The sequence below is a fragment of the Sediminibacterium goheungense genome (assembly GCF_004361915.1).
GTDB classification, from domain to species: domain Bacteria; phylum Bacteroidota; class Bacteroidia; order Chitinophagales; family Chitinophagaceae; genus Sediminibacterium; species Sediminibacterium goheungense.
Window position 1 is genome coordinate 230686 of the sequence record NZ_SNWP01000012.1, and the last position, 57671, is coordinate 288356.

Sequence of the window (57671 nt, forward strand, 5' to 3'; positions counted from 1 at the left end):
TTGTCCATAGACACGAAATAAGTATTGTCGCCATCTGCATTTTCAAATTCAATTACATCCTGCAGTTGAAATTCAGGGTAAGTGTATTTGGTTGTGATGGTCTGCAAAGCAGATTTTGGTAACTTATCAAAAGCGAAAGTCTTGGCAGAGCCGATCAATTCGCCCTGGTGGGTATAGAATACTTCTTTTTTAATACCATTTTCCAGAAAGCTTACCTTCTCAAAGTTCGCATCTGAACTCCAGTTCACTTCTTGAGCAGTAGTAAAGGTTGATTTGAAATGGCTTGCACCATTGTAACTTGTTTTTTTGTTGGTGTCAGCAAAAGCGCTGGTTCCAAGAGCAATTACGGCTAATGTGAGGATCAATAACTTTTTCATTTTCTTCGTATTAATGTGTTTATAATTAGTTTGTCGTGTTTTCTTTTGGTTGAATTGACAAGTCAAAAGTAGAACCGAGTAATTAATAGACGAAGGGAATTGTGATTAGTTACAAGCGAGGGATGAGTGATATTATGAGTGGTGTTAATGCCAATGTTAAGCATTGTTAATATAGGCCTGTAACGCTTTACTGTAAAGGGTTACAACGGAATTCTTAAAGAAATATTAAAGAAGACCTGACTGTGATGAATAACAGAAATGAAATGTACGGTTTAGGATGAACGGTAAGAGAATCGGTAAAAAAATGTGAGCTAGAGCTGCGAGCTGCCAGCTGGCAGCTCAGCATCGGGCATAAGAATGGTATCCGGCCTTAATAAATCTTTGATTTCGTTATAAACTGATGCCCCTAATGAAAACCAGTGGTTAGTAGCTGGTAGCTCGTAGCTCACAGCTCACAGCTCATGGCTCATGGCCTTTTGCCAGGAGCTCTCTTCTTAAGTTCCTCAACCGATAAATTAATCTGTCTGCCTACCTGTTTGCCGTTTTTATAGCATACGAATTTAACGTTGGCTACATCTTTGGGCAGGGTATAAGGTGCCTGATATTGGCGGTAAGTATGATCGGGATTGCTTTCGTCAATTGAAAAATGTATGGTCATATCAGGTATTTCCTTATCAACCAGCAATACCAGATTGCCGTTGGTATCGTATCTGGCACTGATAATAGGGTCGTACATGGCCTTACTGTACCGTATATTGGCCGCATTAAGTCTGTCAAAATGTTGTTCTACCCTGTTAATAAAATCGGGCCATACCTTCCGGTCTTTGGGCGACCATACCGACTCGGCAATGGCCATCGCCCTTGGCCATAACATATATTGTACCGCCCTGAAATTCTGCAATTGCTCCGTCCATAGATTACCCTGTCCGCCAAGTATAAATAAAGGGTCAACATTATCCGGCAGGGGGTCAAACTGATAAGCTTTCTGTAAACGCAGACCTGCATACACAGGTGGTTCTGCGGTTTTTTCACCCTGGTAGTAGTCCAGATAAGCAAAATCTGTGGGCGACATCACTACTTTATGGTTTGCTTTTGCGGCGGCAATACCTCCTTTCATACCTCTCCAACTCATTACAGAAGCGCCTTCAGCCAATCCTCCTTCCAGTATTTCGTCCCAACCCATCATTTTCTTTCCTTTGGAACGGATAATTTTTTCTACACGCTTTACAAAATAGCTTTGTACTGCATCCATATCTTTCAGGTTTTCCTTTAGCATCAGCGCCTTGATTTCCTCGCTCTTCTCCCAGAAATTTTTAGCCGTTTCATCGCCGCCCATATGAATGTATTCAAAAGGGAAAAGCTGTGCTATTTCAGTAAATACTTTATCCAGTACTTCATACACTTTCTCATTGGCAGGAGAGAGGTTATTATCTTTCAGGGCATAAAAATGCGCCCCCGCCGGCCATTCCATAAATTTTTCACCCGCATTTACCCAATACGTAGTGCCTGGTGTGGCCGATAAACCAGGAATCGATGCCAGCATCGCCATACTGTGCCCTGGTATATCTACTTCAGGCAGGATATTTACAAAACGTTCCTTTGCATATTGAACAAGTTCGCGGATATCGTCATGGGTATAAAAGCCACCATATGTTTTAGGCTCATCTGGCAAAGGATCTGAAGCATTGGCCCATTTGCCTTCACGTAAAGGGCGCCATGCACCTATATCTGTTAATTGTGGTAATGATTTGATCTGTATGCGCCAGCCCTGGTCATCGGTCAGGTGCAGATGAAGCAGGTTGAATTTATAGCGCACCATATCATCAATAAACTGTTTTACCTCCTGTTTGGTAAAAAAATGTCTGCTCACATCAAACATCAATCCACGCCAGCCGAAACGGGGTTTGTCAACAACCGTCACAACAGGAATGTGCCAGTTTCTTTTCGCTGAAACATCCGTATTACCTTCTGAATGTTTAGGTAATAGCTGGAAAATAGTCTGCATGCCATAAAACAAACCTGCAGGCTGGTTGGCCAGCAAACTGATTCCGGAAGATTGCACTGTTAAGCGATATCCTTCTTCACCTAAACTGGTATCTTTTTTATCCAGTAACCTGAATTCAATATCTCCTTTGTTTTTTTCTCTTTGTAATCGGGTGCCGGTAACACGTAGAAAACGATCAGTAAACTGTGAGGCGATATTTTCCGTTTCTTTTCCTGTAACAGAAAAACGGATGACAGGTTTAGCGTTGAAAACACCTGTACCTTTTTGTATAGAAACAGGTTGGGGTATTATATGAACAGGATTTTCTTTCTGCGCAGAAATCCTGAAAGCAGAGAATGTTAATAAAAAGACAGCAAGCAGTTTTTTCATAGTAAGCATATTTAAAACGGAAAAATAAGACAAAACACCAAGTGTTCATCAAAGGAGTCCGTCCTTCTTTCGTCAGGGTGTCCGGAACTCAGTGGGTCCGAAAGACAAGCAAAAGTTGGCTGCAATGCAATCATCTTTCTGACTTCCGGACTTCCCGTCTTTCCCCAAAAAAAAAGCCCGGTACATATGTACCGGGCCTGCATAAAAATCACACAAATATTAATAACGATAGTGTTCTGCTTTGAAAGGACCATTCTTGGCAATGCCGAGGTAATCAGCCTGCTCATCAGTCAGTTCATCCAGTTCAGCACCTACTTTGGCAAGGTGTAAACGGGCTACTTTCTCATCCAGGTGTTTGGGTAACACATATACTTTGTTCTCATAATTTTTGTGGTTGTTCCACAGTTCAATCTGAGCCAGTGTCTGGTTAGAGAATGAGTTACTCATTACAAATGAAGGGTGTCCGGTAGCGCAACCCAGGTTCACCAGACGGCCTTCTGCCAGGATGATCACATCCTTACCATCAATATTATACAGGTCAACCTGTGGTTTGATGGTGTCTTTGGTATGACCATAATGATTGTTCAACCATGCTATATCAATTTCAATATCAAAGTGACCGATATTACAAACGATCGCTTTGTCTTTCATCAGACGGAAATGTTTTTCAGTCAACAGGTCACGGCAACCTGAAGCGGTTACAACGATATCGGCTTCTTTAACCGCATCAATCATTTTCTTTACTTCAAAACCGTCCATTGCAGCCTGTAAAGCACAGATGGGATCGATTTCTGTAACAATTACACGGCAACCGGCACCACGTAAAGAAAGAGCAGAACCTTTACCCACATCACCATAACCACCTACCACAGCTACTTTGCCAGCCATCATTACATCGGTAGCACGACGGATCGCATCAACCAGTGATTCCTGACAGCCGTATTTGTTATCGAATTTAGATTTGGTAACAGAGTCATTCACATTGATCGCAGGAATGGGTAAAGTACCTTTTGCCATACGCTCATATAAACGGTGAACACCTGTAGTGGTTTCTTCCGATAAACCTTTGATATGCTGAACCAGCTCAGGATATTTATCAAAAACCATATTAGTAAGGTCACCGCCATCATCTAGAATCATGTTCAATGGACGATCGGCACCACCAAAGAATAAAGTCTGCTCAATACACCAGTCAGCTTCTTCCAGTGTTTGTCCTTTCCATGCAAATACACCAACACCTGCAGCAGCAATGGCAGCAGCAGCCTGATCCTGTGTAGAGAAGATATTACAAGAGCTCCATTTTACTTCAGCACCCAGGGCAACCAGGGTTTCAATTAATACTGCTGTCTGGATGGTCATGTGTAAACAACCTGCGATGCGTGCGCCTTTCAAGGGCTGAGAAGCACCATATTCTGCGCGGAGCGACATCAGGCCGGGCATTTCTGCTTCGGCAAGACGAATTTCTTTACGGCCCCAGTCTGCCAGACTGATATCGGCCACCTTATACTTCAAACTGAAATCGATGGAAGAGGTTAAATTTGACATTTTAGTGTTTTTATGAAGTGCAAATCTAAAATGATAGACGAATATTCTTTATTATTAAATTATTTTGGAATAAAATAGCATAAATTATGTATTTTACAGAATATATAAGCTAAAACAAATGGCAAAAACACGTTCTACAGCCGATTCCACTACCACAGGCCTCCACTTAGATGAAAAAGACCTGGCCATTCTCCGGGTTTTACAGCAGAATGCACGGGCCACTGTGAAAGAAATAGCTGATAAAGTGCTGTTAAGTACCACACCTGTACATGAGCGTATCAAAAGGATGGAAGAAGACGGTATTATCCGGCAGTACGCCACTTTGCTTGATCACGCCAAAGTGAAGAAAGGATTGATGGTCATCTGTTATGTGTCACTAAAACAACACAACCGGAATGCGGGTGAGCGGTTCATCAAAAGTATTCTTGAAATGAATGAAGTCATTGAATGCTACAATATCTCAGGTGAATTTGATTTCATGCTGAAAGTTGTAGCTGAAAATATGGATGATTACTACAATTTTCACGTCAATAAACTCAGTCAGGCCGAAAACCTCGGTCATGTCCAGAGTGTATTTGTAATGGGGGTCATTAAGCAGACCCATGTGTTGGTACATTAATAAACAACGATATAAGCTAATTGTATCAGGCGTCAGATGATATCTGAGGTCTTTTACGGAAACCGTCTATCCTGGGGCTGATACTTTATGCTATAAAGTCATTTAATTCCACAACGTTCCATCCAGTCCCACTACCATTCCCAGCCACAATGCAATAAGATGGCCGATGATGCCAAGCAGGGTAATTAGTATTTTGTTCCAGCCTTTTTCATAACGGTATTTATCCAGAAAGTGAAAACAGAGACCAGCTCCGGCAACCGCTAAAGGAACAATCACCAGTGGTCTTATCATCCAGTGTTTAGGCCAGGAAGGATCAGGGTTTTTCACCATCAATAAAAAGAAGCTGATGACTGCAAGACCTAAACCTGCTCCTAGTAGCACGCGATGTAATAAGTGACCGGGATAAGTAGTCGGGTTGATTTTTTCAGAAGTTAACATAAAGATGTTTTTAAAAGTACTTTGAATTACAAAGTAAATGTATAAAATGTAATTTTCAAAAAAAAGAGGAAAGAATTCAGGGGGCAATTGTTTTACATCCTTTTATTTTTCTAATAAAGAATATCCCATTAAAAGCTTTTTGCCAGGGGTAGTAGGCATTTCTATGTTGATTGGCTGGGAGAGAGCCTTTCATATAAAAAGAAAGGTTTTGCTTATGATGATTGTTCCAGTTATGCCAGTCTGTAAAGGCATAATCCCATTTAGCGGGAATATGCGTTTCAAAACTTTTTTTGGTGGGCGATTCTGCAATTGTGAAAAGGTCGGGACGTGTTGTCCATGAAGAAGTAGCTTCATAAGAAGTAAATCCGATTGCGTAGTATTTGTTCGGGTTAACAGTAGTATCGCCTAATAGATGTCCAAGCATGGTATCAGCTGGTTCCTTTTTATCAATCATCCTTTTCGCTATATGAGCATTATGAGCCCATACAATCATTTTTTCATTAGGATATTTGTGTGTTAATAACCATAGCAGATTTTCAAACATTTGCCGGTCACGTATTGTATAGTTTCTTTCTTTTTGCTGAAGCAGAAATGGAAGAATATTGCGATAAGCCGACAGTACATTATCTATAATTACTTTTTCCTCAGGTGATAGACTTTTTACATTAGCATTTGCATCAATTAATTGTTCCAATGCATATTTTCCTTTTTTGCATGAGGAAGTATCTGCCTTCTTACCATCGAAAAATATACTATTCAAATTTTCGACCACTAATGCTGCTAGATATTTTTCTTCTTTTGTAACTGAAATTTTTTCTAATGCTTTTACTAGGGCTGGTTTCAGGTAAGTAAATGAATAGGGTGTTTGTATCTGACAATCCATACCAGCTAATATAATTGGAGATGGAGTTGATTGCGTTTGATAGATATAATCATACAGAAAAGGAGCTGCACCGTCGCACCACGACCACATACCGGCCAGGTTATGGTAAATAAACCTGCGTAGGCTATCTTTCGTTTTTGGTATTTTTTCAAATCCGTTTGTAAGTCCGAAATAGTCTGATTCAAAGACTACCACATTAAATCCTTTTTTTTCATGTAGGTATCTGATTATTCTACCTTTTGCCTCAAAACTGCTACCATCTCCGTGCATTTGTTCTCCCAGCGATACAATTCTTGCATCTCCGATGGCATCGCCTATTGCTTCCAGATCAGTAAAATCAGTATCGTTAATCCGGATACTTGAAATCTGCCTTGCATTTTGTTGTACATATTTCAGAATTTTTTGTGCATGTAAAGGACAGTGGTTGAAAACTGAACAAATCGACACAATGAAGAAAACAATTATTATGTAGTTTTTACGGATAAGCATATAATATTTGATAACACCGGACCCATATATTGAATTTGCAGGATAATGAACCATGGCATTTTTAAGTTAAGGTATAGATTTATGAAATCCATCCCTGCTTGTGGGCCAGGGCAACTAGTTCTGCACTGCTTTGTGCGTCATATTTATTCATGAGGTTTTTCCTATGCGTGTTTACGGTGTGAACACTGAGAAAAAGCTGATCGGCAATTTCAGCAGAGCTTTTGCCCGAAGCAATGAGTTCCAGTATTTCCAGTTCCCTTTTTCCCGGTAAGGCAAGCCTGGTTTTTTGTGGGAGTTTTGTATAGAATCTTTCTATGGCAAGCTTTACGGCAACGGTTAGTTGTGCCGGTATGAAGGGTTTGAGTAGGTAAGCTTCGAAGTCGGTTGTGGCAGCTTCAGAAAGGGTAGCTTCATCTGAATAGGCCGTAAGGTATAAAAAGGGAACAGGTTCAAGAGCTGTTATGGCTTTTGCCGTTTCAATACCATTGAGCTTCCCCTTAATATGGATATCGCAAATAATCAGATTGGGTTTTGTTTCTTTAAATAGCGTGATGGCCGTGGTAGACCTATCGGCAATACCTGCAATATGATAACCCTGCTGTTCCAGTACAGCGGCAATGTTTTCTGCAACTACTAACTCATCTTCTATGATCAATATCTTCATTTCTGTCATACAGGAAGCTATTGGGCAGTATGGAATGATATATTAAATACGGATCCCTTATTAATTGAAATATCCATGGTTGCTCCCAATTGCTGTACAAAAGTACGGATCAGTTTTAAACCAAAAGAGGCGGATGAAACAGCCGACAGGTTAATACCTTTTCCATTATCTCGTACCGTTAAGGAGACGGTTCCATCATTTGTATCCTCCGTAAGTTCAATGGTTAATAAAGGATTTTCTACCTGCACAAAAGCATGTTTGAAAGCATTGGTAATGAGTTCGTTTATAATGAGGGCCAATGGTGTGGCCAGATCTACATCCATATTTTTGGAACGTAATGCAATACGGGTTTGCACAATCGACTTATCGTAACCAAAGCTATTTGCCAGCATGAAGGAAAGTGAAGTAATATATTCTTCTATGTTGATGGCCCGAAGGTTCTCATCCATATACATTTTCTGGTGAAGCAGGCTCATGGCTTCCACTCTTGCTTTACCTTCTTCTATAGCAGACCGCGCATTCGAATCGGTAAGTTTAAGCGATTGTAAATTCAGCACACTGCCAATAACCTGAAGATTATTTTTTACCCGGTGGTGCAGTTCCCTGAGCAAGGTTTCAATTCGTTGGTTTTTCTGTGCCAGTTCAAGTGCCGTTTTCTTTTTCTGGCGATAACTTCTATACATGGCAATGGCTGTAACAGATAACAGACCTATCACAGCAACCGATGTCCATAACCTGAGCTTGGTTTCTTTTAACTGCAAGTCTTTCAACTCTTTCTCCTTGGCTGCCAGTGCAAGAGCATCTTCTCTTTTACTGATTTCAAATTCAGATTGAAGCTTATTGATTTTTAATTCGGTTTCAGCATTACTATTTTCGCCTCCAAATGCCAGGTATTCATTCCTGAAACGGCGGGCATTATCCATTTCACCGGTTTCCTCGTATACTTTACTTAACAGATAGTCGGTGTATCTTTTGGTTCCTTTGTCTACGGTTTTGGATTGTAAAGCATAGCTTTTTAATAAATAATCTTCTGCTTTTGCAAACTGTCTGATATTAAGATGTGCTGATGCAAGTGCGTTGTATGCCCTGGATATTTCAGTTGCCTGTTTTTTTGGATCATAAATTGCTATGGCCCGTTGGTAATAATCAATGGCCAGTAAATGATTTTCTTTGGTGCTGGCAATATCCCCTAGATCAATGTAGCTGGCAGCAATTGCCGACGAGTCTTTAATAGAAGTGGCAATATTCAGTCGTAAGGCACTATAGCTGGATGCAGAATCAAATTCCTTCAACCTGATAAAACACCTGGCAATATTACCCAGTATCGACATTTTCACGACAGGCTGTAATATGTTCTGCTGTAAACCAAAAGCTTTCTTATAATAACTGAGGCTTTCTGAAGTGTTATTCAATGAGCTGTAAGTATTACCTGCCGCCAGGTATAGATTGGGAAGTGTAGATTTGTCCTGTAATCTCTCGGCCATTTTAATCGACCTGAGTATCTGATCCAGGGAGGCAACTTTGTCGCCGGCCATCCTGGATGCGTTAGACATAGCAGCCAGTATTCTTTGTTTACTTATTTCGTCATTTATTTTCTCAGCCAAATCATATGCCATTTCATAGTCGTCTGTAGCCCGGTCAATTTCCTTCATCTGCATAAAAATATTGCCACGGGTGATAAAGATATTCGCCATGATCCTGTTGTCCAGATCCGCTCTTTTGCCGGCATCAAGGGCTTCATTGGCAGACAAGAGGGCTTTCTGCATTTCCATAGATCTTACATAGCCTGGTATTAAATTCAAAGAAGCTTCAGCAATGCCTCTCTGATAATTATTTTTTTTGGCTAGCGTATAGCTGAGCGAATCAAACTGATAAGCAAGACTCAGGTTGTTTTTCCTGCGATACATATTGGCCAGTGCACACATGGCATCTGTTTGGCCATTTTCATTATTGCCTTCACGATAAATGGTTAAAGCTTCCTGCGTAAAAGCCATGGACTGATCTGGCTGTCTTGGAAATTCAATTCTTGCCAACTGGAGCAGGAGTGCAGCCCTTTGCTCTCCTCTGGCTGTTTTTAATTGTTCGTATAAAGCGGTAGCATTATCAGGTCGCTGAACCTGTGCATTGGATTGTGAATTACTTAATAATATGAAAAGCAGCAGTATTTTTCTCATGCAGAACACTTTCATAATTAGATGTAATATAAGACAGTCTGCATATTTACGAAAAGTTGTTTAACGTAGTTTTATAGTTCAGTCTGCATACAGCCGAATAGCTACTTATTTTAACCTGTAAAGATCTGTCTGGTAAGGCTTGCAATCATCTGTTATAGTTCAATTTGGATTCATAGGATGAGTCTCCGGTTATGTAATCAGGTGCTTACACAGATTTCGACATAATATAATCATCCATAATGAAGCCTTTCCCAATATCAAGTCGGTATTCTTTTTCAATACTGAACCCCATTTTATGGTAAAAATCTTTCGCCTTATTTTCCTTATTTACCTGTAAAAATAAACGGGTATGTTGTTGCGATCGTGTATAGTGTACGACTTCTTCCAAAAGAGCCTTTCCTGCCCCCGTTTTCTGCACTGTGGGAAGAATATATAGCTTGTTAAGTTTACAACCTTCTTCTCCTTCATTCGAAACCGAAGCAAATCCAACAGGCTGCTGGTTATATTCTGCAATAAAAAATTGATGCCCTTTTGCAATCTGCTCAAGTAAAGCGGCATCACTGTAGATCATATCCAACATATACCTGATTTGTTCTGCTGAAATGATATTCCCATAAGCTACGGGCCAGGTTTCTTCGGCAATTTCACGTATCAGGGCAATATCATCCGGTACGGCGGTTCTTATTACCAATGCGCTTTGCATGTTTACAGTATTACTTTTTGTGAAAGAGTTTTTTATTCAGCCAATGTGAGGCATAGGCACTGCCAATACCGGTTGCAGCACCCATCAGTACATCTGAAGGGTAATGCTGTCCAAGGTACAATCGTGAATAGGCTACACTGGTGCTCCAGAGATAAGCCGGTAGGGTTATGTACCATTTTTTATATTGAATAGATAAAGAAGCCGCTGTTGCAAAGCTTACAGATACATGCCCCGAAGGGAAAGCGTATCCATTGTCAGGTTTATCCGGATAAATATCTGCATACACATTCGCAGGTCTATCACGCTTCACCAATTGCTTCATGATACTGGTGGTAGCAGCTGATATAAAAATGCTGGCACCTATTTCAATAGCTTTTTGCTTGCTATTCTTATCATGGTTTATCAAAGCGGCTGTCATAATACCGGCAGGTATGAGTACGCTGATGGGTTTGGCCGTAGTGGAAATGCCATCCCATACCGTTCCCGCAGGATGCATAGGGTTGATGTTTCGAAGCAAATTTAACTCCCATGATGCTTGTCCATATAATATTTGTGTACCCGCAAAGCACATGACTATACACAACAAAAGCCATTTTTTGCGTATGGCTTTTGTTGTGTTGGTAATATTCTTCCACTTTTTCATGTAACTGTTCTTATAGGTTGGCCAAACTTTCTTCTATGTTTTTGATCCTGGCTTCCGCATCGGCCATTTTTTTGCGTTCCAGTTCAACTACTTCTGGTTTTGCATTTTGTACAAAACGTTCATTGCTCAATTTCTTCATTACACTGTCGCGGAAATTTTTCTGGTAATCAAGGTCTTTCAGCAGTTCTGCTTTAAGAGCTGAGGTATCCAGTTGTTTTTCTGTTTCAATAAAAAACTTGTCTTTTTCCACGGCCACTACAATCATATTGGTGGTGACAGCTATTTCAAAATCAATACTCTCTGCATTGGCCTGTTTGGAAAGAATACCGATAATATTTCTGTAAGGAACCTGATCAGCGGTTTCAATATGCAGCTTAATCGGGTCCTTGGGTTTGATTTGGTTTTTGTTACGGGCATCACGAAGTGCAGAAATTACTTTTTTGAGTAATTCTCCCGCCTCAAGAATATCACTATTAATGGTGCCAACAGGAGATTGCTGCTTGATGCAAAGGTCTGTTGACTGCGCCTTTAATAACTGATAAATCTCTTCACTGATAAAGGGCATGAAGGGATGGAGCAGCTGCATCATTTCTTCAAAGTACGCAACGGTTTTTTCGTATACTTCGGCATCAACGGGTTGCTCAAAACCAGGTTTGGCCCACTCGAGGTACCAGCTGCAGAAGTCGTCCCATATCAAAGAATATAAGGTCTTCAATGCTTCACTCAGTCGAAACTGCTGCATCAGTGTTTCTACTTCCTGTTTTGCTTGATTAAGGCGCGATGCAAACCATTCCGTAGCAAAAGAAGAAGGCTGTTTATGTTGTGCAGCAGATGCTGTTTTTTCAATACGTGATTCCCAGCTCTTGATCAGTTTGAGGGCATTCCATAGTTTGTTGTTGAAATTGCGGCCCTGTTCCAAAGCCGTATCATCAAATAAAATATCATTACCGGCCGGTGAAGCGATGAGGATACCAAAACGAACGGCATCTGCGCCATACTGATCAATCAGCGCCAATAAATCTGGTGAATTGCCAAGGCTCTTACTCATTTTACGGCCCTGCTTATCCCTTACAATACCTGTGAAATACACATTTTTGAAAGGAATCTGTTTCATGTATTCCTCACCCGCCATAATCATCCTCGCCACCCAGAAGAAAATAATTTCAGGGGCTGTTACCAATGTATTAGTCGGGTAATAATATTTTACTTCTGCATTACCCGGATCCGATAATCCTTTGAATACTTCAAAGGGCCAGAGCCAGCTGGAGAACCAGGTATCGAGGCAATCATCATCCTGACAGAGATCGTCAATGGTGAATGGTGAATGGTCAATGGAGTTGAGTTGTGAAAAAGCTTCTTCTTTTGTGGCAGCTACCGCATAGCGTCCGTCGGGGGCATACCATGCGGGAATGCGATGGCCCCACCAAAGCTGCCGGCTGATGCACCAATCTTTGATATTCTCCATCCAGTGGCGATAGAGGTTTTTAAACTTGGCAGGGTGAAACTGGATTTCTTCATTCATAACAGCATTCAGGGCAGGCACTGCCAGTTCTTTCATACTAACCCACCATTGCAGACTCAGACGCGGTTCTACAACCGCATCCGTTCTTTCACTAAAACCTACCTGATTGGTATAGTCTTCAATTTTTACAATATGCCCTTTTGTATCCAGTTCAGGTACAATTTTTTTACGCACTTCAAAACGGTCTTCACCAATATATAACTGTGCGGCCTCACTCATGGTGCCGTCATCATTCATGGTATCGATTACCTCGAGGTTATATTTCTGCCCCAGTTGGTAATCATTCATATCATGTGCAGGCGTAACCTTCAGCGCACCTGTACCAAAATCAGTCGTAACATATTCATCGGCGATGATAGGAATACGTCGACCGATTAAAGGCACAATAGCGTATTTACCATGAAATGCTTTATAGCGTTCGTCATCCGGATTTACACAGATGGCAGTATCTCCTAAAATGGTTTCAGGGCGTACAGTTGCAATGGTAATGTATTCGTCAGTTTCTGCAATCTGATAACGTATATAATAGAGCTTGCTCTGGACTTCTTTATAAATCACCTCTTCATCACTCAATGCGGTTTTGGCCTTCACATCCCAGTTAATCATGCGTTTACCGCGGTAAATCAGTCCTTTCTTATGCAGATCTACAAATACCTGTATTACCGACTGATAATAAGCTTCATCCATCGTAAAAGAAGTACGGTTCCAATCGAGGCTGCAGCCCATTTTCTTTAACTGCTGCAGAATAATGCCGCCATATTTTTCTTTCCATTCCCATGCATAACCCAGAAATTCTTCACGGCCGATAGCTGATTTAGCAATGCCTCTTTCGCGTAACATGGCAACCACTTTTGCTTCGGTGGCAATCGATGCATGGTCGGTGCCAGGTACCCAACAGGCATTTTTTCCCTGCATGCGTGCACGACGTACCAGGATATCCTGAATGGTATTGTTCAGGCAATGGCCCATATGCAATACGCCGGTAACATTGGGGGGAGGTATCACCACCGTAAACGATTCCCTTTCATCGGGGGTGCTGTTGAAATAACCTTTTTGTAACCAATGTGCATACCATTTGGTTTCAATATCTCCGGGTATATAATTCTTGCTCAATTCCATGCCTGATCCTGTTTTTTACGGGTTGCAAACTTACGAAAAACCGGGGGCAGAACAGAATAGGTATAAAAAAACCACGCAGGCGTGGTTTGGGGTATAGGGTAGGGTGTTATTCAGGTAACTACCAAACATGAACCGCTTCGTTCCATTCCAGCAAAGAAATGGCTGCTGGTGTCTGGTAGCGAACAGGTTTCTCATCCGTTGCATCTGTGTTAGTGCCTGCAACCAGTGCCTTCTTTTTCTGTATGCTCATAGAGGTACAGCAACTGGCAATTTTTTTACCGGTATTCTTACAAAAACTACGGATCTGGGTACCACTACAGGCGGTAAAAGCTATTAGCAGGCAGATCAGCAAAATATTCTTCATGTCAGTTGTTTTCTGGTGCAAAACTAAACCTGTATCTGGTAATAACAGGTTAATCATTGTTAATTATACCTAACGTTTATTAAGACTTTAGGTTACAGTTTTTGCAGAACTTTTTTTATAGGTCGACAACCGGCGGGAAATATTACAATTCAGGGAGGCATTTTCAGACAAAAAACTCCGTAATACAGCACAGGTATTACGGAGTTCATCATAAAAAGTTACTGAGCATCACTCTCAGGCACGACCTTTCCACTCTAAATAGGAAATAACAACCACTACAACCAGAATAAGGGCTACGATAGCGGCATTCCGTGCGTTTTCACTCAGGTGAAACTGTGATTTTGTGTTAGACATGGCAAGCAGGTTTGGGTACGTAAAAAGGTTTACGGTCTTTCAGGAGGATATTTGTGTCATGAACGGATAACCAGGCTGGCGATAAATTCCGAGGCTAAGGGGGGTAATTAATTCTTTGTTTGTAAGATATGAAATTATTGCCGAATTTACAAGCCTTATTTATGCAGTTTGCAATTGTAGATATTGAAACCACCGGAGGCTTTCCAGATCAGCATGGGATGACGGAAATCGCGATCGTTTTACACAATGGAGCGGAAGTTGAGGGGAAATATGAAACGCTCATCAATCCACATCAGCCTATTCCACCTTATATCGCCAATATGACGGGGATTTCAGATAAAATGGTGTCGGCGGCGCCCTCTTTTTCAGCTGTGGCACCACAAATCTTTAACCTCCTCAAAGACAGGGTTTTTGTGGCCCATAATGTGAACTTTGACTATTCTTTTGTGAAGTATCATTTGCAACAGGCAGGTTATCAATTGAATGTATCAAAGCTTTGTACCATCCGGCTATCACGAAAGGTATTTCCCGGTTTCAAAAAATACGGGTTAGGCCATCTTTGCCGTGAACTGGATATTCAAATTACCAACCGGCACAGAGCGGGTGGCGATGCCCTTGCTACAGCACAGATACTGGATCTGGTTTTACAGAATAACGGTATGCGGCTGATTAAAGAACTGCTCAAAAGAGATAATCATAGCCAGACCCTCCCGGCACACCTCCCTGAACAACAGGTGCAAAACCTGCCTCAGTTACCGGGTGTTTATTATTTCCATGATCAGAAAGATAAAGTAATCTATGTAGGCAAGGCAAAGAACCTCAAGAAAAGAGTACTTAGTCATTTTACCGGACTGGATCTCAGTAAAAAAAGGCAGGAGCTACTTCGTACTGTACACAGGATATCACATGTGGAATGTCCTACAGAATTTGTTGCCTCTCTTTTTGAAAGTGTTGAAATCAAAAGACTCTGGCCCGCGCATAATAAAAGCCAGAAACGGTTTGAGCAGGTATGGGGTATTTTTATGTTCGAAGATAATCGGGGGTACCTCCGGCTGGCCATCGATAAAAAAAGAAAATATTTACAGCCCATTATGTCCTTCGCTTTGTTAACAGATGCGCACAGGATGTTATGGAAACTGGTGAAAAATTTCGAATTGAATGCTGCGCTCTGTTTCCTGGATCTGACAACCCAAAATGAATGGCCGGAAGTAGACAGTTACAACGAAAAAATAAAGCAGGCCGTTCAATGGACACTGGAGCAAAAGGAGACCTTTATTATCCGTGATAAAAGCGCCTGTGTACTGGTGGAAAACGGGGTGTTTTACGGGATGGGTACTCCGGATGAAGATATCTCACTGGCAGAACTGGATCTGCTGAAGGAGCAACTGACCTCTTATCCGGAAAATGAAGTCATCCGGTCCATGATCCGCAATTTTACAGAACGTTATCCCGCTAAAGTGATCAAAATTGCTTAGATAGTCCTTCCTTCTTTCGTCAGGATGACGGAAAGACCGGAAGCTGGAAAGTTCGGGAGAAATACCGAAGCAAAAATGATCTTCGGAATTTTGGTCTATCCGGCTTCCGATCATCCTGACGAAGGAAGGACGGACTTCCGCAAACTCTTATCCACATCTTTTTTTTAACCCCCTTTTTCCTGCTACATTCGCTGCCCTTAAAAACTTTAAAAGGAAATCGGATATGTCGAATTTTGCACCATTGGTTGCTGCTAAACTGAACCTGCGGGTAGTACAGGTAGAAGCAGTATTGGATTTGTTTGAGGAAGGCGCAACAATCCCATTTATTGCGCGATACAGAAAGGATAAAACCGGAGGACTCGACGAGGTACAGATACAACAGATACAGGATGAGGCGAAGTTTTTAAAAGAGTTTACGGAACGGAAAAGCTTTATCGAAAAAGCGATTACTGAGCAGGGTAAGATGACCGAGGATCTGCAGAAGAAAATAGATGCAGCTGCTACCATTGCTGCACTGGAAGATATTTATCTGCCCTATAAACCCAAAAGAAAAACAAAGGCACAAACAGCCAGAGAAAATGGACTGGAACCTTTGGCCGAAATGATGCTTGCCCAGCAGCCCGATGATATTGCTGTAGAAGCTGCTAAATACATAAATGATAAAATCAGCTCAGCAGAAGAAGCTTTACAGGGTGCAAGAGATATTATTGCTGAACTTGTTAATGAGAATGCCGACCTCCGTGCCAAAATGCGCAAACTGTTTGAAGATACGGCACTGATACAGAGTAAAGTATTAACCGATAAAGAAACAGAGGGCATTAAATACAAAGATTATTTTGATTTTTCTGAACCCATACATAAAATACCCTCGCACCGTATACTGGCCATTTTACGAGGCTTTCTCGAAGGTATCCTGCGAATGAGTATTGCGCCACAGGAAGAAGATGCACTATACCTGTTAGAACAACAGTACATAAAAGGCATGAACCCATGGTCCGAGCATCTTAAAAAAGCCATTCGTGATGCATACCGGAGGCTAATGCAACCCAGTCTTGAATCAGAATTCAGAACCGCACTTAAACAGAAAGCTGATGAGGAAGCCATAACTGTGTTTGCGGAAAACCTGCGTCAGTTATTGTTGAGTGCACCTTTGGGAAGAAAAAGCATTCTTGCCATCGATCCGGGTTACCGAACCGGATGTAAAGTGGTATGTCTTGATAACAAAGGTGATTTACAGACTACTGATCTGATTTATGTGCACGAGAATAACCGCATATATGAAAGTGAGCATAAAATAAAAAAACTGGTGGCGCAGTTTGCTATAGAAGCCATTGCCATCGGCGACGGAACTGCGGGCCGGGAAACGGAACAGTTTATTAAAAAATTAAACCTGGGCTTGCCTGTCTTCCTGGTAAATGAAGATGGTGCTTCTGTGTATTCAGCCTCAGAAACCGCAAGAGAAGAATTTCCGGATTATGATGTCACAGTTAGGGGGTCTGTAAGTATCGGAAGAAGACTGATGGATCCACTTGCTGAACTGGTGAAAATTGATCCGAAAAGTATTGGTGTAGGTCAATACCAACACGATGTGAATCAGTTCCGTTTGAAAGAAAGATTGGATCAAACTGTTGTAAGTTGTGTAAATACAGTAGGGGTTAACCTCAATACAGCAAGCAAACACCTCCTGGCTTATGTAAGTGGTATCGGAGGAAGCATGGCCGATAATATTGTTCGGTTCAGGACTGAACTGGGTGGTTTTAAAGACAGGTCGCAACTATTAAAAGTGCCGCGTCTGGGTTCAAAGGCATTTGAACAATGTGCAGGTTTTCTTCGCATAAAAGATGGTGCCAATCCACTGGATGCCAGTGCGGTTCACCCGGAAGCGTACCCCATTGTAGAAAAGATGGCAGCTGATTTAGAGGTTGACGTTAAGGAACTGATCGGAAATGAATCATTGGTAGCTAAAATCGATGCTAAAAAATATGTAACTGAACAGTTTGGTGAACTGACACTCCGTGATATTCTGAATGAATTAAAAAAGCCGGGACTTGATCCCCGTAACGAACTGGAGCAGTTTGAATTTGCACAGATCTATAAAATTGAAGATGTTCAGGTAGGTATGATTGTACCGGGTATGGTAACCAATCTCACCCGTTTTGGCGCATTTATTGATATAGGCGTAAAGCAGGATGGACTTGTGCATGTGAGTGAAATCGCTCATCGCTATATCAGTGATCCTGGCGAAGCTTTAAAACTGGGACAGAAAGTGCAGGTGAAAATTCTGGAAGTGGATATACCACGTAAGCGTATCGCCCTTTCTATCAAACAAACTGAAGAAGCCTCAGGAGAGCGGCAGCAGGGTAACAGGTCTTCGAAACCTAAAGGAATGATGCCAAAAAAGGCAGAGGACCTTTCGGCGATGAGTGTAAATGATGCGTTACATGCACTTAAAAAGAAATTCGGGAAATAGTATTTTCAATTTTCGGTAGCATACATGCATCCATATGCAGTTTTGCAAAGAAAGGGGGGGGAGATGATGAATGGTAATGCGAAGTAAAGAACTTATAATATCTTGTAAGCGCTAAATCACTATCATGAAAAAGATTGTATTATTCATTCTTACAGTTGTTGCTGTTTCATTTTCCCAGGCACAGGATAACAAAGTAAACCCGATTATCAAAGACTTTGGTCCGGTATACGAAATTCCGGATGCGGTTGAAAAACCAGATCCAAAACTCAATTATAAGTTACTGGTAGACCTTGTAATGGCCAGCAGTAAACCTGATACCATTAACCTGGGTATTGAAGCAGCCTGTACATTATTGAACTTACATGGTGTAGGAGGTGTGCCTAAAGAAAAAATCAATATGGTAATGGCTGTGCACAATGCAGCAGGTTATACCGTTTTAAATAATGAAGCCTATCGTGCAAGGTATAAAACCGACAACCCCAATCTCCCGATGATTCAAGCATTATTGGATGCAGGGGTGAAAATTGTGGTTTGTGGACAAACACTTAAAAAAAGAGGAATTGATCCATCTACGCTTGCACCGGGTATAGGCGTGGCAACTTCTGCACTAACGACCATTACAACGTATCAGTTAAAAGGATATGCTACGATTAAGTGGTAAGTATCTTCGCCGGAAATAAAAATAAAAAGCCTGTTCATGTTTTGTATGAACAGGCTTTTTGATTAAAACTTTTTTGCAATCAAAATATAGTAATTGAAAATACCTGCATTTTTAAATAAAATGCTTTTCTGGAGCTGAAATCCTGTATCACGCAGCAGTTGCTCATATTCCTGAATACTTAACTGAACTGGGTGTAACATATCACCAGGTAGCCATTGGAATATTTTTTTCAATAAAAAAAATCGATGCGCATCTGTTGAAAGAATAAGGGTGCCGCCACTTTTCAATGCATCAAATAAACGATGATAACATGTTTTGATATCATTTACATGGTTAATGGCATTCATACAGAAAATACGATCGTATTTTTCAGCATCTGTCAATAATTCAAGGGGCGTTTGTACAAATGATGTCCATGGATATGCTTTCTTATTGAAATGGGGCAGGTTATTATACAAGTCGAGCAGTGGATCAAGTGCTACTACAGCATGTTTTTCCAGGGCCATAAAAATGCCTGCCGGACCACATCCTGCATCAAGAATCGTTTCATGGTCGGCTAGCTGGCAGCTGTCTTGTAAAGTATCCAGCATACGAAGCCAGTATGCTTTTTTATATTGTAAATAGGCGGTAGGATCTTTTTTTCGGAGATAACGTTTCCACCACGCATATTCCAGTTTCTGTGCCAATTGCCACTTGATATTCTTTTTCATGCCTGCCTAAATTAGTACCAAAATAACATAAACCAATCATTGCTGGTATCCTGAACCGCATCTTTGATTCCATTTGTGTAATTTTTCTCTCTTTTTAGTTACTCATATCAATTCCTTAGTATCTTATACATCCAAAACCCGCTATTAATGAGAAAATTGTTCTTCTCGGGCCTTGCTCTTGGAGCTTCCGCCCTGATTGCAACTTCCGTTCTTACTACGGAGGATAAAAACCGGCATTGGTTATTGTCTTCTGCTTTTTTTGCAGATTCCGTAAAAAAGGACACACCTGTTTATGTAACCTTTAAAGATCTGCCACTCAAACCCGAAAGGCAGATTAGTTTTAACACCAATGAAGGAACCTGGATGAGTGTGGATGTGAGTCCGGATGGTAATACCATTGCTTTCGACCTGATGGGCGATATCTATACCATGCCTATAACAGGCGGTAAAGCAACACCTGTTACCAGTGGCTTTGCATATGAAACACATCCCCGTTTCAGTCCCGATGGAAACAAACTCTTATTTACCAGCGACAGAAGCGGAGGAGACAATATCTGGATTATTGACCGGGTGAAGCAGGATACGATACAGCTGACAAAAACCAGGGTGGATGATTATGTGAATGCAGTATGGACACCCGACGGTAAGTACGTGATAGCCAGTCGTGGCCGACGTTTACCCCGGTTATGGATGTTCCACGCTGATGGAGGTGGAGGTACACAACTGAATGATGCACCGGGTTCCTTAAAAACAATTGATCCATTTATCAGTCCGGATGGTAAGCATATTTACTACAGTGAACGTTTTGGTTCATGGAACTATAATGCATTACTGCCCCAGTACCAGATCGGTGTTTATGATCGGGATAAGGGTTTAACAAGTACCATTACTTCCCGTTATGGATCTGCCTTCACACCTACATTGAGTAAAGATGGTCAATGGATGGTATATGGCTCACGTTATCAAGATAAAACAGGTCTTGTGATACGAAACATAAAAACAGGCGATGAGCGTTGGCTGGCATATCCTGTTCAAAGAGATGAGCAGGAAAGTATTGCACCGCAGGGTGTATTACCCGGTATGGCATTTACGCCTGATAGCAAACATTTGATTGCCAGCTATGGCGGTAAAATATGGAAGATACCTGTGAGCGGAGAAACCGCCACTGAAATTCCTTTCAATGCGGATATGAAACTGGAACTGGGGCCACGTCTTTATTTCAATTACGAAGTAAAAGATACTACGCATGCACTTGCTTCACAAATCAGGGATGCTACACCCAGTCCGGATGGAAAACAGCTAGCCTTTACCGTACTCAACAGGTTGTACGTAATGGATTATCCGAATGGCACACCCAGACGTGTATCGAACCACAATTTTACAGAAGCCATGCCCGCATGGAGTCCTGATGGTAAACAAATTGCGTTTGTAACATGGGATGAAAAAGAAGGAGGTCATGTATACAAAGTAAACATTGCATCATCACAAATCACAAAACTTACATCTGAAGCTGCGTTTTATATGCAACCCGCATGGAGTTACAATCAGCGTATTGCTTTTTTCCGCGGACCCAAGCGTTTGTTCAAAGACGCAGAAGATCCATTCTTCAGTGGTGAAGAAGCTGATATGGTATGGATGAATGAAAATGGTGGGCCCCTTACAATAATTGATAAGGCGCGTAACCGGGGCAATATTCATTTTACCAAAGAATCAGACAGGGTATTCCTCAATACAGGAGGTGGTGCGTTGGTCTCTATTCGTTGGGATGGAACCGATCCTAAAGTACATGTTCGTATAACAGGTATTACTACATTCGGATCGGTACTCGATGGTCATGATGATGCTCATGAATCCACAAAAACAACCGGGAAAGAATATGTCATGGGTAGATATATGTCTGTAGCCGATCCTTTGAATAACTGTATGCTTCCCGAATCGTACAGCAGCCGTGAGCCACAGAATATGCCTTCATCTGCGGGTATTGTTTTAATGGCACCTGTTGGTAACCAGGCACTGGCACAGGTGAACAATAATATCTATGTGGTAACGGTACCTGAAACAGGAAAACCTACCAGTATCAATGTGGCAGAACCCTCAGCAAGTATATTTCCATCCCGGCAATTAACAGAGATCGGCGGGGAGTTCCCGGCTTGGGAAGCAGATGGTAAAAAAATTCACTGGAGTCTGGGTAATGGTCACTGGACATACGATATCGAAAGGGCCAAAGCTGTGGAAGATTCTGTAAAAGAAGCTAAAAAAGCAGATGCCAAACGTGCAGCAGATAGTATAAAGGCTTTAAATGCAGCAGGACCTGATGCTAAGAAGTTAGCAGATTCCCTTGCAAAGAAAAAAGCCACCGATTTAGCTGCTGCATTAAAAGCAGATCCGGCAAAAGCCAAACAGGACAGCCTTGATAAAGCAGAGTTAAAAAAGAAAGAGAAATACGCACCTATGGAAACACAGGTGAAAGTGTATTATGAAAAAGATATTCCTGCCGGAATCATCCTGCTGAAGAATGCGCGCATTATTACCATGAAAGGTGATGAGGTGATTGAGAAAGGAGATATCCTGATCGTGAACAATCGTATTAAACAGGTAGGCAAAGGTATTGCAGCACCTGCAGGAGCCAAAGTGATTGATTGCGCAGGTAAAACCATTACACCGGGTTTTGTGGATACCCATTCGCATATGTGGCCGTTCTGGGGTCTGCATAAAAATACCGTTTGGATTTATGCTGCCAATCTGGCTTATGGTGTAACCACCACACGCGATCCGCAAACAGCCACAACAGATGTGCTTACTTACAGTGATATGGTAGATGCCGGTACCATTCCGGGGCCAAGGGTATACAGTACAGGTCCTGGCGTAGGTTACTGGATGTACAATCTCCGTGATCTTGATCAGACCAAAAAAGTACTGGAACAATACAGTAAATACTACAAGACCCAATACATAAAAATGTACCTCACAGGGGTGCGTCAGCAACGTCAGTGGGTAATTATGGCGGCTAAAGAACAAAAGCTGATGCCAACAACAGAAGGTGGACTGGATTATAAATTAAATATGACCCACCTGTTGGATGGATATCCTGGAGTGGAACATGCCATACCCATTCATCCATTATATAAGGATGTAACCAAAACCATTGCAGAAAGTAAAATGGCACATACACCCACTTTACTGGTAGCTTATGGTGGACCATGGGCAGAAAATTATTATTATACCACAGAAAGCCCGGTACATGATCCTAAGCTTAACCGCTTTACCCCTTATGAGGAACTCAGTACAAAAGCACGCAGAAGAACTGGTGGGAATGGCGGATGGTTTACACCTGAAGACCATGTTTTTAGTAAACATGCAAAAGGAACCAAAAGTATTGTTGAACAAGGAGGTCTGGCAGGTGTTGGAAGTCACGGGCAATTACAGGGATTGGGTTATCATTGGGAACTGTGGAGCGTAGCAAGTGGCGGTATGAGTCCGCTTAATGCATTGAAAACGGCAACCATCCTGGGTGCCACTGCGTTGGGGCTCGATAAAGAACTCGGTAGCCTTGAAGCAGGTAAACTCGCAGATATCGTAATCATGGATAACAATCCGCTGCAGAATATCCGTAATACCAACAGTATCCGATACGTTATAAAAAACGGAAGGGTATATGATGGTAATACATTAGATGAAGTATATCCGAACCAGAAGAAATTAGATATCAGTTCCTGGACCAAAGAAGCACCTAAGGTTACAACAGGAGTGAAGGAGTGATCTGAAGAAAATGTCAGATGGCAGATCGCAGATGTCAGATATGGGATTTCTGATGGCGGATGTCTGATGTCTGATTTGAGACTACATATATCAACAAGGGAGTTACATTTTATGTAACTCCCTTGTTGATTGTAAAATACCTGTAAAGAAAATCTGCCATCAGACATCTGCGATCTGATATCTGACGTCAGCGATCCGCGATCCTACATCTTACATTTGTATACTGTTTACGGCTGCAATTGGCTGGGGGATATCTGTTTCGTTCAACATTTCCCTCAGGTCTATTTCAATGGTTCTGCTGAGTGTGGTGATGGGTACGTCATTCGCATTGCCTTCAAAAGGATTTTCAGTGGCTTCGCCGATTTTTTCCATGGTATTAAAAACCCAGTTCACAATTACACTGAAAGGAATATTCAACCATACCATATAATCTCCCAGCTTGTTAAATTCCTGTAACAGGCCAAAGGGAACAATAAAGGTAAAAAGACGGATAAAGTATAGATTGATACTGGCGAATTGACGTGGATAAGGGAAGTTTTTGATTCGCTCGCAGCGTCCCTGCAGATCGTATAATTGTATCAGTAAGTTTTCCAGTTCCACATAATTCAAGGGATCAATCAGCCCTGCTTCTTTCAACTGTTTTAAATGAGCAGATTGTAAACTGATGAGTTGGGTAGCCCTGTTTTTCTTGTTCCATACATATTGGAAGTCTGACTCGCTTAGGTAAGGTTTCAGTGCTTCTTCAAAAGGTATCTGGTGCTCTGGAATACTATAAAATTTCCGGTATTCAAGATTGTATATTTTATTGATGTTCTCCCAGGGTCTTGTTTCCCTGAGTTGATAGCGTAATGCCGTTAACCAGGCAATATGACGATACATAAGTTCTTTGTGCAATGAGGAATGCTGTTCATGATTTCCTACAAAATCTTTTACAAGGATACCCCATGATCTGCTGGTATTAACAATGCCGCCCCATATCTGCCTTGCTTCCCATAAACGGTTATAGGTCTGGGTGTTTTTAAAACCAATAATAAATGCGGCAGCTGTACCAATCATGGCGATGGGCACCCAGGGTATGGCAAGCCATGTCCAACCCATGCAGCGGTACAAAACAGTAGGAATAACGGCTAATATGAAAAGCCTGTAAATATCTCTTCTTGTCCAGAAAAGAAATTCGCTCAGTTTATAGTGGTTTCCGATATGCATGCAGAAAAGGTAAGAAAACTTCTGCGTGCATCTGTGATTTCAGTGGCAAATTAATCGTAACTAAGTTGCCACTGAACCCACAGAAAATAGGTTAAAAATCAGGATTAACGCCTGTGTAGTTAGAGGGTGTAATGGACTTTAATTCTTTCTTTACTGCCGCACTTACTTTCAGCGACTGAATAAAAGTCTGCATTGTTTTCTTATCAATTTTATGATTGCCACGGGTGAGGTCTTTTAAGGCCTCATAGGGGTTAGGGTAATGCTCTCTTCTCAGAATGGTCTGAATAGCTTCCGCAACCACTGCCCAGTTGTTTTCCAGATCGTCTTTTAGTTTTGCTTCGTTTAGTACCAGTTTGCCCAAACCTTTTTCGATCGATTTGAAAGCGATCACAATATGTGCAACAGGGGAACCCATATTTCTCAGTACGGTTGAGTCGGTGAGATCACGCTGGAGGCGGCTGATGGGTAATTTGGCAGAAAGATGCTCCAATAAAGCATTGGCCATTCCCAGGTTACCTTCTGCATTTTCAAAATCAATAGGGTTTACTTTGTGAGGCATGGCTGAAGAACCAACTTCACCTTTTTTTGTTTTCTGTTTAAAGTAATCCATGCTGATATAGGTCCAGATATCACGACACAGATCCATCAGGATATTATTGATGCGTTTGAGGGCATCAAAATGCGTGGCCAGGCTATCGTAGTGCTCAATCTGGGTAGTAAACTGCATACGTTGCAGTCCCAGTGTGTTTTCCACGAAATCATTTCCAAGTACCACCCAGTTCTTTTTTGGGAAGGCAATATGATGAGCATTGAAATTACCGGTTGCACCACCGAACTTGGCTGCGTAGGGTATGCTGGCAAATAATTCGATCTGATTGTTCAGTCTCTCAACAAAAACCATCATTTCTTTTCCTAAACGTGTAGGAGAAGCCGGCTGTCCATGCGTACGTGCCAGCATGGGAATATCCTTCCACTGAACGGCTAACTGGTATACATGATTCTGTAAATTGATAAGAGTAGGCAGGTACTCATGTTCCATACAATGTTTCCAGCTGAGGGGTATGGAGGTATTATTAATATCCTGAGAGGTGAGTCCAAAATGTATCCACTCCTTCAAGTGGCCGATACCTGCTTTGTCTAATTGCTCTTTCAGGAAATATTCCACCGCTTTCACATCATGGTTGGTAACCGACTCTATTTGTTTGATTTGCTGTGCGTCATCGATACAGAAACCATCTAATACTTTCTTCAACTGTAAACGGGCTTTTGCGGGTAGCTTGAAAAAACGTTTATCTGCCAAAAAAAAGAAATACTCTATTTCAACCAGTACCCTGTATTTGATGAGCGCATATTCAGAGAAGTACTCATCTAAATGCTGTACCTGTTTGCGATAACGTCCATCAATGGGTGTAACAGCGGTAAGTGGGCTAAGTTCCATCTGCGATTTTGAGGTTATTTATTGATTATTGGTTTTCTTTGCATGCAAATTTAGCTGAATTGGACAAGAGATTAAGGATTGGAGCCGTTAGTTATTTGAATACCCGACCTATGATGTATGGGATTCATCGTTCAGGGCTGATGCAGAAAGTAGACATGGTGGCCGATTTCCCGGCCAATATTGCCGCTATGTTATTGAATGATGAGATTGATATAGGTCTGGTGCCAGTGGCGATTATCCCCCGCTTACAGGAAGCCCATATCATTACCAACTATTGTATTGGAGCGGTTGGAAGGGTTGAATCTGTTGGTATCTTCAGTGAAGTGCCCATTGAAAAGGTAGAAAAACTGATTCTGGACTACCAAAGCAGGACTTCTGTTAACCTTGCCAGGATTTTATTGAAAGAATACTGGAAGAAAGAAATCCAGATCGAGCAGGCTAAAGAAGATTACAGACACCTGATTCAGGGCACTACAGCCGCTGTTGTAATCGGAGACAGGGCATTGTCGCAGCAAAAAAAATCTGCTTATTACTATGATTTAAGTGAAGCATGGTATAAACATACAGGCTTACCTTTTGTATTTGCTGCCTGGATAGGGAATAAACCAGTGGATACTGATTTTGAAGATGCCTTTAACAGAGCCAACGCATATGGATTAAACCATATTGATGAAGTGGTACAGGAATTGACTTTTGCGGATTATGACCTGAAAAAATACTACACACAAAATATCAGCTATATATTAGATGAGCAGAAACGAAAAGGACTGGATCTTTTTCTTCAAAAATTAACCCAACTCTAAAAGCATCATGAATGGTATTTCAGTAATCACCATTTGTTTCAATAACCTGACCGATGTGCAAAAAACCTGTGCATCTGTTGACGCACAAACCATGCCTCCACAGGAGCATTGGATCATTAACGGGTCTACTAATTCCGATATTGCAGACTGGCTGGAACATACGCTTCAACCAGCATATCGTAAATGGATCAATGAAAGAGATAAAGGTATAGCTGATGCCTTTAATAAAGGGATACGAAAAGCCAATGCCCCTATAACCCATTTACTGAATGCCGGAGATATTTATGCTGGTACAGATGTGTTGGCTACTGTTTCTTCCTTTTTTCAGATACACCCAACGGTACAATGGATCAGTGGAAATATTGAACTCATAAGAGGTGGTGAGAAAGTAATCATCGGAAAACCGTTTGAAAAAGGAAAACTATACAGGGGTATGCGTAGTGTATCGCATCCTACATGGTTTGTAAAGAAAGAGGTGTACCAGCGTGTTGGTTATTTTAAATCGGAGTATAAGATTGCAATGGACTATGATATGATGTGCCGTTTGGGTGACGAAGCTTATCAATACCTGCCTAAAACCATTGCTATATTTGATGATACAGGTGTTAGCTCCACACAGTATCTGCGGTCTCTGGCTGAAAACAAAACCGTTTATGAGTCATATTTCGGAAAGTCAGTAAAACTGGCATTTTGGCAATTAAGGCTAAAGCTATTATATTATCTACTCCAGAGCAGTATCGGTAAATGGTTGTTCCTTGTAAAGAAAAAAATGGGTCTGGAAAACTGGTAACTAGCATATGGCTAATAGCTGATAGCTTGTATTACCTGTTCTGGTGAAACCAAACTGTAAGGCAGATCAATTACAAATTCGTACTTGCTTCGCACCAGTTCTTCATTAGCTAATTCCTCCTGAATTTGTTTTGGATAAACTGCAATAAAATGACCCGATAATTCTTTGGGATAGGGTGCAAAGCGCTTGTATTGTGACCCGTTGAAAATGCCTGTTACCGGGCAACCTACCGCAGCGGCTAAGTGCACCGATCCGGTATCAACTGATAATAACATAGAAGCTTTCTGCAGAACGGTCAGCATTTCTGGCAGGGAGGTTTTTCCGGTTAGATCGAGAAGGGGATAGGTATATGCTTTACAAAAAGCATCGGTGTATATTTTATCACCTGCAGCACCGCAAACAACGGCTGTATACCCTTTCTGTTCATATAGATAAGTTGCTACTTTCACGAAGTTGTCTACCGGCCAGATTCTGGTCTTACTCCGGGAGCCAGGAAAAACAACGATAAATTTTTCCGGCAAGCCATCGTAGGGAGGTAATAAAGGTGAAGCCACTTTGGTGTCTACCACAGAAGAATAAATGCCGGTAATGAATTCTGTGAACATCCTGTTGCGATAAAATTCAAATAGGGGCTTGTAGGGATGATCAAAGAGTTGGGTGTATAAGTCTTTATCGTAACCCAGTTCATAGGGCTGTACACTTTCCGTGTTTGCAATCATGCCAATATTTTCTTTGGCTCCTGCAGCCCGGATAATGCTGTCATCATATCTTTTATCCCGGGAGAAAGTAGGGTTGATAGCGGTTGTATAACCCTGCCGGTAAATCATTTGTAGAAATCTATATCGGTAACGTAGTTCGGATTTAAAACGGATTTTGTCGATCCAGAAATGTTTGTTTACCGATGATGCATCGAACTGTTCAAACAAAGATTTCCAGCTCCGGTTACCACAAAAATGTATTTCATGGTTGCTGTATTTCGGTGAAGCAACGATCTCATTCAGGAAATTGCGCCAAAGCATGTAATCACCTATCTCATCGACCCTTACAATCAGTAGTTTTGGCTGCAGAGGTTTTTGCCTGTACCCCAAACGGGCCAGCCATAAGAGGCAGTCGTAAACAATACCTTTAATCCGGTTCAAAATAGTCGTTTCTGGGTCATGCAAATGTACAATCTGTAGACAGATGAAGTCAGATTTTATGACTTGGCATCCGATATGTATTTTTACTGCTACTAAATATACCAAAATGGGCTTTCTCGGTAACCTGAAAAATCGTCTTTATATCAAGCTCCGGAGAACACTTAATCTGGAACAGATAGATTATAAGCTGAATAAAATAAATATGCTGCAGGTTGATGAATACCTGCAAAACCATTTATACAACAATCCCCGGTATCAGCAGGCCGATAAACTAAACAGATACGAGTTTCAGGTATTCTCACAGGTAGGAGACGATGGTATGATTGAGGAAATCTTCAAAAGAATAGGTACTACCAATCAATATTTTGTTGAATTCGGGGTAGAAGATGGCAGTGAAACCAACAGCACATACCTGCTATACAAAGGCTGGAAAGGTTTATGGATGGATGGGAGTGAGGAGCATATTGCCAAAATTCATCAAACCTGCCCTAAAGCAATATCGCGTGGTGATTTAAAAGCGATACAGGCTTTTATTACAGCTGAGAATATTGAATACCTGTTTGAAAAAGCCGGCGTACCGGCTGAACCTGATCTTTTATCGATCGACATAGACAGGAATGATTATTATGTGTGGAAGTCTATTCAGAAATACCGCCCCAGGGTGGTGATCATTGAATACAATGCTATTTTCCGACCCGGATGTGAATTTGTGATTGAATATGATGCGGCATCCATGTGGGATGGTTCAGCCAATACCGGTGCAAGCCTGGATGCCATTTGTAAACTGGCGGAAGAAAAGGGATATAAATTAGTAGGTTGTTGTTTTGCCGGGGTGAATGCTTATTTTGTGAGACAAGATCTGATAGGGAACCATTTTACCGGACCGTTTACCAGTGCCAATCATTATGAACCTCCACGGTATTATTTGTATACTAAACCGGGGCACCCGAGGAAAATTAATTTGTAACGGTCTAATTACTTTTCGTCTTTCTCATAAAAGCGCTGCCACTTTTATCGGGCATAAGTATGATATGTTCTCCAGACTGCTTGCAAAATTCATCAATGGCTTTTTTTGAACCATCCCAATGCAGGCTTGAATAATCGTGCAGAAAAAACAAACCACCTTTTGGCATACGTTCATAAAAGAATTCGAGTCCGGCTTTTGTAGGTGCATATAAATCGCAGTCCAGACTTACAATTGCATATTGTCTGTTCTGGTGTTCGGGGGTGATGGTGTCCGGGAAAAAGCCTTTTACAAAAGAACAATGTGTAACAGCCTGACCAATAACCTGCTTTACCAGTTCAATGGAAGTGTTGTTGAAATCTGTGTCTTTTTGTGCATCAATGCCTGTCAGATCATCTTTGCTAAAACCTTCATAGGTATCGAAAAGAAAAACCTGCCGTTGTTCGCTGGCTGCATAATGGGCGAGTATGGCAGCAGTATTGCCTCTCCAGACACCCAGTTCAGCAAAGTCTCCTTTAATATCTTCAGCCAGTACTTGTTTGCAGTTTAGTATAAAACCCCATAAGCGGGCCGTATCGCCTCCGTTATTTCTGCGATTATGGGAAGAGAATCTTTTTTGTAATTCGTAAAACTCAGGATGTGCCTGAAAAGCTGTATGTGAATCCGGCTGATAGGCTGTAAAGAAAGGTCCCCAATAAGAAAAACCCAGATGAAAAATATTACCCAGAATTTCCTGGGTATGGATACGATTCATCAATCGTTGTGTGGGGGTACGTTTTTTAAAGTAGCCCTTTATTTTTACCAGAAATTTTTTAAGCTCGCTCATGCCGGTATTATATTACGGGTAATGAATTTTCTGATGCAATGAATTTCTCCGACAGGTCGCTGTCATCTTCATGGAAAAGACAAACATAGTAATATTCAATACAACTATTGTCGGTATCTGCATAACGGTGCATAGCCGTAATCAGGTTTTCCTGTTCGAAAGGCATATTCATAATAAAACGTCCGTTCTGATCAAAAAAAGTAATGAAATGATAGCCGGCAGCACCTAATGCGATCAGTGTAGAGAGACCGTCTTCTCCGATCTGCTCCATTTTATTTCGGTTGTATTCAAAATAAATAACCGGCTTTTTCTCGCGAATTAGTTTTACGGCCCCTCGCATAACAATCGTATCAAAGCCTTCGCAGTTTATTTTGAGTAATTTGAGCATCCTGTTCTGCAGGTGTTCTTCTGCCAGTACTTCATCAACGGTTTTGAAATGAATGGTAGTATTGCCTTCTTCTGAAGGTATAATTGTCGTGTTCCATCCATGGTGCAATAAAGCTGCTTTTTTGCTTTCTATTTTTTCACCTAAATAGGTTTTGATCAAAGTCACATTTTTGAGTGACATGGTATTTCTTTTTAACAGATCAAATAGAAAATCATCACCTTCAATACTGATGATGGGTACTTCTGCAGCGGTTTTAATTTTGACAATACTGTCGCCAATATTGGCACCCGCATCAATAATAGAAACAGAAGGATATTTTTCAGCAATAAGAGCTGTTAGCCTTCCCAATTGGTTCTTTGCTCCAGCATCATCTTTATAGATACCGATCATTGGATGATTACCGGGTATCTCAAGCATATAATTTCCAACCATAAGCTTTTTAACCTTATTTGTTTGCTTATGATGCTTTGTTTTTGCTTTTACCAATTCATATCCAAAAATCTTCCATACTGGTTTTGTCGAACTGTGCATAAAGATTAGGTGCTTTAAAGGTCTGGTTGTATAACAATATTACATCCTGTTATGCAGATCTGATACAATCTTTTCAAATTGCAGCTGATAGCAGAAATCGTAAGCGCCCGGCCCCTCAGGTATTACATTCGGACATTGGTAGTAGACTTCCAGTATCCTGGGCACTTTCAGTGCTTCGGCAAGTGAAAAAGGAAAAGACTGATTGCCGATAAAGAATTTTGAACCGGCAATAATTGCGGCCAGTTCTGCAAAATTGGAAACAGGTTGGTATACGAGATGGGGGAGTTCTTTTTTCATGGCTTCGTATTCGTCTGGTACACCTACAAAAACAAGGTTGGCGTACTTTGATAAAAAAGAATACGAAATGCCGGGTGTATGGTACCGGCTGCTTCTTGCCAGTACAATTTTATCGGAAAAACGTAGATCAGGCTGTATCTGCAGCCAGGGTGCACCTAAGTCGGCGGTTACAGCAAACGTAAGAAAATACCAGCGGGCTATGCTGTACATCCTGTAATCGAAAGGGAAAGCACGAAACGCTGTAAGGTCATAATGTATCGCTTCACCATTCCAGGCACCGAAAAAATGAAAATCCGGCTGTTGTGCTATCAAAGGAGCAAACATCGACACACTTTTTTCATTCAGCATCACGTTGCCGTTTGGGTGTTTCATTTGTTTGGTGAAATCTCTGTTGGGCTGATGAAGCTCAAAATACAGGTTGATTTTTCTTCCCTTTGCCAATGCTTTCATCGCAGGTATCGAATAAATAACATCTCCTGCATGTCCGGTATGTTTAAAATGAACCGTATCTCCTGTTATGGGTAATAGTGGGGTCAAAACCTGCGGCAAATGCCGGATACCATCCGTAAATCTTTTTTCTTTTTGCCTGTGGTTATAATCCAGCTTCCAGTTATGCACTATGTTCTTTAGTAAAGACATCTGCTTTAGTTCAGTTTATATACTTTTAAAACGATCACCACATTGTAGTCAATTTCACAATTACTACTGAATAATATTTCGTAACGTATGCCCGAAATCTCATTCATTCTTTCCAGCATCAGGTCATAACCCATATTGGCGTGAATATGATACGGATTCATCGGAATACCCATTTCCCGGCAATAAATCTCATACTTAGGCTGGTCGGGGAACACAAGAATAAGATTGCCGCCCGATTTCAGGATGCGAATAAATTTACGTAATGCATCACCTGTATCGGTAAAATCTTCTATCAGATGGCTTGTATACACATAGTCATAAGTATTATCGGGAACAGGTATTTCGTTGTTAATTACATCAACACCTATATCAACCTTATCTTTTCCTGTATGTGTATATGGTTGAGGGAAATCGATGCCATCACAATTTGTTTTCATGATTTTATCGCCACCAAAACCAATATCACATCCTTTGCCTGTACAATAGGCCGTAACCCAATGCCTTACTTTGGCTGTTTCGGAGGGTGAAACAAAGCGAATCCCAAACCAGCGACTTAATGTTCCCTTGATTTTTCTTTCCAGTTTTAAAGCCAGACTCATGCGTATATTTTTTCTTTTTAATCTCCGCCATCTCAAACGGAGAAAATACTAATGGAATAAACCTTTCAGCGCATCTATCCTGAAACGAACGACGGGCCATGATTTTGCCGGTTGACCGCGAAACAGGTATATCATTCCCAATACAAAAGAAGCACCTAATTTGAACAGGTATTCAATGATTTTAATCAGATAGGCCAATTTGCTTTTCTGTAAAGTACGAACCCGTTCACCACGCCCATAACCGCTTGCTACCCTGTAAAGATAAGCAGGTGTAAGTTTAGCTACTTCTACCACATGGTAAACAACAATATTGGGGTCATAGTAAATGTCGTGCCCGAGGGCCTGGAGGCGATAAAAGAAATCTTTGCCTTCACCGCCGATTCTAAGTTCTCCTTTTACACCGGGTAAGGATGTATTAAAGCCGCCGATGGTATCAAACAGTCGTTTAGGTACTACCATGTTTGATTCTAAAGGATATTTACCCGACTTGAAAGCCGACACTTGTGGTGCATAATGAAAATTACCTACCATTGATGATACGTAATGGCTCATCCAAATGGGCTCAGAAGGGATATATCTTGGAATAATCCGGCCACCCAGACCACCCGAACCGGGATGCACTTCAAAAAACTGAATAATCCTGCTTAAATAATCTGTATTTGCAACAGCATCATCGTCCATAAAACACAGCAATCCAGAAGTAGATTGGGCTGCACCTGTATTACGGGCAAAAGATGCACCCTGCTTATCTTCATTCAGATACCTAACCTGCATATCGCTATGAGTACGGATATACTCCTTACAGATATCTTCAGTATTATCGGTTGAATTATTGTTCACCACAATCACTTCAAAAGATGTTTTAGGGAGTGTTTGGTGGTACAGGCTATCTAAAGCCTCAGTGAGATGCAGTGCCCTGTTATACGTGCATATAATAACCGATATCTGTTTAGTAGGATTCATAATCGGTTTAAAGATACGAGTGCTTTCTGTACAATAGCCGGCCAGTAATAATGTTCAAAGAAGGAATCAGGTGTATTGGGCTGCTGGGATGGGTTAAAAGCATTCATGGCATTGGCAAAAAGTTCCCAGTCATAATCCGTAATAATTTTCATTTTCTGCCCGGCCAGTTCCGGTAAAATACCTTTTGAACCCGTTTGCGAAGTAATAATGGTCTGGTGATAGGCCAGCGCCTCTACCAGTTTAGTTTTAATGCCACCCCCAAGGGTAATTGGATTGATAGAGCAATCTGTTCCTGACATAAAAATGGAAATGTCATCTACAAAACCCGTTACAATCAGCTCCGGTTGTTCTTTCAAGACTTTTTCCCATTGTGCAGAAAGGTTTTTCCCACAAATAAATATTCTGAAAGCTAAATGATGATTTCTCAGACGGGGTAACAATTCATATACAATTACATGCAATGCGTCGATATTGGGGCCATAGTTAAGGGTCCCGTTGAAAAGAAAAAGGATGCAGGTATCCGGTATCTTAAAATATTCTGTGAGCCTTTTGCGGAGCAGGGGCTTGAGATCGATAACGGCACTATCTAAGGAAACGCCATAAGTAACAACACTCGATTTGTCCGGATCCAGTTTCCAGCTGTTTATCGCATAAGAGAGGTCTTCCTGGGTAATAAAAAAATTGAAATCGGCGCAATGATGTACAAAGCGCTCGTACCTGTAATAGAGTTTCCAAAAGGGGCGCTGAAGATCTCTGAAACGATAGGCTTCAATATTATGAGATCGTATGACCAGTTTCCTGCGTGTAAAAAAACGAAGCATCAGACCCAGCCAGCCGAAATAAGAATGCTCAATGATAATGATGTCGATTTTTCGTTTTCTGATTAGTAAGATCAGCTTCAGCAGGTATATTATGTTTAACGGGCCTTTCCAGTGATCAAAAAGAAAATTGAGTATCTCTACACCCGGAATTAGATCGGTCTTGTTTTTTTTTGAAACAGCCAGCGTAACACTGGTTTGCGTGGAGAGTTGTTTATAAAAACCCTCCACGCATTTTTGTCCTCCCATATGTGCCGGAAACACCGGGTATGAAATAATACCAAGAATAGCGGGTTGTTTCATGTATATTCTCTATTGATTTTGGCCACATGGAATTCGCCGAATAAACATTCCTGTTGGTATCAGAATTTGTTATAGCTCATTTCATCAGGCTTGTTCTTCTCTTTTTTTTCTGAGTGAGAAGAATACGGCCAGTATCAATAAGATCCAGATAGGTGCCGATGAAATAACTGCGATTTTAGCACTGTTGTAATAGGATGCAGGCTTAAATTCAAACACAATTTCATGATTACCCGCAGGAATAGCCAGACCTCTTAATACATAGTTCACTTTCACAATCGGTACTTCTTTTCCATCGATGGTGGCTTTCCATCCTCTGTCATAAAAGATTTCGCTGAATACCGCGAACTGATTGCTATTGCTGGTTGAACGATAGCGTACAATATCATTATCATTGATTATCTGTGTGATGGTTGCCGAAGAATCATAGACTGGTGTAAAAGGAATATTGTTTTTATATTGTTCTTCTACAATGGCTGTATCAGCAGGCGAAAAACGGTTCATCGCTCTCATAGCAGCGCCCGCATCTTTTTCATACTGTATACCTTTTACAAACCATGCATGTCCTAAGGCAGCAGGGTTAATCTGCAAAGAAGGTTGTCCGTTTTGTTGCGGATCCGGTACAATCACGTACCGTGTATTCAGCATATTCAGCACAGACATATTCATCGGCTGTTTGGCCAGCTGGAAAGTAATCAGGTCATTATAACTACTCAATTTGGCCGGATGATATCCACCTACAGAACGATGGTGATAAGCAGTAATAGCATCTGTATAGGGGTCAACGGTAAGATTTAAAACACGTGGTTTGGTAGTATCACTTAATATCTGCTTGTCAATGGCAGTTGGTGCAAACTGGGCCTCATTTACTACTTCTGCTTCCTGGAAATTGCGTTCATTGAGGTAGCGTTTACCAACAGTAAAAAGATCTGCAGAACTTAAAATCAGTATCGCAATCAATGCATAGAATGTTTTGATTTTTTGCTGAACTGCCAGCCATAATAAACCAACTGCAGCTACAATGAATCCAATACTTCTCAGTAAGTCGCTACCGAACAGTGAGCGACGATCATCTTTAAGTGCATTGTAAAAACCATTCGCCTCTTCCTGATTGCCACCTAATAATTGAGCCAGATATCCTTTCAGCGAATCGTCTTTTCCTGCATAGTCAAAAGAAAAATAGAGTAATACAGCACCTAAAAGAAAAGCCGCCATTATATAAACTGATTTTTTTAATGCAGCCATCGCTACTGCTTTATTCTTTTCTTCAAAAAGAAACTGCTGTAATGCCATCATACCTAATAGCGGAAAGAGTACCTGTGGTAAAATCAAGATAATACTAGGTGCGCGGAACTTATTGTATAACGGAAGGTTATTGAAAAGGAAAGTATTGAAAGATAGGAAATTACTTCCCCAGCTCATTACTACTGCCAGCACACAAACAGCGAGTATCCACCAACGATGCCATGTTTTCAGGTATACCATGCCGAGTATAAACAGGAAACAGATGATAGCGCCAAAATACACCGGACCGGATGTCATGGGTTGAGGCCCCCAATAAGTAGACATAGACCCGGCAAATGCAGCAGCCTGGTCTTCCGGAATCCCTTTTTCTATTGCTCTTTTTGCAAAGTTTGAATGAATGTCAAGTTCACCGCCACTGCTACCGCCATAAATACCTGGTACCAGAAATGTATAAGTTTCAGTCAGACCATAGCTGCCATAGTAAAAAGCATAATCAGTAGCGAGTCCTTTGCGCACGGTCACGTTGCCGGTTGAATCAAGTGCAGGTGCATTACCCCGCATGGTGGCGTTTGCATAATCTCTGGTGGTAGCCAATGAAACAATATTGGGCCCAACAGAAAGCAGCCCCATGGATAATGCCAATAGGAGCGAGATGCCAAGGTGTTTATAATCCTTCTGTTTGATCCATTGAATGATAAAGCCAATAGTCATAAAACCGGCCATGATCAGAAAATAATACGTTACCTGCAGGTGGTTCATGGCAATCAGCAGATAGCCAAAAAGTGCGGTTAAAGCGGCCCCCCACCAATATTCTTTTTTATAAATCAACCATAATGCACCTAATAATGCGGGCATATAACCCATTGCCTGCATTTTGGTATCATGTCCGGCTGAAAGAATTACAGGGTCATATGTTGCATAGGCATAAGCAATGCTACCCAATATGCCTATCCATGATTTAGTACCTATTACCTGCGACAGAAAGTAAAATCCAATACATAAAAGAAAAAAGTAGCCGATTGGTTTACCCATGAATAACATGAAAAGCTGATGGAAATAAACAGGTGTAATGGGGTTGGCAGCTTCCATGGCAATCTGATAAGCGGGCATCCCACCAAAGAGATTGTTGTTCCACAAAGGATAATGACCATGTTTTTCCTTATAATTAAAGAGATCCTGGGCCATGCCTTTCCAGTGCATTACGTCGGTCTGGCTCAATACCTTTCCTTCCAATGCGGGCTTACAAAAAATAACTGCAATAATTAAAAAAATACCCACTGCAATGGCATGTGGTAAAAGAGATTTCCATTGAAACTGCTTCATGCTGTTTATTTCTAGTGTCAGCAAACCTACAGGAAAAATTCTTTCATTTTTACCTGTTTCGGTCCATTTAAAAGAGATTGATTGTATTTTGTGTAAAAACCAATCTATTCACAGCGATACCCGGTATTTTATGGCAGGCTTTTCCTTTTTATCCCGTTTTGCACTGATCTGTAATTTATTTTTTGTTGGAGCCATGGCAGTACGGATATTTTTTCCGATTGATGATGCCCATGAACTGGGTATGGTTGCCAATATAGCTGTTGTGATGGGATTGGTACTATCGCCCATCGTTAATATGAGCGTAAACCTTTGGTACCTTATACTGTTATTAAGCAGAAAACAGGTAACTGTGCCATTATGGGTAAGATTATTTAATGTATTCATACTCCTCGCACAGCTATTTTTTTACATTATACTTCCCGCATGATACATTCCATCTTAAAAGACCGCCCAACAAAACTTTTTATCAGTATTGCCGCTTTTTTTGTAGCCAATGCCCTGATAGCGGAATGTATTGGTGGTAAAATTTTTTCACTGGAAAAACTGTTTGGCTGGCAACCGGCAGATATGACCATTTTCGGACAGACAGGGCTTTCATTTAACCTGACCTGCGGGGTTCTGCTCTGGCCACTGGAATTTATAGTAACCGATATTGTAAATGAATATTATGGCCCTAAGGCTGTTAAAAGAATCAGTTATACAGCCGTTGTATTAATTTCTTACGCCTTTATCATGTTTTATGGGGCTATGCGGATACCACCGGCTGATTTTTGGATCGGTTCAAAACAGGCAGAAGGTATTCCGGATATGCAAAATGCTTTTGGTGGCATATTCGGTCAGGGTATGTGGATTATACTGGGAAGTCTAATCGCATTTCTGGTAAGCCAGATCGTCGATGTAACGGTCTTCCATAAAATTAAGAAACGTACCGGCCAGAAGTGGGTCTGGTTAAGGGCAACCGGTTCTACGGTTGTGTCGCAACTGGTAGACAGTTTTATTGTATTGTTTATTGCATTTAAAATAGGAAATGGCTGGAGCTGGAAATTGGTACTGGCTATATGTCTGGTGAATTATTTGTACAAGTTTACGATGGCGCTACTGTTAACACCGGTTATTTATCTCGCCGAAAAACAAATCGACCGATACCTGGGAGAGGATACAGCAAGAAAAATGAAACTACAGGCAATGGGGAAGGAGGCGGAGTAGTGTTTCGGCTGCGAGCTATGAGTAGTGAGCTTTGCGCTATATCATTTTGTTAGTTGTATCAGTATTTGTTGTAGGATGAAGTAGATCTTCCTTTACTCGCAGCTCATAGCCCACAGCTCACAGCTGTTCCTTCAGCAACTGAATGACTACTTTATCAATGGGCAATGTCATGCAATCTGTATGCAAATCATCCCAGCTTATCCATCTGAAAACTTCACTTTCGCCATGGGGGTTACTGATTTGTTCCGGTGCAAAATCAAATGCGGTTGTTTTGGTAGGTAGTTGAACGGGGTGGTTGGGGTGCACAAAATAATAAATAGAGATAATCTGATCTTTTTGATTAAAAGCAGAGATCTGGAAAAAATCTGTGGTGTAAATATGATCACCGATCGTTACATCCAGACCGGTTTCTTCCATAAATTCTCTCTTCAAACAGTCTCTTGTTCCTTCACCAAATTCAAGTCCGCCACCGGGCAATTTGGTAATATAGGCACCACGAATAAATTCATCGCTTACCAGCAAGCGTTTGTTTTCATCAAACAGAATACCATATACCCTCACATTGAATAGCGGCATATCAGAACCATTTCTTTTTCATAAAATACCAACTGATCACAACTGCAATGGCAATGGATAATCCGATGGGCACATAAAATGCATAGGATGAATGGGCCCAGGGGATATTATCCACGTTCATGCCATATAAACTTGCTACCATTACCGGTAGAGAAAGAATAATGGTGATGGATGTAAGCCGCTTCATTACATTATTCAGGTTATTGCTGATAATGCTGGCAAATGCATCAAGTGTGCTGGTAAGAATATTGGTATAAATATTGGCCATTTCAAGGGCCTGGCTGGTATCTACAATAAGATCGTTCAGGAATTCTCTTTCTTCTTCATTCAGTCCCAGGAAATTTGTTCTTTCCAGTTTCATCATCAGCATTTCATTGCTTCTGAGTGCTGTAACAAAATACACCAAACTTTTTTGTATACGCATCAGGTTTAAAAGGTCAACATTACTGTTACTCTGGTATAAACTGGTTTCATACTGATTACGGCGTTGATTGATTTCTTTCAGGAATTCCATGAAGTTCTGCACCACTTTCTCAAATACCTTCAGGATCATCATATTTTTTTTGTCGGGATGTCTTTTCTGAAAAGAATTCAGGAATTTTTTGATGGCTCCGTTGTCGAATGAATTGACCGTTATGATCTGTGTATGTGTGAGGATGATACAGATCGGTATCGTGATATAAAATGCATCACTATCGTTAAAAGAATTGTTTTCGGTTGGGGTTTTGATAACAACAAATCTTACGTTGTCCTCTATCTCATAACGTGGCCTTTCATCAATATCAAGGGAGTCGCGTAAAAATTCAATCGGAATATCCAGGTCATCGGCAAGTTGAATAAATTCCTCTTCTTTAAAGGGTGGAACCAGGTTAACCCAAACACCCATTTCTGCCCTGTCAATCTCTGCGGTCTGCCCGTTGATATTTTTGAAATATTGAATCATACAAGTGATTGAAGAATGTCAGATCGCAGATGCCAGATTCATTATACATCTGACATCTGCGATCAGACATCATTAAATATTTATTTCTCCTTTGTACACAAACTCTGCTGGCCCACATAACCATACATTCCTGAATTCCTGATCGTTGATTTTTTCAAACTCAACAGCCAGGTGTCCGCCTTTTGTTTTGATCTCTACCCGGTTAAATCCTTTTTCATTGTGTGCAAATACAATGGCGGCAGCGGTTACGCCGGTTCCACAACTATATGTTTCATCTTCCACGCCACGTTCATACGTACGTACAATAATGTGTTTGTTTTCTGCTTCAACAAAATTTACATTGATACCCTCCCTGATAAAATCCTTACTGTTCCTGATATTTCTGCCTTCATGAAAAACATCCATGTCCATAATGTTTTGTACAGATTTTATATAGTGAGGGGAACCGGTGTTGAGAATGGTATCACCATCGTAATCCCGTACTTCAAAAACATCTTTCATTCTCAGTCTAATCCAGCCATGTTCCGCAATCTCTGCATCATGTTCACCATCAATCGCTAGAAAACGATAAGTGATTTTATGGATGCCCATATCATACGCAAAACGGGTTAAACAACGTCCGCCATTGCCACACATACTGCTTTCCTTTCCGTCAGCATTATAGTATTTCATTTCAAAGTCAAAGCCTTCCAAAGTGTTGAGCAGCATCAGACCATCTGCCCCAATACCGAATCTTCTGTCGCAGATATGGTGGATCTGTGTGGTAGTGAGTTGCAAGGCACCATCACGGTTATCTATAATCACAAAATCATTACCTGTTCCCTGGTATTTATAAAATTGAATCGTCATATTGATTATTTGATCTGGCCAATAATTTCCAATGTCTGTCTGATTAATTTTTCCATCGTAGCAGCACTGTCTTTACTGAATTCCTGACTGATGCGGTTCGCAACTATGGCACTCAGGCTCAGACACTGATGACCCAATAATTTTCCAAGTCCATAAATACCACTGGTCTCCATTTCAAAATTGGTGATACGGTGATTGCCGTATGAAAAGCCGGTGAGCCTGTCGATGAGTTCAGCGTTTACTAGTCCCAGTCTGAGTACCCTTCCCTGCGGACCGTAAAATCCCGGACAGGTAACGGTGATTCCGTGATGAAATCCCTCTACAAAATACTTCAGCAGCGAAGTGCCGGCGGCAGCTATATAGGGTGCGGCAAAACCACCGCCTATCTGAATCTGTGTAGCAAAAGCACCCAGTAGTTGATTTTCTTCAGGGTTGTTTTGTTGCTGATAAAAGTTTAATAAATTATCGATACCTAAGCCATGCGTGCTGGCTACAAAACTATCAACGGGAATATCTTTTTGTAAAGAGCCTGAGGTACCTACCCGGATGATATTGAGGTGGGAGAGTTGAGGTTTGATGGTACGCGTTTCAAAATCAATATTTACCAATGCATCCAGTTCATTGAATACAATATCAATGTTATCTGTACCAATACCTGTAGATACAACCGAAATTCTTTTATTGCCTACCCATCCGGTATGGGTTACAAATTCACGGTGTTGGTATTTGCCTTCCACTTTATCAAAATACTTGCTCACTTCGGCCACCCTGTCAGGGTCGCCAACGGTAATAATGTGCTGGGCCAGCTCTTCGGGTCTCACATTCAGGTGATAAACAGCACCTCTGCTGTTGATTATCAATTCACTTTCTGCAATTCTGTTCATATAAACGGGTTAATGCCGACAAATTTCGGGTTTTCGCATTTAGAATTTTGAAATTCCTTTGATTGCTTTATTTTCGCACCCTGCTACAGAAAAAATGGTCCTGTGGCCGAGTGGCTAGGCAGAGCTCTGCAAAAGCTTCTACAGCGGTTCGAATCCGCTCGGGACCTCCAAAGGATCGCATTAGCGATCCTTTTATTTTATAAATAATTGATAACCAATTGTAGTTGAATTCCTGTTTTTTGTAGTGTTTTTCCCCGAATCAAAACGTTGAAAACACGTATCCACTTGCATATTTTTTCTGTTTTTTGCCTTTTTCCGACCTTAAAATGCTTTTTAAGGAAATTCTAATCTTAGTCATAATGGCCCCGAAAGTTGCTTTTTTCACAGCTGTATTATTTTTCTATAAATCTTACTTAATTTATTGATTTATAATTATTTATAATCAATATTATTTGTATTTTCAACAGCGCCTGAGCCATCTCTTTTTTCCGGTTACGGAAACCTTTGCGGAATATATATGTCATTATCCACATGTGTATATAAAATAATCGTCATTTAGTTTGAAAAAATCAGCTGAATCGATTAGTTTTGATTTTTCTTAACAGGTATCACGACATATACCTGCTTTTCATAAATGTCAATGTCGTTGTTTTTAGTTCCAAAAATCCTCTGACTAACCATCACTTGATCTCCTTTATCCGCTAATCAGTAAAATCTGATTTTTTATCCTGTGTTGCCTCAACAGTAATAGCTGTTGAAACAATCATTCAGAGCCAAATTAACTTTATGCGTCTTTTTACTCAAAGGAGAATTTTTACATCTGTTCTTACTGCATTCTCATTATTGCTCAGCAGTGTAGCATTCAGCCAGTTAACTGCAGGTGGATTGAACTTTGACGGTACCAATGACAAAGTAAGAGTTGTTAGAAATACCATTGCAGGTAATGATATCGGTGATGCTTCATTTAACATCAGCGACGTTATTACGATTGAGTCATGGTTGTACGTTCCAAGTGGGTCTGCCTTTAACGTACAGTCAGTGGTAGCCAAGTCTCAGCGCTTGCCGGCTTCTGCTCAAACAGGTTATGTGTTTCCGCGTACCAACGATAACTGGGCCAATATCCGTTTTCAATTGAATTTCAACGGTATTGGCTGGAAAGAAGTGATTGCTCCTTATCCAGGTAAAGATAGCTGGCACCATGTGGCAGCTACTTACGACGGTACTTATATGCGTATTTATATTAATGGGGTTCTGGCCAACCAATTAGCGGTTACGGGTACAATAACTGTGAATACCAATCCGCTTACCATTGGTTATCAGAATGGTTATACCAATGAATTTTTCAAAGGATCGATAGATGAGCTACGCATCTGGAACCGTGCATTGTCTCAGTGTGAAATTGCAGCTAACCGAAATTGCGAAATAACAGATCAGAATAAATTAATCGCATATTATAAATTTAACCAGGGTTTATTAGGAGGGGTATCCAACTTATTAGAAAATAAACTGACGGACTCAGGTCCTTTCGCCAACCATGGTTCATTGGTTGATTTTGGTCTTTTAGCCAGTGTTTCGAACTGGACAGGTGGAGCTATCGCCAATGGAACTACCTGTGCGCCTTTCGTGCAGCCTAATGTAACCATCGGTAGCAATGCATTGTCTATACCACAAGGGGGTAATCTTGAGTTAACCGCTTCAGGAGGTGTAAGTTATTCATGGACAGGTCCCAACGGATTTACTTCCACACAACAAAATCCGGTAATTAATAATGTAACAAGTGCCAATGCGGGTATTTATACGGTTAACGTAACTACTGCATCAGGATGTACAGTACCTGAAAGTATTACAATCGGTGTTTCTGTTCCTGCACGTGCGCTCAATTTTGATGGTCTGAACGACTTTGTATCTGTACCACACAACAATCTCTTTAATACTTCCGGTGGAGTTACGATTGAAACATGGATTTATCCTACAAATGATAACACACCTACACAAAGTGTTATCAGTAAGTCTTCCATATTGAACCCTGGCTATCGATTCCCCAGAACGGATGATGGCTGGAAATCATTCTCATTCCACATATATATAGAAGGTGTTGGCTGGAATATTATCTCTGCCAGTTATCCTGCCATTAATGAATGGCACCATGTAGCGGCTACATATGATGGTTCTATCATGAAAATTTACCTTGATGGGGTATTGAAAGCTACCAAAGTAGTTACAGGTAATATTATTGTCAATACAGATGCGCTTACCATTGGTACGCAGTCTGGTTATAGTGGAGAGTACTTCCAGGGATCTTTGGATGAAGTGAGAATCTGGAACCGCGCGTTGACAGAGTGTGAAATAGATAACAATATGACTTGTCAGATCAATCCGGTGGGTCAGTTGGGGCTGAGTGCATACTACCGTTTTAACAAAGGTCTGGTAGGTGTTAATAATGTGGGACTGAATACCGCTGAAGATCTAAGTGGTAACAACAATAACGGTACCCTCAATAATATGGCTTTAAATGGTGCTACATCTAACTGGTCAACTGGTATAGTTGGCGATGGTGTATGTGCTACCTTTAACCCCATCATCGCTACAGCTACTGCCAATGGTAGTATATTCGAGGTAGGACAGAATATCCAGTTACAGGCTACAGGCGGTACCAGCTATGCCTGGACGGGTCCGAACGGTTTTACTTCCAATCAGCAATCACCTGTGATATCTAATGCACAGATCAATAATTCAGGTTTATATACTGTTACGGTTTCTTTAGGTGGCTGCACAACAACAGCTAGTACGAACTTTTTGGTTGCCTATAAAGGCGGTTCATTAACGCTCGATGGCGCAGATGATGAAGTTGTGATACCTAATAGCCCTAGCTTAAATATCTCTAAAAATATTACACTGGAATCATGGATCTATCCAACAGATGGAACAAGGGCAACCCAGGATGTTTTGTGTAAGTCTACACTTTCTGTCAACAACGGATACAAGTTCCCACGTACAGATGATGGATGGAAAACCATTTCATTCTTCCTGCACCTGAATGGACAGTGGAAAGTACTGACTGCCAATAATTTCCCTGGCTTGAATAAATGGACCCATTGTGCTGCTACCTACGATGGCTATTACATGCGTATTTACCTCAATGGTGTGCTGGCTGCTTCCACAGAAGCAAGTGGTGATATTACCATGAATTCCAATAACCTGGTGATTGGTCAGCAACCTGGCTTCGTAGAGTATTTCAAAGGAAAGATTGATGAAGCAAAAGTCTGGAAGCGAGCTTTGAATCAGTGCGAAATCATCAATAATATGAATTGTGAGCTCCAGCCTGCTCAGACTGATCTGGTAGCTTACTATAAATTCAATCAGGGTTTTGCAGATGTGCCTAACCCAACTGAAAGAACATTGATTGACCTCAGTGGAAACAATAACAATGGTACACTGAACAATTTTGCCCTTACCGGTTCTAATTCAAACTGGTCTGAGTTTAAAGTAAACGGAACCTGTTCAACTTATGCAGAACCCCCTGTTACAGCAGAGGCTAATGCATCTGTATTTGGTATCGGAAGTACCATTATGCTTTTTGCAAATGGTGGATCAGCCTATACCTGGAGCGGACCTAACAACTTTACATCTTTTGTGCCAGGTCCTTCAATAACCAATGCACAACCTGTTAATTCAGGTACCTATACAGTGGCTGTTCCTTTTATTAATTGTACGATCTTCAGAAGTGTAAGATTAACGGTAACGCCATTGCCTGCTATTCAGGCGAATGGTCCAACAACCATCTGTCCATCATCTTTTGTTAGACTTTCTATTCCAACGGTAGGAGCGTCTTACCAGTGGTTCAGAAATGGAGTAGCCATCCCAGGTGCTGATAGTGCGATACATTCAGCCAGTGAGTCGGGATCATTCCATGTGGCTGTTACAACCATGACAGGTCAGGTTCAGGTATCTGCACCAATCGATGTATTCGTGGTTGATAATGTTGCTCCGGTACCCGATCTGGCAGTATTACCTGTACTGAATCTTACCGCACCGGTAACTGTTACAACCATACCTACTGCTACCGATAACTGTTCAGGAAGGGTAGAAGCTATCACCAACAGTCCGATTACATTCACGCAGTCAGGTACCTATACTATCGAGTGGATTTATAATGATGGTAATGGAAATGAAGTAACGCAAACTCAGCAAGTGAATGTAGTGCTTCCGGCGGATGTAACACCTCCAGTGATTACCGCTCCAGCCAATATCGTTAAGTCAAATGATCTTAATACCTGTGGTGCTATCGTAACATTTGCAGCCACAGCAACAGATAACCAAAGCACGCCTGTAATTACTTACAGTAAGGCACCTGGTTCAGTATTTGCTGTTGGAACAACTACTGTAACGGTAACTGCAACAGATGCAGCAGGTAACAGTGCTACTGCAACATTTACTGTAAAAGTAAATGACACACAAGCGCCTTCGATTACTGCGCCGGCTAATATTACATCAGCTTCCGGCTCTGGAATTGTGCTGGGAACTGCAACGGCAACAGATAATTGTGGTCAGCCTGTACAAATTACCAATAGTACTGTTCCTTCAGTATTCCCACTGGGTGTTACTGAAATTACCTGGACAGCTACTGATGCAGCAGGAAATGTAAGTACAGCCAAACAAAAAGTAACGATCCTGGATAATCAACCACCAGTAATTACTGCTCCCGCTACTGTAACAACGGTAACCAATAATAACCAGGCATTTGCAACGGGTGTAAGTTTGGGTACAGCTACTGCAAGTGATAATAGTGGAGGGTCAGTAACCGTAACCAATAATGCACCTGCTCAGTATCCTATCGGTAACACAACAGTTACCTGGACTGCAACAGATGCCTCCGGAAATCAGGCAACTGCACTTCAACTGGTGATTGTTGAAGACAAACAGGCACCTGCCTTAACTGCTCCGGCTGATAAAATTGTAAACACTAATACCGGGGCCAATTTTGCAACAGGTGTAAACCTGGGTACGGCTTCAGCTACTGATAACAGTGGCCAACCGGTTACTATCAGTAATAATGCACCGGTACAATACCAACTGGGTGTAAATACGATAACCTGGACTGCTGTAGATGCTTATGGTAATAGCAGCACGGGTATTCAGAAAGTAACGGTGGTAGATGCTGAAGCACCAGCTATCACAGAAGTGAACAATATCATTGTAACAGCTCCACAGGGTAGTAACACAGCAACCGTACCATCTCTCGGTACACCGATTGTATCGGATAATGTTGGAGTGGTATTACTCAGCAATAATGCTACCGGAACTGTTTATCCTATCGGAACAACATCTGTAACCTGGACAGCTAAAGATGCTGCTGGAAATACAACAACCGGCGTGCAATTGGTAACTGTTAAAGATGGTACAGCACCGACATTGGTAGGTTTGCCTGCAAATCTGAATGCATCATGCGGTAACATTCCTTCAGCTGCCAATGTAACTGCAACTGATAACTTTGATACAAATGTCAGCGTTCAGTTAGCACAAACAAGTACCAAAGGAACCAATCCTGCTCAGGTTAATTTCTATAACTATACGATCACAAGAACATGGACTGCAACCGATGCAGCAGGAAATACAACTTCAGCTTCAAGAACCATAGCCGTAGCAGATACAGAAGCGCCGGTATTCGGGTCATTGTCGAATATTGTTACCAATAATGCAGCAGGTACCTGTGGCGCTACTGTAAATTATACGGCAACGGCTACTGATGGCTGTGGAAGTCCTGTAACTTATACTTACAGTAAAGCTTCAGGAACTGTATTCTCAGTAGGTGTTACAACTGTCACCGTTACTGCAACAGATGTAGTGGGTAATACTGCGACAAGAAACTTCACAGTAACTGTTAATGATAACCAGGCACCAGTGTTTACGAGCGTTCCTGCAAATATTACAGTAGCGGCCCCTAACAACAGCTGTGCAGCCACTGTGAATTATGCAGCTGCTGTTGCAAGCGATGCATGTAGTGCAGTAACCCTTGCTTACAGCAAAGCATCCGGAACACAATTCTCAACAGGAACCACTACGGTAACGGTTACTGCTACTGATGCTTCGGGTAATTCAAATACAGCATCATTTACTGTGACTGTAGTGGATACACAAGCGCCTCAGTTGACATTGCCAGCAAATATCACAACCAATGTTGCTGCTAATACATGCGGTGCAAATGTTTCTTACTTCGCAACTGCAAGTGATAATTGTGGAGGTACAGTGAATCTCTCTTACAGTAAAGTTTCTGGTACTGAGTTCCCAATTGGAACAACAACCGTAACTGTTACTGCAAGAGATGCTGCCGGAAACACAAGTAACGGATCATTTACAGTGACTGTTCTTGATAATCAGGCTCCATCTATCACAGCCCCTGCCAATATTACGGTAGCTCAGGGTTCAGTTATAAATCTTGGCACACCAACAGTATCTGATAATTGTGGAACGCCGGTTGTTAGCAATAACGCACCAACCAGCTATCCTGTAGGTGTAACTACGATTACATGGACAGCTATTGATGGTGCTGGTAATCGTAATACGGCTTCACAAACTGTAACAGTTACCGCAATACCAACAACCTGTAGCAGTTCAATCACTGTGGTGCCAGAGAATACGCTCTACACAGGTGGTGTGCCTAACAACATCTACCTGGGTTATGGACCTCAGAGAGTAACATTGAGAACGAATGTGGCTGGTGGTACTTCATATACTTATACATGGACAGCTGTTTCGGGTAACGGTTCACTGAGCAGTACAACCAGTTCTCAGCCTGTATTCACACCAACAGCTGCAGGTAACTATACATTCAGGGTTACTGTTAGAACGCAGTCTGGTTGTGTATCTACCAGTACCGTAACCATTTGTGTGAAAGATATTCGCGTGAAGGATCAGGATGATGATAAGTGTGACCATAAATCGCACAGTTCAAAAGACTGCAAACACGGTAAACACAACCACGGTAAATGTGACCACAAATCACACAATAAAGACAAGTGTAAAGACAAGTATGATGACGGTGATGATGATAATGATGAGTGTGATCATAAGTCTCATGATAGTAAAAACTGTAAACACAAAGGGCATAGACACAATAACTGTGATCACAAGTCACATAACTCATCTTCTTGTAAAAACAAATACAATGATCGTGATGATGATGACCATGATGATGATGACGAAGAGGAGAATTATAAAGTGTATCTCTGTCATGCACCAAACGGCAATACAGGTAATGTACAAACACTCAAAATCAGTGTTAATGCAGTAGCAGCTCACCTGAGCAACCATCCTGGCGACAGACTGGGTTCATGTGCAGATCAGGGTTGTGCGGTTACGCCACCAGTACCATCATGTACAAGTACCATCAATGTCGTTCCTGAAAACAATACCTATACCGGTGGTGTTCCAACAAACCTGTACATTGGTTATGGGCCACAGCGTGTTACCTTACAGGTAAACGCCTCTGGTAGCAGTAATTATACATACAGCTGGAGAGCTTTAACCGGTGGCGGTACACTCAGCAATACCACCAGTGCTCAACCTGTATTTACAGCAAATGCAGAAGGTTACTACACTTTCGAAGTAAGAGTAACCGGACAGTCTGGCTGCACAAGTACAAGTCAGGTTGGAATCTGTGTGAAAGATATCAGAGTGGAAGAGGATTGTAATAACTGGGGTTGGTTATCATGGCTGTACTACTACTATTACGGCTACAATAACGATGATCCGAAAGTGTATATCACCAGAAGAAATGGCAACAGCAATAATTACAACGTACTTGAAGTAAAAACCAGCGATGTTGCATCACACCTACAACGTTATCCGAATGATATACTCGGTAAGGGCTTGACTGGTTGCGTATCAAATGCAATGGCCAATACAGGTGCGGTGAGTAACACGGCAACCATTACCGAAGAAACAGTAGCTGTAAAAACAACCACAAAAACTGTACAGGCTGAAATTACAGATGATCTCGCAGTAACTGTAATGGGTAATCCAAGTCGCTCAATGTTTACTGTGAAAATCCAAAGCAAACATAACCAGCAGGTACAGATCAGGGTATTTGATATGTACGGCAGAGCTGTAGAGTCAAGGGCTAATCAGAATGCTAACAGTACTGTTCAGTTTGGTCATAACCTTGGAAACGGAACCTATTATGCAGAATTTACACAGGGAAGCCGCCGCAAAGTGGTTCAACTGATAAAAGTTAAATAGTAAACTTGTTGATGTAACCCCATCATCCTTTAGAAACCAGTACCGAAAAACCAAAAGAAAGAGCCGTTCAAACTGAACGGCTCTTTCGATTTTTAAGCAGGTGACGATTTTTTCAGTAACACTTTAACTACAAACCAATCTTCACCAATACGACAAATTTGTAGTAAAATCAGTACGCCTTCTTACAGTAGTTACGCTGTAATGCTTATTTTATGCATAATAATTACTGCAAATAAATACCTGTGCTGATTTTCTGTATTGTATTTAAACAACTTTTGACATAATAGTAATTAATGTTATGTAGTAGCGTCGCTACTGTGTAACCAATCGACACTACCGATTTTTCACAAATGCTGTTATTTGTGACAGAGCCCAAGTCAAGTCACTTTGTGTTATCAAATTCAAAGTGCTACCAAGGCTTATGCAATTCACTACAACATCGCAAAAAAAGTCAATCGCTGCATTGCAGGCCATAATATTGATGTGCGTGTTTTTCATTTGTTATAAAGCAAATGCCTTAGCTACTGATAGCATATCCGGAATACCTGTAAAACCTGTTTTACGTAGTACAAATCTTTGTGTAAATACTGAATTAAGTATAGAAGCCATTTCTCCGAAAGTAGAACGTATTGATTGGAAATATAACAGGCAAACTGTGCATACTTCATTTACGCCTGCATTGGTTAAAACAGTTGCAGGTATTGGAGAAGGAACAGCAGCCGATGAATTCAGGTTCCCTTCGGGTATAACGGTAGATCGTTCAGGTAATATCTATATAGCTGATCAGTTTAACCACAGGGTTCAGCAATGGGTACCCGGTGCAGTTGCAGGAAAAACTGTAGCAGGTATTGGAGGACAGGGCGATGCTGCAAATCAGTTGAATTATCCCATGGCCGTAGCGGTAGATGCAGCCGGCAATCTTTATGTAAGTGATGCTGCCAACAGCCGTATTCAAATGTTTACGCCCGGCTCATATATCGGAGTAACGGTAGCGGGCGGTAATGGAAGAGGTTATGGAGCGAATCAGCTGAATATGCCTTTTGGGATCTGCCTTGATCAGCATGGTAACCTTTATGTGGCAGATAATTATAACCACAGGGTTCAGAAATGGGCTCCAGGGGCTATCGAAGGCATAACAGTGGCCGGAGGTAACGGGAAGGGTAATGCTGCGAATCAATTGCAATATCCAAGTAGTATAAAAGTTGATAAAAGTGGAACCTTGTTTATCGCAGATGCCGCTAACGACAGGGTACAGGCATGGAAGCCGGGTGCCAGAACCGGTATTACAGTTGCGGGTGGTAACGGAAGAGGAAAAGGAATGGCTCAATTGTATTTTCCTACGGATATCGCCTTGAATGAAGCAGGAGATATTTTTGTTTCCGATCAGACCAATCAACGTATCCAGTGCTGGAAATCGGGTGCAAAAACGGGTATCACTGTTGCAGGAGGCAATGGTCAGGGAAATGATATGAACCAGTTTAATTATCCTTATGGATTGGCCGTTGATGAAGATGAGAATATATATGTTGCCGATCAGTACAATCACCGGATACAGTTTTTTCAAAATCCTGATGCTAAAATCAGCTATCAGTTTCAATTCAAAGCAACACGTCCGGGTTCTTATGAGGCTGATATTGTTTACAGAAATGGAGTAGTAGAAAAATCAGCAGTTTTAGAAGTGCATGATTTGCCGGTAATAACACCTATTCATACCGATGAAAATGTGTGTACTGGAAAACAATATCAGTTGCTCACGGATGAAAAAGATGTAAAATGGAAAAGCAGTAATACCGCAATAGCTGAAATCAGTGCCGATGGTATATTAGTGGGTAAACAAAATGGTGTGGTGGTAATTTCTTATGAAATGCAGGATATGTTTGGATGTATCAATAGTACCTCAAAAACCATAACCATGAAAGAAACACCCGCTGTGCCCGCTATAATGCTGGCGCCGGAACTGATACAGCAATCGGGCAATACACTTTTTAAGTCACAACAGCTTTGCGCCGGTACAAGTGTACCATTGAATAGGATGTTAACCACAGGCATATGGGGTAGTAGTGATACCAATATTGCAAAAGTAGAAAACGGCACCTTGAAAGGCGTCAGTGCAGGAAATGTGGCTATTTCATTTCTCGTTGAAAAAAATGGTTGTACAGCTGAAAGTAGAACTGAATTTGTGGTATTACCTGCAACAAACAGACCCGTAATACAGGGATATAATAAAATCATTAGCGGACAGGTTCAACAGCTCAATGCAGGAACAGAAACCGGTATCTGGAGCAGTTTAGTCGAAGATATAGCAACCATTGATCAACGTGGGTTTGTGAAGGGCATCCGTCCCGGATCATCTATAATTTCATTTGAAACCACAGACCATCAGGGTTGCCGGGTAAAAGCTGAGATACCTGTAACAGTTCAGCCTGAATCGCCATTGGTACAAGACGCCAGCTATGAGAACCGTCAACAACCCGCCTATATTCGTTTTGATCAGCAGGTGACTGCTAAAGCGGGTGTTAAACTGGCATTCTTTGAAAATGCATCTTCCAATACCTTACCTGTGGAGCCAATTGTAAAAAACCAGCCCGGTACATACCGGTTTTGGGTAGCAGCTATAGAGAATGGTATTGCGAGTCAGCGTGTAGCTTTTTCAGTAACCATTACAGAAGCTGTTACCACTCAGCAACTGGAGCCTGTTGTCATGGGAAACCCTGCCATTCAATTCTTTACAATTCAGTTAAAAAGTCGCAAAACAAATATGCCCATTACCATCCGTATTGCCGATATGCAGGGTAGGGTCATCGAACTTCGTCAGTCGGTACAGGCTAATAGTACCATTCAATTCGGTCAGAACTATCCTTCCGGACAATATATAGCAGAGATTGTACAGGGAGTTGAACGAAAAGTAGTGAGACTTATAAAAATGGGTGACGATAACAGGGCTGTAAGTTTTACATCAACGATACAGTATATCAAATAGACACTGGATAAATGATACTGCTTCTTAAAAATCTTTAGCTTCGCAGCCTAAGATTTTAGATATGAAATACGCCCAGCAGATAGGTATCCTCGCCGCAATCGGATTAATTGTTCTGTGCTTTTTCCCCTGGAGCATCGTAACCAGCAAAAACCTTGTTGTTTCCGGTTTTGCTGCGGAAGGTACCAGTTTTGGCAGACCTGGTTTATTTCATGTGTTTTTTTGTTCAGCTGCTGCTTTGTTTTTTGCAATACCCCGTATTTGGGCTAAAAGAACCAATGTATTCATAGGCGCCATTAACCTGGCCTGGGCCATTCGTAACTATGTACTGGTATCCAGTTGTATGTTGGGCGAGTGTCCCGAAAAACAACCCGCCTTATATGCTGTTCTCCTGCTGGCCATCCTGATTCAGATCATGGTACTCTTCCCGAAAATACCAGTAGAAAATAAGAACTGATGGCAGATGGCAGATAGCAGATTTGAGATCCAAAATCTGACATCTGCCATCTGACATCCAAAATCTCCTTTCTTATTTCTCTGTTCTTATAGCGTTTTCAGCGATCGGTCAATAATGTCTACCGCTTCTTTCACCTGATCAGCGTTAATGAGGAGTGGGGGGGCGAAGCGAATTTTATCGCCATGTGTGGGTTTTGCCAATAAACCATTTTCTTTCAGTGCCAGACACAGATCCCAGGATGCATCTTTGTTGGGATGATCCATTACAATGGCATTCAAAAGCCCCTTGCCACGAATGGCTTTAATATAGGGTGAATGTAATTTGTGTAGCTCTTCTCTCAGTAATTCACCCATAACAGCTGCATTGTCGGCCATTCTTTCATCTTTCAGTACATGGAGTGCTTCCATGGCAACTGCACAGGCAAGTGGGTTACCACCATACGTAGAGCCATGTTCTCCGGGTTTAATATTCAGCATGATATCATCATTAGCCAATACTGCTGAAACAGGCAGTACACCACCACTCAGGGCTTTTCCCAGAATAAGAATATCCGGTTTTACCTCTTCATGATCACAGGCTAACATTTTACCGGTTCGTGCCAGTCCGGTTTGTATTTCATCTGCTATAAACAATACATTGTACCTGCTGCAGAGTGCCCGCACAGATTTCAGGTATCCTTCATCCGGAACCACCACACCGGCTTCACCCTGTATGGGTTCTACCATAAATGCAGCCACATCGGGATCCTGAAGGGCTTTTTCAAGGGCCAGTGTATCATTATAAGGAATGAGTTCAAAACCCGGCATATATGGGCCAAAGCCTTTATAGCTGCTGGGATCATTCGAAGATGAAATGGCGGCCAGGGTTCTTCCCCAGAAATTACCTTCTGCAAAAATGATTTTAGCCTTGTTTTCGGCAACCCCTTTTTTTGTATAGGCCCATCTTCTTGCCAGTTTAATGGCTGTTTCACCCCCTTCAACACCCGTATTCATCGGCAGTACTTTCTCATAACCAAAATAAGCCGTAATGAAACGTGCATATTCTCCCAACAGGTTATTATGAAAAGCGCGGGAGGTAAGGGTAAGTTTCTGGGCCTGTTGGGTGAGTGCCCGGATAATTCTTGGATGACAATGTCCCTGGTTCACAGCAGAATAACCACTGAGAAAATCATAATAACGCTTGCCATCCACATCCCATAAAAAAACACCTTCCCCTCTTTCCAATACAACTGGTAAAGGATGATAATTGTGGGCACCATATTGTTCTTCCAACTGCAGATACGCAGCTGTATTTGCTGAAATAGCATGAGTGAGCATAAAAACCATTTTAAATAAAGTAATAGAAACCCATTTGCAAGGGTAATAACAAATCAAAAGCGATCCTTAACAGCAGGGATGATCGAGAAAATCAAGATTTAAGTGCAGGAAATGCATACAATGGTTTCTATATGCAAGATACGAAATTTGGATGAAAGAATAAAGGGTATGGAAGCTTTGCCAGTTCAAGGGATTAGACAGATAGGTAATTCGGGTCATAAAAAACCTTAATTTCAATACCCTAATCTATCCGTATGAAAAAATTCTTTCGCAGGTTATTGTGGATCATAGTCATTATTCTGGTGGCATTCAGTGCCTATGCATTTATATCAGGCAAAACCTTTCTTTTTACGGCGGTACGGTACAATTTTGCCAACATCGATGACTATAAAAAATTTAGCAATAATACTGTTTCAGTTGCTACCCCGCAGCCCTGGGCAGAAGCAGCTGATTATAATAAAATCAGTTACCCTGATACCCTGAATGCATTGTTGGAAGAACTGGGTTCAGTAGCACTGCTGATGATCAGGAACAATGAAGTGGTGTATGAAAAATACTGGAAAGGATATGATGATAGTTCAAAATCGGGTTCTTTTTCCGTTGCCAAAAGTATAACCAGTGTATTGATCGGAGTGGCTCTGAAAGAAGGTAAAATAAAATCACTGGAGGAACCTGTGGGTAATTATCTGCCTGAATTTAAGGAAGGAGATAAGGCAAAGGTTCGTATAGTGGATCTGCTGACCATGAGTAGCGGAACAGATTGGAATGAATCATACTGGAATCTTTTTTCAGTAACATCAGAAGCTTATTATGGAAATGATGTATATAAAACAGCAACAGGGGTGAATATGAAAGATAAGCCCGGGGCATTGCATTCGTATAAAAGCGGCGATACACAGTTATTAGGACTGCTGCTTGAAAAAGCAACCGGACAAAGCCTGAGCGATTATGCTTCACAGAAACTCTGGCAGCCGATCGGAGCTGAACATCCTGCGCTGTGGAGTACCGACAAAGAAAATGGACATATAAAAGCCTATTGTTGCTTTAATTCGAATGTCCGCGATTTTGCCCGTATCGGAAAACTTATGCTCGATAGTGGAAAATGGAATGGTACACCTATTATCGACAGTACCTATTGGGCCGCTTCTGTAAAACCTTGCGGTATAACCGATCTGAAAGGAAACAATTGCGATTATTATGGTTACCAGTGGTGGATAGATCCGGTAAATCCGGAAGTATTTTATGCAAGAGGTATATTAGGACAATATATAATTGTTATTCCTTCTAAAAAGACGATTCTTGTGAGATTGGGTGAAAAAACATCTAAAATCCGTGAACGAACGGTGCCGAAAGAAGTCAGGTATCTTATTAACTGGGGGCTGAGGGGGTGAATGGGGTGAGTAGTGAGTAGTCAATAGTGCGTTTTTTTTCTTGTTTCTCTGGGCTGGCAGCTTTGAGCTTGTAGCTTTCCTTTTCTCCTTATTTTCGTGCAAAACCATTTGTCATTGTCAGTTCCGTCGGTAGCTATTGTCATTCTCAACTATAATGGGAGAAATCACCTGGAAACTTTTCTTCCTTCTGTGCTGGCATCTACTTATGCCAATAAAAGAGTGATTGTAGCTGATAATGCATCAACAGATGATTCAATGGATTTTGTAAGAACACAATATCCCTCTGTTGAATGTTTATATAATCTCACAAACGAAGGTTTTGCGGGCGGTTATAACTGGGCACTGAATTTGGTGGAGGCTGACTATTACATATTGCTGAATTCTGATGTGTTGGTAACACCTAACTGGATTGAACCAGTGATCGCATTGATGGAAACCAATCGAAACATTGCCGCCTGTCAGCCCAAATTATTATCCTATCACCAACCTGATTTATTTGAATATGCGGGCGCTGCCGGAGGGTGGATCGACAGCCTCGGTTATCCGTTTTCAAGAGGCCGTGTTTTTGATGTCTGTGAAAAAGATGAGGGGCAATATAATGATCCCCAGGTGGTGTTTTGGGCATCAGGTGCGGCTATGTTTGTAAGGGCTAAACTATACCATGAAACGGGTGGTCTGGATGGCCGTTTTTTTGCTCACCAGGAAGAAATTGATCTGTGCTGGCGTATGCAGCTGGCAGGGTATACCATTATGAGTTGTCCGGGTTCAGTGGTTTATCATGTTGGAGGAGGTACCTTACCGAGAGGAGGAAGAAAAGTGTTTCTCAATTTCAGAAACAATTTATTGATGCTGGGAAAAAATCTGCCATGGTCTGAGAAAATATGGAAGCTGCCCCTGCGGTTTACATTAGATGGTATATCGGCCTGGAAAGGCTTGTTTACAGGGGATACTGCTTTTTTTAAGGCGATTGTAAAGGCACATTGGGCAGTAGTGGGTATATGGTGGAGGGGGAAAAAAGAAAAAAACAAACAGCATCCTAAATCCATGAAACAGTTGGGGGGCGTATATTCCGGAACGATTGTGTGGAACTATTTTGTCAAAAAACAAACACGTTTTCAGGAAATTATTGGCAGAAAGATTTTATAATCAAATCAGCTGCCTTATTTTTGCAAAGCAATTAAAAATTATGTCGAACGAACAACAAGCCGCAAAAGAAAAAGAT

Annotated in this window: 43 protein-coding genes and 1 tRNA gene (2 of these 44 only partly in view); 16 read left to right on the forward strand and 28 right to left on the reverse strand. The window is 41.4% G+C overall.

Annotation, left to right across the window (positions count from 1 at the left end; genetic code table 11):
* From BC659_RS13545 to ahcY, 3 genes are all read right to left on the reverse strand, one after another.
* Positions 1-377, reverse strand: the 5' portion of a protein-coding gene (locus tag BC659_RS13545) for a hypothetical protein (RefSeq protein ID WP_133475333.1). 73 nt of this gene lie to the left of the window's left edge; the window shows 377 of its 450 coding nt (coding positions 1-377); its start codon is at positions 375-377; the stop codon falls past the left edge of the window.
* Positions 378-843: 466 nt separating this feature from the next.
* Positions 844-2751, reverse strand: coding sequence for a beta-N-acetylhexosaminidase (locus BC659_RS13550; protein WP_133475334.1), 1908 nt, complete (start codon positions 2749-2751; stop codon positions 844-846).
* A 219-nt stretch (positions 2752-2970) separates the two neighbouring features.
* Entirely contained in the window at positions 2971-4296 is a 1326-nt protein-coding gene (ahcY, locus tag BC659_RS13555; RefSeq protein ID WP_133475335.1) for an adenosylhomocysteinase, read from the reverse strand.
* Between the two features lie 118 nt (positions 4297-4414).
* Here ahcY and BC659_RS13560 point away from each other — a divergent pair, with 118 nt between their 5' ends.
* Positions 4415-4915 (forward strand): Lrp/AsnC family transcriptional regulator, encoded by a 501-nt coding sequence (locus BC659_RS13560; protein WP_133475336.1) that lies wholly within the window; start codon positions 4415-4417, stop codon positions 4913-4915.
* A gap of 102 nt (positions 4916-5017) precedes the next feature.
* Here the strand turns inward: BC659_RS13560 and BC659_RS13565 are convergent, their stop codons facing one another.
* The 8 genes from BC659_RS13565 to BC659_RS13600 form a co-directional block, all read right to left on the reverse strand.
* A complete protein-coding gene (locus tag BC659_RS13565; protein WP_133475337.1) occupies positions 5018-5353 on the reverse strand; it encodes a potassium transporter KefB in 336 nt (111 codons plus the stop codon).
* 76 nt (positions 5354-5429) lie between these two features.
* Positions 5430-6725 (reverse strand): erythromycin esterase family protein, encoded by a 1296-nt coding sequence (locus BC659_RS13570; RefSeq protein WP_211340787.1) that lies wholly within the window; start codon positions 6723-6725, stop codon positions 5430-5432.
* Positions 6726-6804: 79 nt separating this feature from the next.
* A complete protein-coding gene (locus BC659_RS13575) occupies positions 6805-7398 on the reverse strand; it encodes a response regulator transcription factor (protein WP_133475339.1) in 594 nt (197 codons plus the stop codon).
* Positions 7399-7406: 8 nt separating this feature from the next.
* Complete coding sequence (locus BC659_RS13580) at positions 7407-9563, reverse strand: histidine kinase dimerization/phosphoacceptor domain -containing protein (protein WP_162847439.1); 2157 nt, start codon at positions 9561-9563, stop codon at positions 7407-7409.
* A 205-nt stretch (positions 9564-9768) separates the two neighbouring features.
* Entirely contained in the window at positions 9769-10266 is a 498-nt protein-coding gene (locus BC659_RS13585; RefSeq protein ID WP_133475341.1) for a GNAT family N-acetyltransferase, read from the reverse strand.
* A gap of 10 nt (positions 10267-10276) precedes the next feature.
* Positions 10277-10909 (reverse strand): phosphatase PAP2 family protein, encoded by a 633-nt coding sequence (locus BC659_RS13590; RefSeq protein ID WP_133475342.1) that lies wholly within the window; start codon positions 10907-10909, stop codon positions 10277-10279.
* Positions 10910-10919: 10 nt separating this feature from the next.
* On the reverse strand, positions 10920-13550 hold the full coding sequence (locus tag BC659_RS13595; protein ID WP_133475343.1) for a valine--tRNA ligase: 2631 nt from the start codon (positions 13548-13550) through the stop codon (positions 10920-10922).
* Positions 13551-13668: 118 nt separating this feature from the next.
* Complete coding sequence (locus BC659_RS13600; RefSeq protein WP_133475344.1) at positions 13669-13914, reverse strand: hypothetical protein; 246 nt, start codon at positions 13912-13914, stop codon at positions 13669-13671.
* Positions 13915-14429: 515 nt separating this feature from the next.
* Here BC659_RS13600 and BC659_RS13605 point away from each other — a divergent pair.
* The 3 genes from BC659_RS13605 to BC659_RS13615 all read left to right on the forward strand — a co-directional run bounded on the left by BC659_RS13605 (position 14430) and on the right by BC659_RS13615 (position 18874).
* Complete coding sequence (locus BC659_RS13605; RefSeq protein ID WP_133475345.1) at positions 14430-15743, forward strand: exonuclease domain-containing protein; 1314 nt, start codon at positions 14430-14432, stop codon at positions 15741-15743.
* Positions 15744-15966: 223 nt separating this feature from the next.
* Positions 15967-18213, forward strand: a complete 2247-nt coding sequence (locus BC659_RS13610) for a Tex family protein (RefSeq protein ID WP_133475346.1) — start codon at positions 15967-15969, stop codon at positions 18211-18213.
* 124 nt (positions 18214-18337) lie between these two features.
* Positions 18338-18874 carry a DsrE family protein gene (locus tag BC659_RS13615; protein WP_133475347.1) on the forward strand — a complete coding sequence of 179 codons (537 nt, stop codon included), beginning with the start codon at positions 18338-18340 and terminating at the stop codon, positions 18872-18874.
* A 62-nt stretch (positions 18875-18936) separates the two neighbouring features.
* On the opposite strand, the gene BC659_RS13620 is transcribed toward BC659_RS13615, so the two are convergent.
* On the reverse strand, positions 18937-19584 hold the full coding sequence (locus BC659_RS13620; protein ID WP_133475348.1) for a class I SAM-dependent methyltransferase: 648 nt from the start codon (positions 19582-19584) through the stop codon (positions 18937-18939).
* 147 nt (positions 19585-19731) lie between these two features.
* On the opposite strand from BC659_RS13620, the gene BC659_RS13625 reads away from it, so the two are divergent.
* The gene (locus BC659_RS13625; protein WP_133475349.1) at positions 19732-23343 is read left to right on the forward strand and encodes an amidohydrolase family protein; all 3612 of its coding nucleotides are present in this window, start codon (positions 19732-19734) and stop codon (positions 23341-23343) included.
* 210 nt (positions 23344-23553) lie between these two features.
* Here BC659_RS13625 and BC659_RS13630 read toward each other — a convergent pair whose 3' ends face one another.
* A complete protein-coding gene (locus BC659_RS13630; RefSeq protein ID WP_133475350.1) occupies positions 23554-24549 on the reverse strand; it encodes a bestrophin family protein in 996 nt (331 codons plus the stop codon).
* Between the two features lie 91 nt (positions 24550-24640).
* Positions 24641-25987 carry an adenylosuccinate lyase gene (purB, locus tag BC659_RS13635; protein WP_133475351.1) on the reverse strand — a complete coding sequence of 449 codons (1347 nt, stop codon included), beginning with the start codon at positions 25985-25987 and terminating at the stop codon, positions 24641-24643.
* Between the two features lie 59 nt (positions 25988-26046).
* Here purB and BC659_RS13640 point away from each other — a divergent pair, with 59 nt between their 5' ends.
* Positions 26047-26790: a menaquinone biosynthetic enzyme MqnA/MqnD family protein gene (locus BC659_RS13640; RefSeq protein WP_133475352.1), complete on the forward strand. Its 744-nt coding sequence runs from the start codon at positions 26047-26049 to the stop codon at positions 26788-26790.
* 7 nt (positions 26791-26797) lie between these two features.
* Entirely contained in the window at positions 26798-27580 is a 783-nt protein-coding gene (locus BC659_RS13645) for a glycosyltransferase (RefSeq protein WP_133475353.1), read from the forward strand.
* Positions 27581-27591: 11 nt separating this feature from the next.
* Here the strand turns inward: BC659_RS13645 and BC659_RS13650 are convergent, their stop codons facing one another.
* Complete coding sequence (locus BC659_RS13650) at positions 27592-28719, reverse strand: glycosyltransferase family 9 protein (protein ID WP_133475354.1); 1128 nt, start codon at positions 28717-28719, stop codon at positions 27592-27594.
* Positions 28720-28777: 58 nt separating this feature from the next.
* On the opposite strand from BC659_RS13650, the gene BC659_RS13655 reads away from it, so the two are divergent.
* Positions 28778-29686: a hypothetical protein gene (locus tag BC659_RS13655; RefSeq protein WP_133475355.1), complete on the forward strand. Its 909-nt coding sequence runs from the start codon at positions 28778-28780 to the stop codon at positions 29684-29686.
* Between the two features lie 4 nt (positions 29687-29690).
* Here the strand turns inward: BC659_RS13655 and BC659_RS13660 are convergent, their stop codons facing one another.
* The 8 genes from BC659_RS13660 to BC659_RS13695 all read right to left on the reverse strand — a co-directional run bounded on the left by BC659_RS13660 (position 29691) and on the right by BC659_RS13695 (position 37996).
* Positions 29691-30509 (reverse strand): TylF/MycF/NovP-related O-methyltransferase, encoded by an 819-nt coding sequence (locus BC659_RS13660; protein WP_133475356.1) that lies wholly within the window; start codon positions 30507-30509, stop codon positions 29691-29693.
* A gap of 7 nt (positions 30510-30516) precedes the next feature.
* Entirely contained in the window at positions 30517-31428 is a 912-nt protein-coding gene (locus BC659_RS13665; protein ID WP_133475357.1) for an FkbM family methyltransferase, read from the reverse strand.
* A 39-nt stretch (positions 31429-31467) separates the two neighbouring features.
* Positions 31468-32364 (reverse strand): glycosyltransferase family protein, encoded by an 897-nt coding sequence (locus BC659_RS13670; protein WP_133475358.1) that lies wholly within the window; start codon positions 32362-32364, stop codon positions 31468-31470.
* 5 nt (positions 32365-32369) lie between these two features.
* The gene (locus BC659_RS13675; RefSeq protein WP_133475359.1) at positions 32370-32963 is read right to left on the reverse strand and encodes a class I SAM-dependent methyltransferase; all 594 of its coding nucleotides are present in this window, start codon (positions 32961-32963) and stop codon (positions 32370-32372) included.
* Positions 32964-33011: 48 nt separating this feature from the next.
* Positions 33012-33926 carry a glycosyltransferase family 2 protein gene (locus tag BC659_RS13680; RefSeq protein ID WP_133475360.1) on the reverse strand — a complete coding sequence of 305 codons (915 nt, stop codon included), beginning with the start codon at positions 33924-33926 and terminating at the stop codon, positions 33012-33014.
* Entirely contained in the window at positions 33923-35047 is a 1125-nt protein-coding gene (locus BC659_RS13685; protein ID WP_133475361.1) for a glycosyltransferase, read from the reverse strand. Before BC659_RS13685 ends, BC659_RS13680 begins: the two co-directional genes overlap by 4 nt.
* Positions 35048-35131: 84 nt before the next feature.
* Positions 35132-37612, reverse strand: coding sequence for a YfhO family protein (locus BC659_RS13690; RefSeq protein ID WP_133475362.1), 2481 nt, complete (start codon positions 37610-37612; stop codon positions 35132-35134).
* 108 nt (positions 37613-37720) lie between these two features.
* On the reverse strand, positions 37721-37996 hold the full coding sequence (locus tag BC659_RS13695) for a hypothetical protein (protein WP_133475363.1): 276 nt from the start codon (positions 37994-37996) through the stop codon (positions 37721-37723).
* Between the two features lie 39 nt (positions 37997-38035).
* Between BC659_RS13695 and BC659_RS13700 the strand changes: the two genes are divergently transcribed.
* Positions 38036-38818 (forward strand): queuosine precursor transporter, encoded by a 783-nt coding sequence (locus BC659_RS13700; protein ID WP_133475364.1) that lies wholly within the window; start codon positions 38036-38038, stop codon positions 38816-38818.
* Positions 38819-38935: 117 nt separating this feature from the next.
* On the opposite strand, the gene BC659_RS13705 is transcribed toward BC659_RS13700, so the two are convergent.
* From BC659_RS13705 to BC659_RS13720, 4 genes are all read right to left on the reverse strand, one after another.
* Positions 38936-39394 (reverse strand): NUDIX hydrolase, encoded by a 459-nt coding sequence (locus BC659_RS13705; RefSeq protein ID WP_133475365.1) that lies wholly within the window; start codon positions 39392-39394, stop codon positions 38936-38938.
* A gap of 1 nt (position 39395) precedes the next feature.
* Entirely contained in the window at positions 39396-40337 is a 942-nt protein-coding gene (locus BC659_RS13710) for a magnesium transporter CorA family protein (RefSeq protein ID WP_133475366.1), read from the reverse strand.
* Between the two features lie 72 nt (positions 40338-40409).
* Positions 40410-41186 carry a diaminopimelate epimerase gene (gene dapF, locus BC659_RS13715; protein WP_133475367.1) on the reverse strand — a complete coding sequence of 259 codons (777 nt, stop codon included), beginning with the start codon at positions 41184-41186 and terminating at the stop codon, positions 40410-40412.
* A gap of 5 nt (positions 41187-41191) precedes the next feature.
* On the reverse strand, positions 41192-42070 hold the full coding sequence (locus BC659_RS13720) for a nucleoside phosphorylase (protein ID WP_133475368.1): 879 nt from the start codon (positions 42068-42070) through the stop codon (positions 41192-41194).
* Positions 42071-42166: 96 nt separating this feature from the next.
* On the opposite strand from BC659_RS13720, the gene BC659_RS13725 reads away from it, so the two are divergent.
* The 4 genes from BC659_RS13725 to BC659_RS13740 all read left to right on the forward strand — a co-directional run bounded on the left by BC659_RS13725 (position 42167) and on the right by BC659_RS13740 (position 53742).
* Positions 42167-42240, forward strand: a tRNA-Cys gene (locus BC659_RS13725).
* Positions 42241-42856: 616 nt separating this feature from the next.
* Complete coding sequence (locus BC659_RS13730; protein WP_133475370.1) at positions 42857-50308, forward strand: LamG-like jellyroll fold domain-containing protein; 7452 nt, start codon at positions 42857-42859, stop codon at positions 50306-50308.
* A 421-nt stretch (positions 50309-50729) separates the two neighbouring features.
* Entirely contained in the window at positions 50730-53288 is a 2559-nt protein-coding gene (locus BC659_RS13735; protein WP_133475372.1) for an SMP-30/gluconolactonase/LRE family protein, read from the forward strand.
* Between the two features lie 61 nt (positions 53289-53349).
* On the forward strand, positions 53350-53742 hold the full coding sequence (locus BC659_RS13740; protein ID WP_133475374.1) for a hypothetical protein: 393 nt from the start codon (positions 53350-53352) through the stop codon (positions 53740-53742).
* Positions 53743-53828: 86 nt separating this feature from the next.
* On the opposite strand, the gene rocD is transcribed toward BC659_RS13740, so the two are convergent.
* The gene (gene rocD, locus BC659_RS13745) at positions 53829-55058 is read right to left on the reverse strand and encodes an ornithine--oxo-acid transaminase (protein WP_133475375.1); all 1230 of its coding nucleotides are present in this window, start codon (positions 55056-55058) and stop codon (positions 53829-53831) included.
* A 254-nt stretch (positions 55059-55312) separates the two neighbouring features.
* Here rocD and BC659_RS13750 point away from each other — a divergent pair, with 254 nt between their 5' ends.
* From BC659_RS13750 to BC659_RS13760, 3 genes are all read left to right on the forward strand, one after another.
* Positions 55313-56449, forward strand: coding sequence for a serine hydrolase domain-containing protein (locus BC659_RS13750; protein WP_133475376.1), 1137 nt, complete (start codon positions 55313-55315; stop codon positions 56447-56449).
* Positions 56450-56563: 114 nt separating this feature from the next.
* Positions 56564-57595, forward strand: a complete 1032-nt coding sequence (locus BC659_RS13755) for a glycosyltransferase family 2 protein (protein WP_133475377.1) — start codon at positions 56564-56566, stop codon at positions 57593-57595.
* A gap of 40 nt (positions 57596-57635) precedes the next feature.
* On the forward strand, positions 57636-57671 hold the 5' portion of the coding sequence (locus tag BC659_RS13760; protein WP_133475378.1) for a hypothetical protein. It continues 168 nt past the right edge of the window; only the first 36 of its 204 coding nucleotides appear in the window; its start codon is at positions 57636-57638; its stop codon lies beyond the right edge, outside the window.

Excerpts from the sequence above, each read along its gene's own strand:
- BC659_RS13550 (WP_133475334.1), bottom strand. The coding sequence starts at position 2,751 with ATGAAAAAACTGCTTGCTGTCTTTTTATTAACATTCTCTGCTTTCAGG.
- ahcY (WP_133475335.1), bottom strand. The coding sequence starts at position 4,296 with ATGTCAAATTTAACCTCTTCCATCGATTTCAGTTTGAAGTATAAGGTG.
- BC659_RS13560 (WP_133475336.1), top strand. The coding sequence starts at position 4,415 with ATGGCAAAAACACGTTCTACAGCCGATTCCACTACCACAGGCCTCCAC.
- BC659_RS13565 (WP_133475337.1), bottom strand. The coding sequence starts at position 5,353 with ATGTTAACTTCTGAAAAAATCAACCCGACTACTTATCCCGGTCACTTA.
- BC659_RS13570 (WP_211340787.1), bottom strand. The coding sequence starts at position 6,725 with ATGCTTATCCGTAAAAACTACATAATAATTGTTTTCTTCATTGTGTCG.
- BC659_RS13575 (WP_133475339.1), bottom strand. The coding sequence starts at position 7,398 with ATGACAGAAATGAAGATATTGATCATAGAAGATGAGTTAGTAGTTGCA.
- BC659_RS13580 (WP_162847439.1), bottom strand. The coding sequence starts at position 9,563 with ATGAGAAAAATACTGCTGCTTTTCATATTATTAAGTAATTCACAATCC.
- BC659_RS13585 (WP_133475341.1), bottom strand. The coding sequence starts at position 10,266 with ATGCAAAGCGCATTGGTAATAAGAACCGCCGTACCGGATGATATTGCC.
- BC659_RS13590 (WP_133475342.1), bottom strand. The coding sequence starts at position 10,909 with ATGAAAAAGTGGAAGAATATTACCAACACAACAAAAGCCATACGCAAA.
- BC659_RS13595 (WP_133475343.1), bottom strand. The coding sequence starts at position 13,550 with ATGGAATTGAGCAAGAATTATATACCCGGAGATATTGAAACCAAATGG.
- BC659_RS13600 (WP_133475344.1), bottom strand. The coding sequence starts at position 13,914 with ATGAAGAATATTTTGCTGATCTGCCTGCTAATAGCTTTTACCGCCTGT.
- BC659_RS13605 (WP_133475345.1), top strand. The coding sequence starts at position 14,430 with ATGCAGTTTGCAATTGTAGATATTGAAACCACCGGAGGCTTTCCAGAT.
- BC659_RS13610 (WP_133475346.1), top strand. The coding sequence starts at position 15,967 with ATGTCGAATTTTGCACCATTGGTTGCTGCTAAACTGAACCTGCGGGTA.
- BC659_RS13615 (WP_133475347.1), top strand. The coding sequence starts at position 18,338 with ATGAAAAAGATTGTATTATTCATTCTTACAGTTGTTGCTGTTTCATTT.
- BC659_RS13620 (WP_133475348.1), bottom strand. The coding sequence starts at position 19,584 with ATGAAAAAGAATATCAAGTGGCAATTGGCACAGAAACTGGAATATGCG.
- BC659_RS13625 (WP_133475349.1), top strand. The coding sequence starts at position 19,732 with ATGAGAAAATTGTTCTTCTCGGGCCTTGCTCTTGGAGCTTCCGCCCTG.
- BC659_RS13630 (WP_133475350.1), bottom strand. The coding sequence starts at position 24,549 with ATGCATATCGGAAACCACTATAAACTGAGCGAATTTCTTTTCTGGACA.
- purB (WP_133475351.1), bottom strand. The coding sequence starts at position 25,987 with ATGGAACTTAGCCCACTTACCGCTGTTACACCCATTGATGGACGTTAT.
- BC659_RS13645 (WP_133475353.1), top strand. The coding sequence starts at position 26,798 with ATGAATGGTATTTCAGTAATCACCATTTGTTTCAATAACCTGACCGAT.
- BC659_RS13655 (WP_133475355.1), top strand. The coding sequence starts at position 28,778 with ATGACTTGGCATCCGATATGTATTTTTACTGCTACTAAATATACCAAA.
- BC659_RS13660 (WP_133475356.1), bottom strand. The coding sequence starts at position 30,509 with ATGAGCGAGCTTAAAAAATTTCTGGTAAAAATAAAGGGCTACTTTAAA.
- BC659_RS13665 (WP_133475357.1), bottom strand. The coding sequence starts at position 31,428 with ATGCACAGTTCGACAAAACCAGTATGGAAGATTTTTGGATATGAATTG.
- BC659_RS13670 (WP_133475358.1), bottom strand. The coding sequence starts at position 32,364 with ATGTCTTTACTAAAGAACATAGTGCATAACTGGAAGCTGGATTATAAC.
- BC659_RS13675 (WP_133475359.1), bottom strand. The coding sequence starts at position 32,963 with ATGAGTCTGGCTTTAAAACTGGAAAGAAAAATCAAGGGAACATTAAGT.
- BC659_RS13680 (WP_133475360.1), bottom strand. The coding sequence starts at position 33,926 with ATGAATCCTACTAAACAGATATCGGTTATTATATGCACGTATAACAGG.
- BC659_RS13685 (WP_133475361.1), bottom strand. The coding sequence starts at position 35,047 with ATGAAACAACCCGCTATTCTTGGTATTATTTCATACCCGGTGTTTCCG.
- BC659_RS13690 (WP_133475362.1), bottom strand. The coding sequence starts at position 37,612 with ATGAAGCAGTTTCAATGGAAATCTCTTTTACCACATGCCATTGCAGTG.
- BC659_RS13695 (WP_133475363.1), bottom strand. The coding sequence starts at position 37,996 with ATGAATACATTAAATAATCTTACCCATAATGGCACAGTTACCTGTTTT.
- BC659_RS13700 (WP_133475364.1), top strand. The coding sequence starts at position 38,036 with ATGATACATTCCATCTTAAAAGACCGCCCAACAAAACTTTTTATCAGT.
- BC659_RS13705 (WP_133475365.1), bottom strand. The coding sequence starts at position 39,394 with ATGCCGCTATTCAATGTGAGGGTATATGGTATTCTGTTTGATGAAAAC.
- BC659_RS13710 (WP_133475366.1), bottom strand. The coding sequence starts at position 40,337 with ATGATTCAATATTTCAAAAATATCAACGGGCAGACCGCAGAGATTGAC.
- dapF (WP_133475367.1), bottom strand. The coding sequence starts at position 41,186 with ATGACGATTCAATTTTATAAATACCAGGGAACAGGTAATGATTTTGTG.
- BC659_RS13720 (WP_133475368.1), bottom strand. The coding sequence starts at position 42,070 with ATGAACAGAATTGCAGAAAGTGAATTGATAATCAACAGCAGAGGTGCT.
- BC659_RS13730 (WP_133475370.1), top strand. The coding sequence starts at position 42,857 with ATGCGTCTTTTTACTCAAAGGAGAATTTTTACATCTGTTCTTACTGCA.
- BC659_RS13735 (WP_133475372.1), top strand. The coding sequence starts at position 50,730 with ATGCAATTCACTACAACATCGCAAAAAAAGTCAATCGCTGCATTGCAG.
- BC659_RS13740 (WP_133475374.1), top strand. The coding sequence starts at position 53,350 with ATGAAATACGCCCAGCAGATAGGTATCCTCGCCGCAATCGGATTAATT.
- rocD (WP_133475375.1), bottom strand. The coding sequence starts at position 55,058 with ATGCTCACTCATGCTATTTCAGCAAATACAGCTGCGTATCTGCAGTTG.
- BC659_RS13750 (WP_133475376.1), top strand. The coding sequence starts at position 55,313 with ATGAAAAAATTCTTTCGCAGGTTATTGTGGATCATAGTCATTATTCTG.